The sequence below is a fragment of the Helicobacter pylori genome, from assembly GCF_014498195.1.
GTDB lineage: Bacteria > Campylobacterota > Campylobacteria > Campylobacterales > Helicobacteraceae > Helicobacter > Helicobacter pylori_DO.
The window spans coordinates 57,672-115,342 of the sequence record NZ_JACTGH010000001.1 but is presented as its reverse complement, the minus strand read 5'-3'; the positions used below and the strand labels follow the sequence as shown (position 1 = coordinate 115,342).

Genomic DNA, 57,671 nt, shown 5'->3' with positions numbered 1-57,671 from the left:
TAAAGAAAAGCCAAAAACTAACGCATCTAATGAAGATGAAGACAACTTGAACGCTAGCATGATCGTTACAGACACGAGCACCGGTAAGATTTTAGCTTTAGTGGGGGGGATTGATTATAAAAAAAGCGCTTTCAATCGTGCCACGCAAGCCAAACGGCAATTTGGGAGCGCGATAAAACCCTTTGTGTATCAAATCGCTTTTGATAATGGCTATTCCACCACTTCTAAAATCCCTGATACCGCGCGAAATTTTGAAAATGGCAATTATAGTAAAAACAGCGCACAAAACCACGCATGGCACCCTAGCAATTATTCTCGCAAGTTTTTAGGGCTTGTAACCTTGCAAGAAGCCTTGAGCCATTCGTTAAATCTAGCCACGATCAATTTAAGCGATCAGCTTGGCTTTGAAAAAATTTATCAATCTTTAAGCGATATGGGGTTTAAAAACCTCCCTAAAGATTTATCTATTGTGTTAGGGAGCTTTGCTATCTCACCAATTGATGCGGCTGAAAAGTATTCTCTATTTTCTAATTACGGCACCATGCTCAAACCCATGCTCATTGAAAGCATCACCAACCAACAAAACGAAGTCAAAACTTTCACGCCTATGGAAACCAAAAAGATCACTTCCAAAGAACAAGCCTTTTTAACCCTTTCAGCGCTGATGAATGCGGTAGAAAACGGCACAGGGAGTTTGGCTCGCATTAAAGGTTTAGAAATTGCCGGTAAAACCGGGACTTCTAACAACAATATTGACGCTTGGTTCATTGGCTTTACCCCCACCCTACAAAGCGTGATCTGGTTTGGGAGAGACGATAACACGCCTATTGGCAAAGGAGCGACAGGGGGCGGCGTTGTGAGTGTGCCTGTGTATTCGTATTTCATGCGTAACATTTTAGCGATTGAACCTTCTTTAAAAAGGAAGTTTGATGTCCCCAAAGGCTTGCGTAAAGAAATCGTGGATAAAATCCCCTACTACTCAAGCCCCAATTCCATCACCCCCACCCCCAAAAAAACAGACGATAGCGAAGAACGCTTGTTGTTCTAATCCTACATGGCTATAGGGACTTTAACGTCTCCGTAATTGATAGAATCTTTAAAGATTTCTTCCACTTTAGCCACAAGAATGCTCACCGCTTGATTGTCTAAGCCCATTTTATGCAACCCTTCGCTCAAAGCGTCCTTATCAAAACCACGTGCGCGCACTAACGCAAACACTTCCTCATTGTTAGGATTGATATAAATCCCTAAACGATCCACATTCATCAAGCTGTCATAAATGGGCTGTGTCATTTGGATAAACATTTCATTAGTGATCTTTTGCTTGATGCGATTGGTTTTGGAAAGGTAAGCCTCTTTGAGTTTATGCACAATATTTTGCGCCACTCTTATTGTCGCTCTTTTGGTAGCGATTTTTTCTATTTCTTCAGTTTTCTTACCATCCACAATGTGCGAGCTATCCACCCCTTGCGTGATATACTGGCTGCGATTTTGCAACATCCAATAAGGCACATCTTGTAAAAAAGAATTTCTTTGTGAAGTGTTTGGGCAAGTGCAAGCTTGCAACATCAAAACACCCAATCCGCATAAAAACAATTGCTTGCTTTTTAAAAAAGGTTTTTCTAACACGCTATCCCCTTTGATTTTGATTTTACAGAGTGTAACACAAATCTTTAAGATTTTAAACAATAATTAGGTAAAAAATAAAAAAAAATAAAATGATTAAAACTTTATTTAAAAAATCAACACGCAGTTAAGCATTAGAATAAGCCGGGTTCTGTCAATGGATGGCCATTTATCTGGGAAATATTTTGCAATATTCCTCAAGCGAAGCGTGTATCAATTTAGACTTACCATGCGCTTCTTGCTACAAATTGGGTTTGCCCAAACAAGCTAAATTGCTTTAGCTCTGGTGGGCTCTTACCCCACCCTTTCACCCTTACCTTAAAAAGGCGGTTTGCTTTCTGTGGCACTTTCCCTTAGCTTACGCTAGCCATCCGTTAGATGGAATTTTGTCTAATGTAGCCCGGACTTTCCTCTATTCTAAAATAGCGACCATCTTCTAATGCGTTAATATATTAGAAAAAAGTAGCTTTAAAAGAGTTTAAAAATTAAGGGTATAGAGAATATTTTTATCATTCTCATAGCTCACAAGGATAAGCTCATTATCCCTAAACCCACAAGCGCTGATATTTTTAATCTCTTTTGGCAAGCCATAAACTTCAAGGATCTCTTCTTTTGTAGGGTCTATGACTAAAAGCGTGTTAAATTCCTTACTGAACGCATAAAGTTGATTATCCTTTAAAGCTAACGCGCTAATGACTAACTCGCCCAGTTTCCTTTTTTCTTTAAGTTTGGCATTACCTAGTTCAAGTAAAAACTCCCCATGCACCTGTTTGTCGCTATTACGCATAGAGATAATAATCAAATCCTTATAGCGTTTGTTAGGAGCGGTAATCAAATAAGTGAATTTAACCCCTCTTCTTGCAGTGCTGATATAATAGTTTTTCGCCCTAGAAGTTTTTAAGCGGCTGCGTTCCACTTCATCAAAAGAGTTAGCCCCCTCTAAAAAATAAGGGAAGTTTTTAAGCGCGTTAGCGTTTTTATTAGGAGTGATTTCTACGCTCGTTTTATTATTGCCCATGATCACAATGTTTTCATCTTCGTTAAAATCCGCCCCCACGAACGCCCCCACCGTCGTGCTGTAATAACTATCCAACACCATATGGCTGTGAATGGTTTTCAAATCGTTACTTACAAGATAAAGCCCTTGGTTTTCTGTGGTAAGGATTGCCTTGTCTTCATTGAAATTCAAATCCGTGATCGCTCCATTCAATTTCAAAAAAAGCTCTTCTTTTTTCTCAATCTTTAGAGTTTTTGTAATTTCTAAAGGCGAACGCTCATAATCATTATCTTTAGGCAAAGCGCTCAATTTCAAAGGCTCGCCCACATCCCTCCTGCCTAAAACGCTTCTTGGGAATTTCAAATGATCCCAATTCTCCATAGACCAGACCGATTCTTTCAAATTCCAAGAAAACCTCACCGGATCGCTTTGCCCTATGTAAGGGAAAGGCCCGGTAGAAATAAACGCTTGCACAGCGTTAGAACCCACCACTATAAAGAAAACATAAAAAGCGCTTTTTTGGAGCGCGTTTAATGAATAATCTTTAAAAAGTTGGGTATTAGGGGCAAAAAAGAGCAAAACCGCTAAAAGCACCACCACGCTAAAAAAGACAAAAAGCGCCCAAAACTGCGTGTGCAAGCCCAAAATAGCGAGCGCAAAGCCCTGCCCCACATCTTCTAACGCATGGCTACCGGTATGATAAAAGCTCTCATACAACCCGCTACTAGCCATAAGCAACAGCAAAGCAATGTATTTAGGCTTAAACCCAAAACGCACCACCAAAAGCGCCACCGCCCCTATTAAAATCATGTTGATGCGTTGCACCCAGCAAAAAATACAAGGCGAATCTTTCAAAACATAGCCAAAATAAAAATTCGCCAAACCCACAGGAAAGATCAAAATCCCTAAAATTGCCAAAGAAAAAAGATTATAAAATCGGGTTTCTTTATTCATGCATCCCCCTATAAATTCATATTAGGCAAAACGCTAGAGCTGTGGGCTATAAAAATAATAAGCTCCACCAACCACACCACAATCAAAATCCCAAACGCCCAATTTTCTTTTTCAGGCTTTTTAAACGCTATCAAAATAGCGGCTAGACTCAAAAGCAGTCCTAAAAACTCCATGCCGTTCCTTAAAATTTTCGTAGGATTATACTCAAAAACAAAATAAATAAAAAATGAGAGGCAAGACCACTCAAGCGGTTTTAACCCCTTTTCTTTTCAGCTAATACACCACGCTTAAACGCTCTTTAAAGCTGGCGTTGAGATTGAGAAAAGCTTCTAAATCAATCTCTTCATAGCCGTCTAAAAATATCATTTCGTTTTTACTTTTGGCTAAATATTCTTGCACTTCTTTATCGCACACGATACAAAAGTAAGCGTCTTCGCATTTGTAGAGTTTGTCTTTGATGATAATCTCTAGCACTTGATCGAGCGTTTTGCCGCATTGTAAGGCTAAATTTAGGGCTTTATCAAAGGGCGTTAAATGGGAATGGTTGAAAAGCGTTATTTCTTCTTTGTCGTTTGTAATTTGCGCTTTGTCTTGTAAGGTATAAACTTTAAAGCCCAAATCCAAACCGCCATCTTTTGAAGATTCGATGATTTTTTGAGCGGCTCTTTTAACCCTTTCTATAGTAATATCGCTAATGACAGGCTTTGCGCTTTTTAAAACATTCTTACAAAAATCATAAGCGCTCTTGCTTTTATCTTCTTTTATCTCTTCATCAATTTGAACTAAAATAAATTCCCTATTGCCTTTATCTTCTGCGTTTAATTCCATCACCGCATGCGCCGTTGTCCCGCTCCCGGCGAAAAAGTCTAAGATGAGATCGCCAGGATTGGTGGCATGCTCTATAATCTTAGCCATAAAATCCACGCCCTTTGGATAACTAAAATACTCCGCTAATTCAAGTTTTAGTAACTCTTTAGTCGCCGCTTGGTTCATATAACAATTATCGCTAAATATCAAACTATCAAAAGTTTTTTGCGTGGTTTTTAAATCCTTTAAATAGTGTTTATATATAAAAATGCGCTCGTTTTCTTTATGTTCTTTTTTAAATACTAAACGCCCCTCATTAATAAAATTTTGTATTGTTTTTTCTGTAAAAACCCAAGACCTGCCTTCTGGAGGATATTCAATAGCTTCAGTATATGGATTAGTAAGCGGAAAATTTTGTATTTTAGCATAACCTGGTTTTGTAGGATTACCTGATGTCCATGCTCCATTAGGATCGTTATCGGGGTTTTTGTAATTTTCTAAATTCTTTTCTCCCCCCAAGAGATTGACAAATTCTTTATTTTTCGCATAACAGAGTAAAAATTCATGTTGGTAATTTAATCCGATTTTTGCATCATTTGTTGTGGATTTTGTTTTACGGATAAAGTCTCCAACAAAATTATCCTCCCCAAAAATCTCATCGCACAAGATTTTTAAATTCGCGCATTCGTTATCATCAATGCTAATAAAAATCACGCCATCCTCTTTAAGCAAATCGCGCGCGAGTTTTAGGCGAGGCAGCATGAAAGAGAGCCAACCGCTATGCGTTCCGCTCCCTTGAGTGTTCTTAAAAAATTTCAAGCTCTCGCTTTCTATCTCCTCCCCGTTTTCATCTATTTCCATTAAACCCACTTCCCTTAAAATCTTTTGATAATCTTGCCTGAAATTATCCGGATAAATAAAATTTTCGTTTTGTGTGTTGTAAGGGGGGTCAATGTAAATCATTTTGATTTTTTCGCTGTAAGCGGATTTTAAAAGTTTGAGCGCATCAAGATTGTCGCCTATGATAATAGCGTTGTTGGGGTGTTTGCTTGCTAAATTTTGGGGCGTAAAAATTTCTTGTAATTTGAGTTGTTTTTGGCAAGGTTCAGAATAAAGAGCGTTGGCAAGCCCTTTGCCCGTCCAAGTAAGCTCATAGCCGCTGGTATCGTTCATGCTTTCATTAAAGCCTAAAAGCGTTTTGATAGCGCTTAAGCTTACCTGCCCGTCTTTTATCGTCTGCGGGAAGTTCTTTAAAAGCATGTCAAAAAGGGGGTTATTTTCTTGCTGGCTTTGGATAATGTTGATACCCATTTTTTTGGCTTGGTTTTTATCTGTCATGGCGTTTCCTTTAATGCGCTTTTAAGCGCGCTTAATAAATCTTGTTTGTTAATGCGTGTGGCAAAAACGACTCGTATTTCTTTTTTCGCGTTCTTTAAATTTTGAGATAGCGTTTCAAAAAAGATCTTAGCGTATTCAATTTTACGCTTTTCATCTGGCGGGATATCGCTTTCTTTTTCATAACCTTTGGTTTCGCAAACAAAAAAGATTTTTGCACCCTTTTCATCTTTAATCAAATAAGCAAAATCAGGCTCATAGTTTTTATAAGGCGTTGGGATTTTAAATTCAGGGAGCTTGGCAAAAACTTCTATGCTTTTATTTTCCACTTTTTTCACGATCTCTTTACTCACTTCTTCTTCAATTTTAGAATCATAAATGATCGTCTCATAAAGATAGTTTTGGCTTGGAGTTTGCGCGCTTTTGTATTTGCCTAATTTGTGTTTTTCAATCTCATTTTTGGGCGAGCCATCTTCACAATAAAGCGGATCGATTTTATCAAAAGCCGTATTAGAAAAGGCGTTTTGGCAAAATCCATAACTCACGCAAGAAAGCAAATTTTCATGCAACTTATCTTTAATGATACCTTTAAGCAATTTAAAGGCTTTTTTGGGTGAGTTTGTAAAATGCTCTTTGTTTAAAGCGTTGTAGAGTTCAAGCGTGAATTTTAAGGGTAAGTGCTCATCTTTGGCAAAGTCAAGCAGAAGCGCGTTTATTTCTTTTTGTAAAGCGTTAGCGTAGTTTTTGATTTTTAGGGTGCTTGATTGCTCTGTGATGATCCTGTTGGTTTGTGGGTCATACCTTTTGCTTTCAAAGGTGATTGCCTCACACATCACATGGCTTTCATTAAACGCTTTAGCGATAGATTCTATCAGCTTGGTTTTTTGGATATTTTGATAGCTTAATTGGCTTTGAGCGTTGATGGTTTGCCATAACTCTTTAAATTCTTTAGCTAAATTTTGGCGGATTTTGACTTTTTCTGGAGGCTGATTGGCGTTTATAATTTGATCGCGCTTGTTGGTTGGATTTTCAGCCATTTTAAAGGCGCTTAAAACGGCATGATATTCTTCATCGCTTAAAAAGCTTTTTATCCTTTCTTCGTTGTTTTGCATTATCTCGCAAATAGGGGCAATGATTTTGTAAGCGTTGTTTGTTTCGTCAAATTCTACGGCGTTTAATATTTCTAATGCATCGCAAAATTGATTGATCTTTCTTTCATTAAGCCCTAACCTGGCTAAAATCTCTCTGTCTAGCGCGCTGCCACCACCAATAAAGCTGCTCGCTTCAATCTCTTTTTGCAAACCCTCTATAAAGCCCACTTCTTCGCCACTCACCAACATATCAAGGTAGTTTATTTCATAAAAAGCGTTATCATTGCCTTTTAAAAATCCATGCGTAACGCGCTTGCCCTCTTGATTGATAGCGATTCTTAACCCGCGCCCCACTTGCTGATGGCGGCTTGTTTCGCTGGTGGAATTTGCCAGTTTAATAAGGGTAAAAATGTTTGGATTATCCCAACCCTCTTGCAAAGCCCACACGCTAAAAATGAACCGCAAAGGCGTTTGAAATGAAAGCAACTTTTCTTTTTCGCTTAAAATCATTTTAATGTCGTTGGCTTCAATGTCTTCTTTTTTGCTTTCTTTTTTACCTTTATTGAACGCTACGCTATCGCCGCTAAAATAACCCTGATGGACGCGTAAATTTCCGCTCTCATCAAAATCTCTTTTCAAATATTCTCTATAGCTTGGCGATAAATTTTCCTTTGTTAGAATTGAAGCGCGTTTGAGTTTGTAAAGCCTTTCAAATTCGGTTTTAATAAAGGGCGTGCCTTTGTTATCAATTTGCCTAAAATCCTCAATTTTTGGGATAAAAAACAGGCTTGACGCTTTAATGTTTTGATCAAATAAAAACGCCTCTTTTTCAAAATGCAAGTCAATGGCTTTTTCTAAAAGAGTGCTGATTTCATCTTGCGTGAGTTTATAAGAAGCCTTTTCAAGCGTAGTGCCATTGCTCAAATAAGCCTTATCTTTGGTGGTTTTAACCAAGCTAACGCCGTTAAAAGAAGCGTTAATTTTGCCTAAATCCTCTCCTTTTGAAAGCGTGATTTGTTTAAGAATGCCTGCTTTATAAAAGGCGATTTTCGCGTTTTTTGAATCCGCATTGAGCAAAACCGGGCTTTGTGTATCTTGCTTGACAGAATGGACACGGATTTGTTTGACAAGGTAATTTCTAAACGCGCTGATTGAATCCAAATAAAAGGCTACATTGCTTAAAGCATGCTCTTTTTCTTTGGCAAAAGTCGCCCCAAAGCGAAAATAAAGCGCGCCTATTTTACTAAAATACTTACCAAACGCCTCACCCTTAAGCAAATGCGGCTCGTCTATGATAGAAATAGGCTTTAAATCAGCGATATTTTCAAAAATGCTTTTGGTGTTAAAAAGGTTTTCGCTGTTTTTATTGAGTATGTTTTTTTCGCCCTTGTCAATCGCGCTGTTAGTGAGGAGCAAGACGCTCAGTTCATCTTGGTTTTTAATGTAATGGTTGATAATATTGCTTGGCGATTTAACCCCTTCATAAGTGTAGGTTTTCAGGTGGCGTTTGAATTCTAAATAAAAATAATCTTTCGTAAGGCGGATATTTTGCTTAACCGACTCCAAAATGGCTTTTCGTGGGACAAAGATGATGAATTTATTTTGCTTGTAAGCCTTGTGGAGTGCAAAAATCAAATTCAAGTAAGTGAAAGTCTTGCCCGTGCCTGTTTCCATCAAAACATCAACATTGAGCTTGCCGCTTACATTTTTGACAGGAATTTCGCATGCAGCATGAAATTGATTTAAACAATCTTTTAGATTTAAGGCATCGTGGCACTTAAAATCAAAGCCATCTAAAAGCGTGATAATGTTATTAATACACTCTTGCTGGTAATCTTGCTTTTCAAAAATCATTGGTGTTTTTGCCTTTGGTGTTTGCGAGCGTCTTAATCTAAAATGGGTAAAAAATCAAAGCCCCTTTTTAGAGCTTGAGTTATCTTGAACCCATTACAATCAAGTTCTCAAAAATTTATCAAAAGAAAAAATTTAAAACGAGAATTTAAGGCACTAACCCCTAACTTTCAAAGCTTCTAAAGCATGTTTTTTGCCAATTTCAAAGGCTTTTTTGTTGGTGTCAGCGACTTTTGCAGGGACTTTTTTAAGCATGGTGTCTAGCACGATATTTTCTTCTACGCATTTAGTCAGCTCCACGGTAATGGCTAGCGCTACCACAGATTGCGTGATAATGTTACCCACTTCATCTTTAGCGATGCTGATAATGGGGATTTTATAAATTTGATACTTTTCTTCATCTTCTTTAGTAGGGGTTACTAGATTGGGATCAATGACAACGATACCGCCTTGTTTAATATCGCTTTTAAACTGGTTGTAGCTGATTTGAGCGACTGAAAGCATGAAATCAATCTCGCCCTCTTTAGCATAAGGGAAAATAATTTCATCTTTATCTAGCAAAATATCCACTTTAGTGGGCCCTCCACGCACTTGCGAAGTGTAAGTGGAAGTCTTAGTGCCATAGCCCCCACTCACAATTTTCGCTTCAGCTAAAATCTCTCCCGCTAACAGCACGCCTTGCCCTCCAACGCCCGTAAATCGTAATTGCGCTTCCATTATTGTTTTCCTTGTGCTTTTTCAATGATTTCTTGATACGCTTCACAATATTCTTTCCTGTCCGTGTCATGCTTTAAAACGCCTGTAGGGAATTTATCCACCCTTTCTTCAGGGCTCATGGCTTCAAATTGGCGTTTGCTCACCAATCGGCTTTCCATCCATTTTAGCATTTGAGACGCTTCGCCCATTTTATTCTTACGCCCTAAATTGATATGGCAATTACTATGGACATCAAAAAAGCTAAAGCCCTTATGCGTGAAACCTTCTTTAAGCACTTTTTCCAACTTTTGAGGGTCTAAAACGCTCTCTCTGGCCACAAAGCTCGCCCCTGCAGCGGTGGTTAAAGCGCATGGGTCAAATTGGTTGTCAATATTCCCCCATTGAGCCGTAACCGTCCACATGCCATTAGGCGTGGTGGGCGAAGTTTGGGAGTTGGTCAAACCATAAATGAAATTATTCACTAAAACAAAATTCAAATCAATGTTTCTTCGGCATGCATGCATGGTGTGATTGCCTCCAATCGCAAAGCCATCGCCATCGCCAGAAACCACGATCACATGCTTACTAGGGTTAGCCATTTTAATCCCTGTCGCATACGCTACAGCCCTGCCATGCGTGGTATGAACGGTGTTGCAATTCACATACGAACTCATGCGCCCGCTGCAACCAATCCCGCTCACCAAACACACATCATCCATTTTCCAGCCTAAAGCGTCAATCGTGCGGATAATGGATTTCAAAATCACGCCATCGCCACAGCCCCAGCACCACAAAGTGGGTATTTTATCCACACGCAAATATTCATCATAATTAAACGCCATTTTAAAGCTCCTTCAACTTTGCGATGATTTGTTTAGGCGAAATCGTACGCCCATTGGCCTGCCCAAAGAAATGCACCTTTCTTTGCATAACCCTTTCAATCTCTTCTAAATACTGCCCCTTATTCAATTCAATCACAAGGATTTTTTCGTATTTGTCCCCTATTTCTTTCAGGCGTTTAGCCGGGCTTGGCCATAAGGTCTTGGGCCTGAAAAAGCCGACTTTTTGCTTGCTTTCTTTATTGTGATCTTTCAAAGCCTCTTTAACCGCTAGAGAAACCGAACCATAAGCGATGATAATAATTTCAGCACCCTCTAAATCCATTTCCTCATTTTCATTGATAATGTCTTGCTTGGATTCAATCTTATGGAATAATCTGTCAATCAAATCCCCCCCGATTTTGGCGTCTTCAGTAGGAAAGCCAATAGGCCCATGGTGCAAGCCTGAAACATGGTAGCGATAGCCTTTGAAGAAAGGGTTTAAAACAGCCGGCTCATCTTGCGCGACCCCATAAGGCTTGTAGTCTTTTTTATCGCCCACAAATTCCTTACGATTAATGGTCATCTTTTGCACTTCTTCTAAATCCGGGATTTGCACCTTGCCATACATATGCCCAACGGTTTCATCCATGAGCAAGAATACAGGAGTCATGAGCATTTCAGCCAAATTGAACGCGCGAACGGTTTCGGTGTAAGCCTCTTCCAAACTAGCAGGAGCGAGCGCGACGGCTTTAAAATCCCCATGTATGGGGTGCCTTAAAAAATTCACATCGCCTTGAGCCACACGAGTGGGCATTCCGGTTGATGGGCCTGAACGCATCACGTCAGCGATCACTAAAGGGATTTCTGCCATGAAAGAATAACCGATTTGCTCCACTTTTAATGAAATACCAGGACCAGAACTCGCTGTCATAGACTTCGTCCCGCTCATGCTCGCCCCTAAAGACACGCTAATCCCGCTGATTTCATCTTCCATTTGGATAAAATGGCCGCCGCATTTGGGTAAAGCCACGCTCATCGCATGCATAATATCCGAGCTTGGCGTGATGGGATAGCCCCCAAAAAACCGACACCCCACTTCAATCGCCGCTTTAGCGACTAATTCATTCCCATCAGAAATAATCTCACGCATTATTTGCCTCTCCCTTCTAAAATAGTCTCTTCTAAAAGCATGTAGTGATTGGCCTTAACCTTTTCACTTCTTTCTTGGGCTTCTTTAGAAACTTTAGCGAATTTGAAATCCTTCCTGTCAGCCACGTAAATCGCAAAATCCGGGCAGTGTAATTCGCATTGCACGCAACCAATACAGCTCTCTGGGTAGGCTACTTTGGCCACTTTTCCAAGCACCCTTTCTTTTTCAATCCCCATGCCAAGAACCCCAGCAGGGCATACCGATACGCAAATATCACAACCCTTACACCTGTCTTCATTCACCCAAACGGCAACCCCATCTGGAGCGCTCATTTTAGCCATTCATTCTCCTTTGTGCTAAAAGCTGTTTTAAGCCCTAGCAATCAAAATTTGCCTAAAATTGTAGCAAGCCTTTTTTAATAAAATCTAAAATGCTTTAATAGTAAGAACTTAAAATTGAAATGAGAAAATACTAAACACTTTTTACTCAATTTAAAAGAAAAAACGCCCCATTAACCTTAATCTTAAAAATGATTATTAGAAAGATTAATGTTTTTTAAATGCTCCTTATAAGTTGCGCTGAAAGCATGTTTTTTATCCGGCATTTTCACAAAATACAAGAAATCGGTTTTTTTAGGGAAAACCACGGCTCTAATCGCTTCTAGGCTCACGCTCCCTACAGGATTTTTAGGCAAGCCCTTAAATTTATAGGTATTGTAGGGGGTGTTATCGGTTTTAATGCGCTCTTTGGTTACTTTAGCGTGTGAAAATTCCTGATAATTCAAAGCCCCATCCATTTGTAAAGGCATGCCTTTTTTTAGGCGGTTAAAAATCACGCTCGCAATCAAGGGCATTTCTTCAGTATTAGCGGCTTCTTTTTGCACAATAGAAGCGAGAATGATTTTTTCAAACCACTCTTCTTTATGGTAGTATCCAAGCCATTGTTTGCTTAAAGCTTCGTGTTTTTTGAGAGATTGACCGATCAAAGCTTGCATGATTTTAAAAGCGTCCTCCCCTAAAGGCAAATGATAAGTGTCTGGCCATATCACCCCATCTTCTATTACAGCGCCATTCAATCGTGGAGCGATGCTTTCATAAGCTTCATTGAGATCGCTTGTTTCTAGTTGGTAAGTCTCGCTCAAAATTTGCGTGAAAAAATAGCGGGTTTCTCCAGGGATTAAAGTCGCGCTTTTTTGCGCTGCTTTTGCTCTGATCAAACGGACTAAAAAATCCCCTTTTCTTAAAGCTCCATCGCCCATATCAATATAACCTTTTTTAGGCATGCCCATTAAGCGTAAAAAAAGCAAATCTAAAGCGTTCATATCCACGCCTTGCTCTTTTAAAGAAAAAAACACTTTTTTGAGCGAACCTTGCGGGACAACCACCACTTTGTTAGGATAAATTGGTATACTTAAATAAAAAAGAATACTGATGAATAAAAGAAAACATGTATCCAAGAAAGTATTTAATGTCATTATCTTGTTTGTGGCAGTATTCACTCTTTTAGTCGTCATTCACAAAACCCTTTCAAACGGCATTCACATACAAAATTTAAAAATTGGGAAGCTTGGCATTTCTGAATTATACTTAAAACTTAATAACAAGCTTTCTTTAGAAATTGAACGCATTGATCTCTCTTCTTTCTTCCATCAAAAACCCACTAAAAAGCATTTAGAAGTTTCTGATTTGATTAAAAATATCCGTTATGGCATTTGGGCGGTGTCTTATTTTGAAAAACTTAAAGTCAAAGAAATCATTTTAGACGATAAAAATAAAGCCAATATCTTTTTTGATGGGAATAAATACGAGTTAGAATTTCCAGGAGTCAAAGGGGAATTTTCCCTAGAAGACGATAAAAATATCAAGCTTAAAATCATCAATTTGCTTTTTAAAGACATTAAAGTCCAAGTGGATGGCAACGCCCACTATTCACCTAAAGCTAGGAAAATGGCGTTTAATTTAATTGTCAAGCCTTTAATTGAACCCAGCGCTGCAATTTATTTGCAAGGGCTAACCGATTTAAAAACCATAGAATTAAAAATCAACACTTCCCCAATGAAAAGCCTAGCGTTTTTAAAGCCCCTTTTCCAACGCCAATCGCAAAAAAATTTAAAAACATGGATTTTTGACAAGATCCAATTTGCTAGCTTTAAGATTGATAACGCTTTAATCAAGGCTAATTTCACTCCTAGCGAGTTTATCCCATCGCTTTTGGAAAATTCTGTAGTTAAAGCCACTTTGATTAAACCTTCAGTCGTTTTTAATGATGGCTTATCGCCCATTAAAATGGATAAAACCGAATTAGTTTTCAAAAACAAACAGCTCCTCATACAGCCTCAAAAAATCACTTATGAAACCATGGAATTAACCGGCTCTTACGCCACTTTTTCCAATTTGTTAGAAGCCCCTAAATTGGAGATTTTTTTAAAAACGACCCCTAATTATTATGGCGATAGCATTAAGGATTTATTGAGCGCTTATAAAGTCGTTTTACCTTTGGATAAAATCAGCACGCCATCTAGCGCGGATTTGAAACTCACCTTACAATTCTTAAAAAACACCGCCCCCTTATTTAGCGTTCAAGGCAGCGTTAATTTGCAAGAAGGCACCCTCTCGCTCTATAATATCCCCCTTTATACGCAAAACGCTAATATAAGCTTAGATATTACCCAAGAATACCAATACATTTACATAGAAACTACCCACACCCGCTATGAAAACATGCTGGATTTAGACGCTAAAATCGCTTTAGACTTGAATAAAAAAATCCTTTCTTTAGATTCTTTAGTCCATAAAATACGATTCAACACTAACAATAATATCAACATGCGTTCTTATGGCTTGAATAACGACCCAGATAACCCACAGCCTGCTAAATTTTCTTTAGATTTAAAAAGCTTGCATTCTATCATTCAAGAGGGTGAAAACTCAGAGGTGTTTAGAAGAAAAATCATAGACACCATTAAAGCCCAGAGCGAAGATAAATTCACTAAAGATGTTTTCTACGCCACAGGAGACACTCTTAAAAACCTTTCTTTGAATTTTGATTTTTCTAACCCCAACCACATGCAATGGAGCGTGCCACAACTTTTATTAGAGGGCGAATTTAAAGATAACGCCTATGTTTTTAGAATCAAAGATTTGAAAAAAATCAAGCCCTATTCCCCTATTATGAAATATTTCGCCTTAGAAGATGGCTCTTTAGAAGTTTCTACGAGCGATTTTATTAATATTGATTTTTTTGCTAAGGATTTAAAAATCACTTTACCCATCTATCATAGCAACGGCAATCAATTTAATTCTCTCTCTTTATTTGGCTCTATTAATAAAGATGAAATTTCTGTCTATACTCCAAGCAAAAGCATATCTATAAAAGTTAAGGGGGATCAAAAGGATATTACCCTTAATAACATTGATTTGAGTATTGATGATTTTTTAGATAGTAAGATGCCAGCTATTGCAGGATTATTCTCAAAAGAACGAAAAGAAAAGCCTAGCTCTAAAGAAATCCAAGATGAAGATATTTTCATTAGCGCCAAACAACGCTATGAAAAAGCCCACAAAATTATCCCTATCTCTACACGCATCCATGCTAAAGATATCGTGCTGATCTATAAAAAAATGCCTTTTCCTTTAGAAAATCTTGACATTGTCGCTCAAGACGATAGGGTGAAAATTGATGGCAATTATAAAAACGCCATGATCATGGCGGATTTAGTGCATGGGGCTTTGTATCTTAAGGCCCATAATTTTACCGGGGATTATATCAACACTATCCTCCAAAAAGATTTCGTAGAAGGGGGCTTATTCACGCTTATTGGGGCTCTTGAAGATCAGGTTTTCAACGGCGAATTGAAATTCCAAAACACAAGCTTAAAGAATTTCGCTCTCATGCAAAACATGATCAATCTCATCAACACCATTCCCTCTCTCATTGTCTTTAGGAACCCTCATTTAGGGGCTAATGGCTATCAGATCAAAACCGGCTCCGTTGTTTTTGGGATCACTAAAGAATATTTAGGGTTAGAAAAAATTGATCTTATCGGCAAAACGCTTGATATTGCTGGCAATGGGATCATTGAATTAGACAAAAACAAATTGGATTTGAATTTAGAAGTTTCCACTATCAAGGCTTTGAGTAATGTCTTAAATAAAATCCCTATTGTGGGCTATCTTGTTTTAGGAAAAGGAGGTAAAATCACCACTAATGTGAACGTCAAAGGCACGCTGGATAAACCTAAAACCCAAGTAACTTTAGCATCAGATATTATCCAAGCACCTTTTAAAATCTTGCGCCGTATTTTCACACCTATTGACATCATCGTGGATGAAGTCAAAAAAAACATTGAATCAAAAAGGAAATAAAATGACGCTCAATGAAGCCATTAAAGACAAAGTTTATGAAATCGTAGAAATCGCTAACTGCGATGAAGCCCTTAAAAAACGCTTCCTCTCTTTTGGTATCCATGAAGGGGTTCAATGCACTCTTTTGCATTATTCCATGAAAAAAGCCACGCTTTCGGTTAAAATCAACCGCATTCAAGTGGCTTTAAGATCCCATGAAGCGCAATACCTTGTCATCAAAGAAAGCGCGCAAGAATGAGCTTAAAACGCGCTAAAACTTACCAAAAAGCCCAACAAATCAAAGAGCTGCTCTTAAAACATTACCCCAACCAAACCACCGAATTGCGCCATAAAAACCCCTATGAATTATTAGTGGCTACCATTTTAAGCGCTCAATGTACGGACGCTAGAGTGAATCAAATAACGCCCAAGCTATTTGAAAAATACCCGAGCGTGAACGATTTAGCGCTCGCTTCTTTAGAAGAAGTTAAAGAGATCATTAAATCCGTTTCTTATTTTAACAATAAAAGCAAGCATTTAATCAGTATGGCGCAAAAAGTGGTTAGGGATTTTAAGGGCGTTATCCCCTCTACGCAAAAAGAATTGATGAGTCTAGATGGCGTGGGGCAAAAAACCGCTAATGTGGTGCTTTCAGTGTGCTTTGATGCAAATTATATGGCGGTAGATACCCATGTGTTCCGCGCAACACACCGCTTAGGCTTAAGCAACGCTAAAACGCCTATTAAAACCGAAGAAGAACTTAGTGATCTGTTTAAAGACGACCTATCCAAACTCCACCATGCCTTAATCTTGTTTGGCCGCTACACCTGCAAGGCTAAAAACCCCTTATGCGGTGCGTGTTTTTTAAAAGAATTTTGCGTTTCTAAAGCTAGCTTTAAGGCGTAGTGGCTTTATTTGTTATAAAATTTATAGTAAAATTAAGATTTTATAATCAAAGTCAAATCATTCTTGAAAGAGTAGAGTTTTATGCCAGAAACAGAAGCTAATAAGTTAAAAATAGCCGAAAAAGAAAAAGAGAAAGCGAATAAAGAAAGAGAACTAGAGCTTTCCACTTATTTAGAAGAACTCATTTGCGATTATAAAAATCTTTTAGACATGGAGATTGTTTTTAGCGCCGAACTTGGCTCTACGCAAATCCCTTTATTGCAAATTTTGCGTTTTGAAAAAGGCTCTGTGATTGATTTGCAAAAACCCGCCGGAGAAAGCGTGGATACTTTTGTGAACGGGCGGGTTATTGGTAAGGGTGAGGTGATGGTTTTTGAAAGGAATTTAGCCATTCGTTTGAATGAAATCCTAGATTCTAACGCCATTGTGTATTATCTCGCTAAAAATTCATGAAAGCGTTGTTTTTATTGTTGAGTGCTGTTTTAATGTTATTGGCTGAAGAAACCATCTCTTTGAACACTAAAACGCCCACTGATGACGCTCCCATTAAACTAGTGCATTGGCAAAATGCATTAAAAGAAGTCCAACCTGATTCAAACGCTCAAACAACACCACCTATAAAAGCCGTGCAAACCACGCTCACTTTTGAAACGCCTTTTAATAAAACGCCTAAAATCATGGAAGTTGAAGGGCAAAAAGTCATCGTGTTAAAAAACGCTCAATTGGATTCTAAAAAAATGATGGATTTTAAAGAAGCCTCTTTGAATGCATTAGAAATGTTTTCCTACCAAAATGACATCTATCTCTTGTCTAAAAAAGCTAAAATGGAATTAGAAATCCAAGCTTCAAACAGCAAGGATAAAAAACAGCTCCGCTTTCTTTTTTTGCCTAAAGGTTTTCATTTAGCCCCACCGCCTAGCCTGAAAGAAAAATCTCAGCATGCCAATCTCGCAAGCCAAGATGAAAAAGAGCGAGCCAAAAACCCATCAAACGCTCTAGAGTTAAAACCCCCACTGGATTTAAGCCATGCTTACAAGGCGCTAGCGGTTATTGCTACCTTACTCTTAATATTGTATATAATCAAAAAAAAATTGTTCCCACACAAAGGTCTTTTTCTACAAAAGATTTTAAGTTAGAAATTAGTGTTTTGGGTCGTGTTGATGCGAACCATAAAATCATTTCCATAGAAACTAATAAGGAGCGTTACTTGGTCTTACTAAGCGATAAATACGGCCTGCTTTTAGACAAAATAAGCCCAAAAACATCTAAGGAAGAACTGATTAAAGAAGCTGAAAATAATATAAAGAATTCAAAATTAGGAAATTTATATGCCGGAAAATTCTAAACTACAATCTGTTAAGTTAGGGAAAAATTTTGACCCTGTGGATCATTCTAACAGGAATTTTTTCTTTTCTCTCATTCTGTCTGTATTGTTACATTGGTTGATTTATTTTTTATTTGAACACAGAGAAGATTTTTTGCCTTCAAAACCCAAGCTCGTTAAATTAAATCCTGAAAATTTATTGGTTTTAAAAAGAGGCCATTCGCAAGATCCCAATAAAAACAACCCAGGCGCTCCTAAACCCACGCTAGCTGGCCCCCAAAAACCCCCAACTCCCCCCACTCCACCCACACCCCCAACTCCGCCAACCCCGCCAAAACCTATAGAAAAGCCAAAGCCTGAGCCTAAACCAAAGCCCAAACCAGAACCCAAAAAGCCCAACCACAAACATAAGGCTCTTAAAAAAGTAGAAAAAGTGGAAGAGAAAAAAATAGTAGAGGAGAAAAAAGAAGAGAAAAAAATAGTAGAGCAGAAAGTAGAACAAAAAGTAGAGCATAAAAAAGTGGAAGAGAAAAAACCTGTCAAAAAAGAATTTGACCCCAACCAGCTTTCTTTCTTGCCCAAAGAAGTTGCGCCACCCAGACAAGAAAATAATAAAGGCTTGGATAACCAAACCAGAAGGGATATTGATGAATTGTATGGCGAAGAATTTGGGGATTTAGGTACAGCCGAAAAAGATTTCATCAGGAATAATTTAAGGGATATTGGGCGCATCACGCAAAAATATTTAGAATACCCTCAAGTAGCGGCTTATTTAGGGCAGGACGGGACGAATGCGGTAGAGTTTTACTTGCACCCTAACGGCGATATTACCGATCTTAAAATCATCATTGGCTCTGAATATAAAATGCTTGATGACAACACTTTAAAGACCATTCAGATCGCTTATAAGGATTACCCACGCCCCAAAACTAAAACCCTCATTCGCATTAGAGTGCGCTATTACTTAGGAGGCAATTAAAAAATGGAAATCACGCTTTTTGACCCCATAGACGCCCACTTGCATGTGCGAGAAAACGCGCTTTTAAAAGCGGTATTAAGATACTCTAGCGAGCCTTTTATCGCCGCGGTGATCATGCCAAACCTCAGTAAGCCCTTGATTGACACTCCAACCACCCTTGAATATGAAGAAGAAATTTTAAACCATTCTTCAAACTTCAAGCCTTTAATGAGTTTGTATTTCAATGATGGTTTGACTTTAGAAGAATTGCAACGCGCTCAAGAAAAAGGCATCAGGTTTTTAAAGCTCTACCCCAAAGGCATGACCACAAATGCGCAAAACGGCACTTCGGATTTGTTGGGTGAAAAAACTTTAGAAATTTTAGAAAACGCCCAAAAATTAGGCTTTATTTTATGCATCCATGCAGAACAAGCTGGGTTTTGTTTGGATAAAGAATTTTTATGCCATAGCGTTTTAGAAACTTTTGCCCTTTCATTCCCTAAACTCAAAATCATTATAGAGCATTTGAGCGACTGGCGCAGTATCGCTTTAATTGAAAAGCATGACAATCTCTATGCGACTTTAACTTTACACCATATCAGCATGACTTTAGATGATTTATTAGGGGGGAGTTTGAACCCGCATTGTTTTTGCAAACCCTTAATCAAAACCAAAAAAGACCAAGAAAGGCTTTTATCCCTTGCTTTAAAAGCCCACCCTAAAATCTCTTTTGGCTCTGATAGCGCTCCGCATTTTGTCTCTAAAAAGCATAGCGCTAACATCCCGGCGGGCATCTTTTCTGCCCCTATTTTGTTGCCTGCGTTGTGCGAACTTTTTGAAAAACACAACGCTTTAGAAAACTTGCAAGCCTTTATCAGCGATAACGCTAAAAAAATCTACGCACTAGAAAATTTGCCCAGTAAAAAAGCGCGTTTGTCTAAAAAACCCTTTATAGTCCCTACACACACGCTTTGCTTGAATGAAAAAATTGCTATCTTAAGAGGGGGCGAAACGCTATCTTGGAACCTTCAAGAAATCGCCTAAAAAACACCGCCTTTTTCGTGGGGCTTTTTATCGTTTTGTTTTTAATTATAATGAAGCGCCAAACCCCCCCCTATGCTTTCGCGCGCAATCAAACCCTTGTTACTCAAAACCCTCCCTATTTCACGCAACTCACTATCCCTAAACCAAATGACGCTTTAAGCGTGCATGCGAGCTCTTTAATCAGCTTGCCTAACGACAATCTTTTGAGCGCTTATTTCAGCGGCACTAAAGAAGGGGCAAGGGATGTGAAAATCAGTGCGAATCTTTTTGATGGCAAGACTAATCGCTGGAGCGAAGCCTTCATTATTTTAACCAAAGAAGAACTTTCCAAAAACACGCATGAATACATCAAAAAACTGGGTAACCCCTTGCTTTTTTTGCATGACGATAAAATTTTGTTGTTTGTGGTAGGGGTGAGCATGGGCGGGTGGGCCACTTCTAAAATCTATCAATTTGAAAGCGCTTTAGAGCCGATTCATTTTAAGTTGGTGCGAAAACTCTCTTTAAGCCCTTTTTTAAACTTGAGCCATTTAGTAAGGAATAAGCCTTTAAACACCACTGATGGCGGGTTTATGCTACCACTCTATCACGAATTAGCCACCCAATACCCCTTGTTGTTGAAATTTGACCAACAAAATAACCCAAGAGAGCTTTTAAGGCCTAATACCCTAAACCACCAGCTCCAGCCAAGCCTAACCCCCTTTAAAGATTGCGCCATCATGGCGTTTAGAAACCATTCTTTTAAAGATAGCCTCATGCTAGAAACCTGTAAAACCCCTACCGCTTGGCAAAAACCCATGCTCACGAATTTGAAAAACTTGAATGACGCTTTGAATTTGATCAATTTAAACGAAGAATTGTATCTAATCCACAACCCTAGCGATTTATCTTTGCGTCGTAAAGAACTTTGGCTTTCTAAATTAGAAAACTCCAACTCTTTTAAAACCTTAAAAATTTTAGATAAAGCGAATGAAGTGAGTTACCCAAGCTATAGTCTTAATCCGCATTTTATAGATATTGTCTATACTTACAACCGCTCTCACATCAAACACATCCGTTTCAATATGGCTTATTTAAAATCCCTTCTCAAGTGATTAGTCATGTTTATATCTTCTTCTTACACGCTGAGTTTTGTATGGGTTTTTTTAATTTTCTTTTTTTTCAAAAATAAGCCATTTGGTTTGAGATTTTCGCTCTCTTTAATAAGCGTGATTTTAAGCAATATCGCTTTGAAAGACTCTCTATCGCTCAATGAATTTTTAAGCAGTTTTATGGCCCCCTTAAGCCCTTTTAGCTGTCTTTTGATCCTTGCGTATGCAAGCTTTTCTTGCCACATGCTCAAAAAGCCTCCTTTAGAAACCTTGCAATCTTATAGCGTCATGCTGTTTTTCAATCTGTTGCTTTTGACAGATATTTTAGGGTTTTTGCCTTTTTCAATCTACCATCATTTCATGGCTTCTCTGATTTTTAGCGCGCTTTTTTGCGGCAGTTTGTTTTTGAGCAGCCCCTTATTAGGCGTGATCGCTTTAGTGGCGTTATCCAGTTCGCTTTTGATGCGCTCTAATTTTCAAATCCTAGATTCTTTATTGGATTTCCCCTTGCTTCTTTTTGTCTTTTTTAAGACCTTATATCTTGCTAAAAAAAGGTTGTATTAACGCTTATGAAATCCCTATCTCATGCCCTTTTTTCGCTCTTTTTAAAAGGTTTTTATTTCACCTTTTTTATGAGTTTGTTGTTTGTGTTTAATCGTATCGGCTTTATCCTTTATACTGGCTATTATAAGCATGCTTTAAAAAACCCTGTTTTTGATGAAATCATTAAAACCCTATTCAATGGGGCAAGATACGATAATCGTGTGGTCTCAAGCTTAGCGATTCTTTTTATCCTCATTGGGTTATTAGGGTTATTTATCCCTAAACACCAAACCAGAATGCTTAATATTATGGCGTGTTTTTCTATCGCTATTATCCTGTTTTTAAATATTGCGAACATTGTTTATTATGGCATTTATGGGAATGTGTTTGATGAAAATTTATTGGAATTTCTGCATGAAGACACGCTCACGATTTTAAAAATGAGTGGGGAATACCCTATTTTTTCTAGTTTTTCACTCTTTATAATCCTTAGCGTTTTGATTTCTTTTATCTATTTCAAACTCCAAAACGCCCTTTTTAAACCCAAAAATGCTTATCAAGCCGCCCACACCAAACCCCTTAAAACTTTCATTTTATTTGCACTTTTTTCCCTCACGCAAATGTTTTACATTAACGCGCAATTGAGTTTTGTGGGTGCGTCTTTAGATCTCAGCATAGAGCCAGCCAAAGATCCTTTTTTAATGAAAATTACCCCCGGAGCGTTTCGCAACCTTTATCTTTTGGTGCGCAATTACAGACAAAGCCATAACCTTAAATTCAGCGATTTTGCTAAAGAAACGCCTTTAGAAGTAGCGAAAAATTATTTCCATCTTAAAGAAAACCCCCAAAACAACCTCTATGAGTTGCTTTCTCAGACAAGCCATAACAATTCCAATCAAACCATTCAACATGTTTTTTATATCGTTTCAGAGTCCCTAAGCTCATGGCATTTTGATCCAAAATTTGACGCCATAGGGCTAACGAGCGCTTTACAAGATCTGGTTAAAAAAGAGCATGCCCACATGCTTTCTGCTTTTATTGAAAGTGCCCCACGGACCGTTAAAAGCCTGGATGTTCAGATCACAGGCTTACCCTATATCAATGATAATAATTTAGTCAATTCAGGGGTAATCCTCCCTAGCTTTCCTATGGCGATTGGCAATATCACAAAAACTCTGGGTTATAAAAACAACTTTTATTATGGAGGTAGCGGGATTTGGAACAAACTCACTAGTTTCACCAAAAAACAAGGTTTTCACGCCCTTTATTTCAATAACCATCTCTTAGAATTTGCCAAAAACAAGCCCTACCCTAAACCCATAGAGAGCAACTGGGGAGTGCATGATAATATTTTATTTGACTATATTTTAGAAAACACCAACCCCCATGAAAAAACTTTCAGCATGGTCATGACTTTAAGCAACCACGCGATCAAAAACGTGAATCTCAAAGCCTTTGGCGTGCCTTTAGAAAAAATCCAAAAATTTGTGGAAAAAACCCCCAAATCAGAAAATCTACCGGACGCTAATTCTTTAGGGCATGTTTACTGGTATGACAAAGTGGTGGTTGATTTCATCAAAAAAGCCAGCCAAAAATTCCCTAACTCGCTTTTTATCATCACAGGGGATCATTTTGACAGGAGCTATGAATACGCTAAAAACGATTTATATACCATTAAATCCGTGCCGCTTATTTTATATGCCCCTACTTTAAAGCCTAAAAAGATCAGTCAAGTCGGATCGCATTTAGACATCGCTCCTACGATTATTGAATTAGTCGCTCCTGAAGGTTTTCAATTTGTGAGTTTTGGGAAGCCTTTATTTTCTAACAATACAACAAATCCCCCAAGCCACCCCAATTACGCGCTAGGTTATGAAGCGATCGTTACCAAAGATTATTTTTATAACCCAAGTTTGGGGTTAAGGTATTTGAACGAAAGCCCTAAAGAGCCAAAGGATAAACAAAACGACAAAATAGAAGCTTCTAAGTTTTATCAGCAATTAGAATCTTTGAAAGCCCTTAGTTATTATTTGCTCTATCATGGGGCTAATCTTAAAGATTGACAAACTGAGTTTTTAATTCCCTTAAACGCATGATTTTTGCTACAATAATAGGATTTTAATTATATAAAGGACAAATGGGCATGCCAAATAGGGGCGTTGTTTTATTAGACGGGCAAGCGCTAGCTTATAATATAGAAAAAGATTTGAAAAATAAAATCCAAATAATAACCGCACAAACGCATAAACGCCCCAAACTAGCCGTGATTTTAGTGGGGAAAGACCCTGCGAGTATCACTTATGTCAATATGAAGATCAAAGCATGCCAAAGGGTGGGCATGGATTTTGATTTAAAAACCCTCCAAGAGGATATTACTGAAGCCGAATTGCTATCCTTGATTAAAGATTACAATACTGATCAAAACATTTCAGGCGTTTTAGTCCAGCTCCCCCTACCCAGACACATTGATACTAAAATGGTTTTAGAAGTCATTGACCCCAGTAAAGATGTGGATGGTTTCCATCCCCTTAATATCGGCAAGCTCTGCACTCAAAAAGAATCGTTTCTGCCAGCCACCCCTATGGGCGTGATGCGTCTTTTAAAGCATTATCATATTGAAATCAAGGGCAAGGATGTGGCGATTATCGGGGCGAGCAATATCATTGGAAAGCCTTTGAGTATGCTCATGTTAAACGCTGGGGCTAGCGTGAGCGTGTGCCATATTTTGACTAAAGACATTAGTTTTTACACCCAAAACGCTGATATTGTCTGCGTGGGCGTGGGTAAGCCTGATTTGATTAAAGCGAGCATGTTAAAAAAAGGGGCTGTAGTGGTGGATATTGGGATCAATCATTTGAACGATGGGCGTATCGTGGGCGATGTGGATTTCACCAACGTGCAAAAAGTCGCCGGTTTTATCACCCCTGTGCCTAAAGGCGTGGGGCCTATGACGATCGTCTCGCTTTTAGAAAACACTTTAATCGCTTTTGAAAAACAACAAAGGAAGGGATTTTAATGAAATTTTTACGCTCTGTTTATGCATTTTGCTCCAGTTGGGTGGGGACGATTATTATCGTGCTGTTGGTTATCTTTTTTATCGCGCAAGCTTTCATCATTCCCTCTCGCTCTATGGTTGGCACGCTCTATGAGGGCGATATGCTCTTTGTCAAAAAATTTTCTTACGGCATACCCATTCCTAAAATCCCATGGATTGAGCTTCCTGTTATGCCTGATTTTAAAAATAACGGGCATTTGATAGAGGGGGATCGCCCTAAACGCGGCGAAGTGGTGGTGTTTATCCCTCCCCATGAAAAAAAATCTTACTATGTCAAAAGGAATTTTGCCATTGGGGGCGATGAGGTGTTATTCACTAATGAGGGGTTTTATTTGCACCCTTTTGAGAGCGACAACAACAAAGATTACATTGCTAAACATTACCCTAACGCCATGACTAAAGAATTTATGGGTAAAATTTTTGTTTTAAACCCTTATAAAAGTAAGCATCCGGGTATCCATTACCAAAAAGGCAATGAAACCTTCCATTTAATGGAGCAGTTAGCCACTCAAGACGCAGAAGCTAATATCAGCATGCAACTCATTCAAATGGAGGGCGAAAAGGTGTTTTACAAGAAAATCAATACCGATGAATTTTTCATGATCGGCGATAACAGAGACAATTCTAGCGACTCGCGCTTTTGGGGGAGTGTGGCTTATAAAAACATCGTGGGTTCGCCATGGTTTGTTTATTTCAGTTTGAGTTTAAAAAATAGCCTGGAAATGGATGCAGAAAACAACCCCAAAAAACGCTATTTGGTGCGTTGGGAACGCATGTTTAAAAGCGTTGGAGGCTTAGAAAAAATCATTAAAAAAGAAAAAGCGACGCATTAAGGTTTTTTGTGCAATTTTTTGATTTCTCTTTAGAAAGTTTTATTACCACCTTAATGAAAATCCTAGCCCTTCTAATCGCTATATAGGGCATGAAATCATGCATGGCTTGAGCGCGTTTTTATTTGGGGATAGGAGTGCTAAAGACGCTAATCGTTTGAGTTTAAACCCTATTAGGCATTTAGACATGATGGGTTCGGTGCTTTTACCGGCTCTGTTACTCATTTTTCAAGCCCCCTTTTTGTTTGGGTGGGCCAAACCCGTGCCGGTGGATATGCGCTACATTGTCTCTCAAAAAGGCTCTCTAGCATGCGTAGTGGTGAGTTTAGCCGGGGTGGCTTATAATTTCACCCTAGCCGTTCTGCTCGCTTTCATCACGCATTGGAGCTTCCAAAAACTAGGGATCAACGCTTTAAGCGTTGATGAATTGAATCTTTATCAGCTCGCATTAGTAACCTTTCTCATTCAAGGCATTCTCTATAATCTTGTCTTGGGCGTTTTTAATAGCCTCCCTATCCCGCCCTTAGACGGCTCCAAAGCGTTAGGCTTTTTAGCGTTGCATTTTAAAAGCGCGTTTTTATTGGAATGGTTTTCTAAAATGGAACGCTACGGCTTGTTGATTGTGTTAATATTCTTATTTATCCCCCCTTTATCGGAGTTTTTTATCCATGCGCCCACAAGATTTTTATTTTCCTTACTCCTTTCTTAATCTTTTATCAAGGAGAGCTGATGAATAAGCCCTTAAATACCGCTCAAGTTTTTATAGGAAGCGATCATGCAGGGTTGCATCTTGCAGAATTTGTTCAACATTTTTTAGAAGACAAGCGTTTTAAGATCCAAGCTTTTTTACCCACTACAAGAGTGGATTACCCTGATTACGCCAAATTAGTGTGCCAAAAAGTCTTAGAAAACGCGCAAAGCTATGGCATTTTAGTGTGCGCTACAGGGATAGGCATGAGCATGGGCGCTAATCGCTTTAAAGGTATTAGAGCCGCTTTGTGCCTTGATGCTTACATGGCTAAAATGACTCGCTTGCACAATAACGCTAATGTCTTGTGCTTGGGTGAAAAGATTAGCGGTATTGGCGTAACAGAAAGCATTTTAGAAGCGTTTTTCTCTACAGAATTTGAACAAGGCCGTCATGTGTTGCGCATCCAAAAACTAGATGAATCGCTGAAATCATCAACCTAATGTAGTATAATTACATCGTTTCGCTAAAAGGATATTTTAATAGAATGTTTACCCAATGGTTTATCATCACTATCGCTATTGTTTTTATCCTTTATATGGGTGTGCGCACTTTCTTTTTTAAAACCGTGGCTAAACGGCAAGAACGCACCAACGCATCCATGAAACTGACCTTACAAGAAGCTGAAATTTTGATCCAAAAACACCAGTTGCAACTCCAAAGGGCTTTAGGTAATATTGATATTCTTACCCAAGAAATGAGCTCATTAAAAACAGAACTAAAAGCCCTTAAACAGCGCAACTCTGAATACAAAGGCGAATCGGATAAATATAAAAATCGTATTAAAGAATTGGAGCAAAAAATAGAAGCTCTCCTTTAAAAACGCTATAATAAATCAAAATTCTACAACCAATCAGTTATATTAAAGGATATCAAAATGAATGAAACGCTCAAAGAAGAACTTTTACAAAGCATCAGAGAAGTGAAAGACTACCCTAAAAAAGGGATTTTATTCAAAGACATTACCACGCTACTCAACTACCCTAAACTCTTTAACAAACTCATTGACGCGCTCAAAAAACGCTATCTCGCTCTCAATATAGACTTTATCGTGGGCATTGAAGCGAGGGGGTTTATTTTAGGCTCTGCTCTCGCTTATGCGCTTGGGGTGGGGTTTGTGCCTGTGAGGAAAAAGGGCAAACTCCCCGCACACACCCTATCTCAAAGCTACAGCCTAGAATACGGGAGCGATAGCATAGAAATCCACTCCGACGCTTTTAGGGGAATTAAGGGGGTAAGAGTGGTGTTGATTGATGATTTATTAGCCACTGGAGGCACAGCTTTAGCGAGCCTTGAGCTTATCAAAGCCCTACAAGCTGAATGCATAGAAACATGCTTTTTGATAGGGTTAAAAGAATTACCGGGTATCCAACTTTTAGAAGAACGCGTGAAAACCTTTTGTTTGTTAGAGTGCTAGAATAAGGGTGAATTTTGGAAGAATACATCATTGATTTATGGAATCAGCATGCAGCGACTTGGGGGTATCTCATTTTATTTGGGTGGAGTATTTTAGAAGGCGAAATCGGGCTGATTTTAGCAGGGATTGCCAGCTATACCGGTCATATGCATTTAGGGTTAGCCATTTTAGTCGCAGGGATTGGGGGTTTTGTGGGGGATCAGATCTATTTTTACATCGGCCGCACCAATAAAGCTTACATCCAAAAAAAGCTAGAAAAACAACGCCGAAAACTAGCCCTAGCCCATTTATTGTTGCAAAAACACGGCTGGTTTATCATTTTTATCCAACGCTACATGTATGGCATGCGCACCATCATTCCCATTAGCATAGGCCTCACGCGCTATAGCGCTTTAAAATTCGCTATCATCAACCTCATTAGCGCGATGGTGTGGGCGAGCATCACCATTATTCTAGCGTGGTGTTTGGGAGAAGAGTTATTGCATGCGTTAGAGTGGCTTAAAAAACACCCTTATGCGCTAATATTACTATTAGTATCTTTCTTGGCGTTAGTGCTATGGTATTTCCAATACTATAGTAAGAAAAACCGCTAGAGTGCAATACAATTCTTGAAAGATATGAAATTAAAAAAGGAGACTTTATGTTAAAAATCAAATTAGAAAAAACCACTTTTGAAAACGCAAAAGCTGAATGCGGTTTAGTTTTTATTGTCAATAAGGATTTTAGCCACGCTTGGGTCAAAAATAAAGAGTTGCTAGAAACCTTTAAATACGAAGGCGAAGGCGTATTTTTAGACCAAGAAAATAAAATCCTGTATGCGGGCGTTAAAGAAGACGATGTGCATTTATTGAGAGAGAGCGCATGTTTAGCCGTTCGCACCCTTAAAAAACTCGCTTTTAAAAGCGTTAAAGTGGGCGTTTATACTTGTGGTGCGCATGCTAAAGACAACGTGCTTTTAGAAAACTTGAAAGCGTTGTTTTTGGGCTTGAAATTAGGTTTGTATGAATACGACACTTTTAAATCCAACAAAAAAGAAAGCGTTTTAAAAGAAGCCATTGTCGCTTTAGAATTGCACAAACCTTGCGAAAAAACTTGCGCGAATTCTTTAGAAAAGAGCGCTAAAGAAGCGTTAAAATACGCTGAAATCATGACAGAAAGCTTGAATATCGTTAAAGATCTAGTCAATACCCCCCCTATGATTGGCACTCCGGTTTATATGGCTGAAGTGGCGCAAAAAGTGGCTAAAGAAAACCATTTAGAAATCCATGTTCATGATGAAAAATTTTTAGAAGAAAAGAAAATGAACGCCTTTTTAGCGGTCAATAAAGCCTCTCTTGGCGTTAATCCTCCTCGCTTGATCCATTTAGTCTATAAACCCAAAAAAGCGAAGAAAAAAATCGCTTTAGTGGGCAAGGGCTTGACTTATGATTGCGGAGGGTTGAGCTTGAAACCGGCCGATTACATGGTTACCATGAAAGCGGATAAAGGTGGTGGCTCTGCGGTGATTGGGCTTTTAAACGCATTAGCCAAACTAGGCGTGGAGGCTGAAGTGCATGGCATTATTGGGGCTACAGAAAACATGATAGGCCCAGCCGCTTATAAACCAGATGATATTTTGATCTCCAAAGAAGGCAAGAGCATAGAAGTTCGTAATACCGACGCTGAAGGGCGTTTGGTTTTAGCGGATTGTTTGAGCTACGCTCAAGATTTAAGCCCTGATGTGATCGTGGATTTTGCGACCCTTACTGGGGCATGCGTTGTAGGCTTAGGCGAATTCACTTCAGCGATCATGGGGCATAATGAAGAGTTAAAAAACCTCTTTGAAACTTCAGGGTTGGAGTCCGGCGAATTGTTAGCCAAACTCCCCTTTAACCGCCATTTGAAGAAATTGATTGAATCTAAAATCGCTGATGTGTGTAATATTTCTTCTTCGCGCTATGGCGGTGCGATCACAGCGGGCTTGTTTTTGAATGAATTTATTAGAGATGAGTTTAAAGATAAGTGGCTACACATTGACATTGCAGGCCCTGCTTATGTGGAAAAAGAATGGGATGTGAATAGCTTTGGAGCGAGTGGGGCTGGCGTGAGAGCTTGCACAGCTTTTGTGGAAGAGCTTTTGAAAAAGGCTTGAAATGGGCTTGTCTGTAGGCATTGTGGGTTTGCCCAATGTGGGCAAATCCAGCACCTTTAACGCGCTCACTAAAACCCAAAACGCAGAGAGCGCGAACTACCCTTTTTGCACCATTGAACCCAATAAAGCCATCGTGAATGTGCCTGATAGGCGGCTTGATGCGTTGGCTCAAATCGTAAAGCCTGAACGCATTTTGCATTCTGTGGTGGAATTTGTGGATATTGCCGGATTGATTAAGGGAGCGAGCAAGGGGGAGGGTTTAGGCAATCAATTTTTAGCCAATATCAAGGAATGCGAAGTGATCTTGCAAGTGGTGCGCTGTTTTGAAGATGACAATATCACGCATGTGAACGATAAAATTGACCCCCTAAACGATATAGAGATCATTGAATTGGAGTTGATTTTAGCGGATATTGCCACTTTAGACAAAAGGATCGAACGCTTGCAAAAAGCCCTAAAAAGCTCAAAAGACGCTAAAAATCTTTTAGAATGCGCTTTGAGTTTAAAAACGCATTTAGAAGAATTAAAGCCAGCAAAAACTTTTCCCTTGAATACAAGCGAGGCTTTTTTAGAATTGGACAAGGAATTGCGTTTTTTATCTCATAAAAAAATGATCTATGTCGCTAATGTGGGCGAAGAAGATTTAAACGCACTCAATGAGCATGCCAAAAAAGTCAAAAACCATGCGAAAGCCCAAAATAGCGAGTTTGTTGCCTTGTGCGCTAAATTGGAAGAAGAAATGGTTTCTATGAGTGGAGATGAAGTCAAAGAATTTTTGCAAAGTTTGGGCGTAGAAGAAAGCGGGCTAGAAAAAACCATTCGTTTGAGTTTTAAGGAATTAGGCTTGATCAATTATTTTACCGCTGGAGTCAAGGAAGTGCGATCATGGACGATTAAAAAAGGCTCTAGCGCGCCTGTGGCTGCTGGGGTGATCCATAAGGATTTTGAAAAAGGCTTCATTAGAGCTGAAACCATCAGTTATGATGACTTTATCGCTTATAAGGGCGAAGCCGGAGCGAAAGAAAAGGGAGCGTTACGCATTGAAGGTAAGGATTATATCGTTCAAGATGGCGATGTGTTGCATTTTCGCTTCAATGTTTAGTCTGTCTTATTGCTAGTTTCTCATAAAAATTGACACCCAACAAGAAACTTTTTAAAAAAATCTATATAGAGTTAAGCGATATTTGCGGGTTGCAATGCAGTTTTTGCTCTAACCCTAAAAATATCAGAGGCGTGATGCCTTTAGAATTATTTGAAAAAGTTTGTAAAGAAGTGGCCCCCTTAACCCCAATCATCACCTTTCATGTTTTAGGCGATCCTTGCAAGCTCAAAAATTTAAACCACTATCTCAACGCCGCCAAACGCTTTTCTTTAAAAGTAGATCTGGTTACTAGCGGGGTGTATTTGCACGATTTTGAGACGCTATTACAAGATGCAATCTATCAAATTTCTATTTCTTTAGACGCAGGGTTAGACCATCACAACAAACTCAACCAGCACCGCTATATCCAAAAAATTTTAGAATTTTGCCGCTATAAATTTGAAAAAAATAGCGAAGTGTTTTTGAATTTACGCATTCAAGATGGAACCCTTGACAAACACCAGAATTTGATCAAGCCTTTTTTAGAAAGCTTTGAATGCGTTTCTTTAGAGGGTTTAAAATCGCAAGGCCGCGTTCGTTTGTTTAAAAAAAGTTTTTTGAATATCCAAAAGACCTTTAAATGGCCGAATTTGAACGATCAAAATCCTTTAAACCAAGAATCAAAAATCCCCTATTGTTACGGCTTGATCAAGCAAATCACTATTTTATCTAATGGCGTTGTCGTGCCGTGCTGCATGGACACGCAAGCTAATATCAGCCTTGGCGATTTAAACCATACGCCCCTAAAAGATATTTTAAACAGCCAAAAAGCTATAGCTATCAAAACCCATTTTTTAAAGGGCGAAGCGTTAGAACTTTTATGCAAAAACTGCTCCTACCCTTTGATCCGCTACAAAAAATAAAATTTATATCTATTAAGATATGGGTTTAAATTTGCGTTCGCATTGAATGAGGTGTTTGAAAATTCTTCATAAGAATGGTTATTTCTCACTCTTATATATCATTTTTAAAAATTTCGTTGTGAGCCATAGGGCTTATATCATTCGCATGCTTTTTGATCGTTTTGGATAAAGTAATTTTCATACAATCGCAGTAACGCAATAAAAAACGCCGTGATAGTAGGCCCCACAATAATCCCCCAAAAACCAAATTGTGAAATCCCAGCAATCATGGAAAAGAAAATCAGCATTTCATTGATTTTAAGGGTGGTTTTAAAGATTCTTTTTTTAATAAAGACAATTAAAAACGGCTTGATCACGCTATCAATCAGCACGCTAATCAATAAAATGGAATACAAAGCGATAAATATCGCCTCATTCACATTCCCATGATAAAGCTCATAAATCGCTATAGGGATCCAAATCAAAGCCCCCCCAACAGCCGGCACCAAAGACGCTAGGCCGTATAAAATCCCCAAAGACCAACCGTCATGCCCAAACCATACGATCATCACCCCAAACGCCACGCCCTCTAAAATAACCGTGATGAGAGAAGTTAAAAGCACGATGCGTAAAATCCCAGCCACTTCTTCAAAAATCTTTTTGCTTTGATTCATTCCAAGAGGCAAGACCCCCAAAAAATAACGATAAAATCTCTCCCCATAATAAAAAAAGAAAAACAACAGCCCCAAGATAAACAAAGCGTCTGTAATGAGTTTCAAGCTGTATCTTCCCACATAGCTGCTTATTTTCAACAAATAACCCGTGATTGAAGTGGCACTAAAATTTTCTAAAAACTTGCTCACTCCATCATGAATGGCAGGAAAATGCGACAAATTTTCGGTGATTGTCCCCTTAAGCCATTTGATTAGGGCTGAAAATTTTTCAAAATTGATTTCAAAAATGATATTAGAACTTTTATAAACAATAAAATATAACGGCACGATCAAAACGCTCGCTAAAATTAAAACGCATAAAAACGAACTGACAACATTGAAAAAACGCTTATCTAAAAAAACTTTCACTTGAAAAAACCCCACGCACAAAAGCCCAGCGATCAGCGCATCCATTAAAAAATCTTGATACAGATAGATCATCCAATAAAAACCAATCAAAAAAAGAATCCAAAAGAAATACTGAGCTTTCATGAAATTATCCCCATTAAACTTGAACCAAAAATTATCAAATGTTAGCTAAAAAACGCTCTTTTAAGGATAAAAAATTTCTTTTGACTTATAATTAAAAGCAAAAAGGCTTGCAATCAATGGTGTTTTACAAATATTCAGGGAGCGGGAATGATTTTTTAATCGCTCAAAGCTTCAAAAAAAAAGATTTTTCCAATTTAGCCAAACAGGTGTGCCATAGGCATGAGGGTTTTGGGGCTGATGGGCTTGTGGTCGTCTTACCAAGCAAGGATTATGACTACGAATGGGATTTTTACAATTCAGACGGCTCTAAAGCTGGCATGTGCGGGAATGCGAGCCGTTGCGTGGGGTTATTTGCCTACCAACATGCTATAGCCCCTAAAGAGCATGTTTTTTTAGCCGGGAAAAGAGAGATTTCTATTTGCATAGAAGAACCCAATATCATAGAGAGCAATCTCGGTAATTACAAAATCCTAGACACCATACCCGCCTTAAGATGCAAAAATTTTTTTTCAAGCGACAGCGTTTTAGAACATATCCCTACTTTCTACCTCATAGATACAGGAGTGCCGCATTTAGTGGGATTTGTCAAAAATAAAGAGTGGTTAAATTCCCTTAACACGCTGGAATTAAGGGCTTTAAGGCATGAATTTAACGCTAATATTAACATCGCTTTTATAGAAAATAAAGAGACGATTTTTTTACAAACTTATGAAAGAGGGGTTGAAGATTTCACGCTAGCTTGCGGGACAGGCATGGCGGCGGTTTTTATCGCCGCGCGCATTTTTTATAACACGCCTAAAAAAGCCACTCTCATCCCTAAAAGCAACGAATCTTTAGAGCTTTCTTTAAAAAATGATGGGATTTTTTATAAAGGAATCGTGCGTTATATTGGCATGAGTGTTTTGGGCATGAGGGTTTTTGAAAATGGGTGTTTTTGATCATTATTTCTTGTAATGGTAATGATTTTGTCGTAATTAAACATAATGCGCTATCATTTGCGAGTTGTTTTTAGCAATATAAAAAATATCCTAAAGGAATAAAACCATGCAAGCGTTAAAATCATTGCTTGAAGTGATTACAAAACTCCAGAATCTAGGCGGCTATTTGATGCATATAGCTATTTTCATCATTTTTATTTGGATTGGAGGGCTTAAGTTTGTGCCGTATGAAGCTGAAGGGATCGCCCCTTTTGTGGCCAACTCCCCTTTCTTTTCTTTCATGTATAAATTTGAAAAACCCGCATACAAACAACACAAAATGTCTGAATCCCAATCCATGCAAGAAGAAATGCAAGATGACCCTAAAATCGTTGAAAACAAAGAATGGCATAAAGAAAACCGCACTTATTTAGTGGCTGAAGCTTTAGGGATCACGATTATGATCCTAGGTATTTTGGTGCTTTTAGGGCTTTGGATGCCTTTAATGGGCGTGATTGGGGGCTTGCTTGTCGCTGGAATGACGATCACGACTCTATCTTTTTTATTCACAACGCCAGAAGTGTTTGTCAATCAGCATTTCCCATGGCTTTCTGGGGCTGGAAGGCTAGTGGTTAAAGACTTGGCGTTATTTGCTGGAGGCTTGTTTGTGGCCGGATTTGATGCGAAACGCTATTTGGATGGTAAAGGGTTTTGCTTGATGGATCGCTCATCGGTAGGGATTAAAACTAAATGCTCTAGTGGGTGTTGCTCTTAAAGAGCGAATGCCTTAAAGTAGGCTTAAAGCCTACTAGAAGAATCACAATTGATAGAAGAATCTTGGTTAGCGCCTTTTTTATAAATGATTGTTTTTAAAATGTGGCGTTTGACAAAGGAATTGACGCTTTCTACTTCTTCATCAGCTAATCGTCTTAAAACATCATGCTCGTCTTTAGAGAGATAAAAAGTAACTGAAAAATTGCGTTTCAACTCATCTACAGCGACACGCTTACGACCGGGTTTTATATTTTTATTTCCTAATTCCATTAAAATTTCCTTTTTTAGTTAGTATGTTGTAACATCATAACGGCTATTCTAACATGAAATAAGCACTATTTTAATATTAAATCTAAAGAAAAATATTTTTAGATGTGCTAGAATACCCATTTGTTACAAGATAAGCTTTTTTATCAAAAAAATGATGACATAGGGGTAACAAGTGGCAATAAACACCTTTTTAAAACATTCTTTTTTAGTCTGTTTGTTAGCGGTTAATTCTTACGCTTTTGATTGGAATATTTTTAAATACAATCTGGGTTTCAATATGTTCATCATGGACCATGAAGGCTCAACGCCTTATTGGGTCAATACTAACACCAATCTTAAAACCCGTTTGACTCCAAATTTTGGGATCCAATTTTATACAAGAGGTGTGGAGCAAAGCTTGACTGTAGGGGCGTATTTTTTTCAAAACTTCCATAATTACAGCACTAATTTTCCCTATCGTTGGGGGCCTACGATGTATTATAAGGCTAGGGGAAAGCGTTTTACTTTTTATGGAGGGATCTTTCCTAGAAAAAACCTCTTAGGGAGGTATGGTTTGAATATTTTTGCCCCCTATTATTGGTTTATAGACCCCAACGCTAGAGGGTTTTTATTGCAGTTTCAAAACCATTATTCGCCTTCAAAACCCTATTATGGGCATGCGGAATTCATGCTAGATTGGTTTGGAGGCAATTGTTACAACACTTGTAAATTCGGGAGAAACCCTTATGGGAATGCGATGGATAGGTTTCAAATGAACGGCTCTGTCGCTTATAATTTCTTTAAGGATTTATTGGGTATTGGAGGGTATTTTGTCTTATTCCATAACGAAGACAAATACCTTTTGAATGGGGCTGATGGCATGCAATTTAATGAAAAAAAGGCGATTGATAGCAATAATATTTATCTTATGGATCGCCTTTATTTTAACGCTTACATAGGGACAAGCCTCTTAGACATCGCCCCCTTTATGGAAAAACTCAATGCCAGTTTTGGCATGGTTTCTGAATCAAGCCGATTAAGGCAAATCCACAAAAATGTGCCTTTTATGAACAGCGTGGGCGGGCAATTGGATGTGGAGATCCAATACAAAGGCTTTGGCATCCACAATTTATTTTTCTTCGCCAAGACCCCAGAGATGCCTTTTTATAACCAATACCAGTATGTTGAAATGTATTGCACGCCTTCTTACTGCCCCACGCCTATTTATCGTGGCGTGCCATTCTTTCAAGCTAATTTATACAATCGTTTTGATTTTTATTATAATTGGAAAAACGACTTCGCGTCCGTTCGAATCAACTTCGTGCTTAATGCGATGCGTGGGGGCTTTGATAGGAGCTTACCTTGGTCAGAATCTTACCAAGTGTATATGACGGTTGCCTTTGATCCTTATAACCTTATTAACAAAATTGCTAGAAAAAAGTGAAAATTCTTGACAACCAGTTAATTCGTCTTATATAATGCTGTTTCATTTGTAGCCATTGTTAAGCAATGATTTTAAGCTATGGAAAAGAGGTGATAGCAGTATGCCAGGGATTAAGGTTAGAGAAGGCGATGCGTTTGATGAAGCTTACAGGAGATTCAAAAAGCAAACCGATCGCAATTTGGTGGTAACAGAATGCCGCGCTAGAAGGTTCTTTGAGTCTAAGACTGAAAAACGCAAAAAACAAAAAATCAGCGCTAAAAAGAAAGTCTTAAAGCGTCTTTATATGTTAAGGCGTTATGAATCAAGACTATAAGAACTTGAACGAATTTAAAATTTAAGGATTATTGAATGATGCAATTCACAGGGAAAAATGTTCTCATTACTGGAGCTTCTAAAGGCATTGGGGCCGAAATCGCCAAAACTCTCGCTTCTATGGGGCTGAAAGTTTGGATCAATTACCGCAGTAATGCTGAAGTGGCTGACGCTTTGAAAAATGAGCTTGAAGAAAAAGGCTATAAAGCGGCTGTCATTAAATTTGATGCGACTTCTGAAAGCGGTTTTATTGAAGCGATACAAACCATTGTCCAAAGCGATGGGGGTTTGTCTTACTTGGTGAATAATGCCGGTGTGGTGCGCGATAAATTAGCGATCAAAATGAAAACAGAAGACTTTCACCATGTCATTGAAAATAATCTCACTTCAGCCTTTATAGGTTGCCGAGAGGCTTTAAAGGTGATGAGTAAGAGTCGTTTTGGGAGCGTGGTTAATGTCGCTTCTATCATTGGTGAAAGAGGCAATATGGGGCAGACAAACTACTCAGCGAGTAAGGGGGGGATGATTGCTATGAGCAAGTCCTTTGCTTATGAGGGAGCTTTAAGGAATATTCGTTTCAACTCTGTAACGCCCGGTTTTATAGAAACCGACATGAACGCCACTTTAAAAGACGAACTCAAAGCGGATTATGTTAAAAACATTCCCTTAAACAGGCTAGGGTCTGCTAAGGAAGTGGCAGAAGCGGTAGCGTTTCTTTTGAGCGATCACTCTAGTTACATCACTGGAGAGACTCTCAAAGTCAATGGCGGGCTTTATATGTAGTCCTAAACAAAGGATTCTTTTAGCGATAAAAGTTTGTAAGTAGCAAAAATCATGCTAACATTATGAGGTTATTCTAAAACAAAGAGGTTATTATCAAATGGGGATTATTTACTTAATATTGTTTCTCATTGTAATTTATTTGTTGTATAGGATTTTAGATGTTTTGGAGCAAAAATAAACGCTCCAATGAATGGTTGATTTAATTTTTACAAGACAAGGGAGTTTTAATCATGGCTTTATTTGAAGATATTCAGGCAGTTATTGCTGAGCAGTTGAATGTGGATGCGGCGCAAGTTACGCCAGAAGCGGAATTTGTGAAGGATTTGGGTGCGGACTCTTTAGATGTCGTGGAATTAATCATGGCGTTAGAAGAAAAGTTTGGCATTGAGATTCCTGATGAGCAAGCGGAAAAAATCGTCAATGTGGGCGATGTGGTGAAGTATATTGAGGACAATAAACTAGCTTAATCTTTTTAACTTGGAGCGTTTGTCTCCAGGTTTTAGTCAAAAATTTAGCTTTAGCTAAAATCTAGTTTTATTGAATGAAAGTTTTTGAAATGAGGAGCTATTGGTGCGTCGGATTGTAGTAACTGGAATGGGAATGATCAATTCGCTAGGTTTAAATAAAGAAGATTCTTTTTTAGCGATCGCTAAAGGGGAATGCGGTATCAAAAACATAGAAAGTTTTGATGCGAGCGCGTTTCCTGTGCGTATTGCTGGAGAAATCACTGACTTTGACCCTACAGAGGTGATGAATCCCAAAGATGTTAAAAAGGCGGGTCGTTTCATTCAATTAGCCTTGAAAGCCACGAAAGAGGCGATGAAAGATAGTGGGATTTTAGACGCTCACAATAGATGCCCTGAAGAATTGGCAAATCGCATGGGCGTAAGCTCTGGATCTGGGATTGGAGGGTTAGGCAATATTGAAGCGAATTCCATTTTTTGTTTTGAAAAAGGCCCTAGAAAAGTCAATCCCTTTTTCATCACTTCTGCGTTAGTGAACATGATTGGAGGTTTCACTTCCATTGAGTTTGGCATTAAAGGGCCTAATCTCTCTAGCGTAACGGCTTGTGCAGCAGGCACTCATGCGATTATTGAAGCGGTTAAAACCATTTTGCTCAATGGGGCTGATAAAATGTTAGTCGTGGGAGCGGAATCCACCATTTGTCCTGTAGGGATTGGAGGGTTTGCGAGCATTAAAGCCCTTTCTACAAGGAATGATGAGCCTAAAAAAGCTTCAAGACCTTTTGATAAGGATCGCAATGGTTTTGTGATGGGAGAAGGCGCCGGGGCTTTGGTGCTTGAAGAATACGAGAGCGCGAAAAAAAGAGGGGCAAAAATTTATGCAGAATTTGCCGGATATGGCGAGAGCGGCGATGCTAACCACATCACAGCCCCGGCCCCTGAGGGTGAAGGGGCTTTTAGAGCCATGAAAATGGCTTTAGAAATGGCGAAAGTGGAAGTAGGCTATGTGAACGCTCACGGGACTAGCACGCATTATAACGATTGGTATGAAAGCATCGCTCTAAAAAATGTGTTTGGCTCTAAAGAAAAAGTCCCTCCCGTCAGCTCCACTAAAGGGCAGATTGGGCATTGCTTGGGCGCTGCGGGTGCGTTAGAAGCCGTTATTTCTATCATGGCCATGAATCAAGGGATCTTACCTCCTACTATCAATCAAGAAACGCCTGACCCAGAATGCGATTTGGATTATATCCCTAATGTGGCTAGAGAAAAGCAAGTAAATGCGGTGATGAGTAACTCATTTGGTTTTGGTGGCACTAATGGTGTTGTGATTTTCAAAAAAGCCTAGTTTTAATTTAGGATTTTGTGAATGGCGATCTATTTAGATTTTGAAAATCATATTAAAGAGATTCAAAATGAAATTGAATTAGCTCTCATTAGAGGCGATGAGGACGCTAAAGAAATCTTAGAAAAAAGATTGGATAAAGAAGTTAAAACCATTTACTCCAATCTCACAGACTTTCAAAAACTCCAATTAGCAAGACACCCTGACAGACCCTACGCTATGGATTACATTGATCTCATCTTAAAAGATAAATATGAAGTCTTTGGCGATAGGCACTATAACGATGATAAAGCGATCGTGTGTTTTATAGGCAAAATTGATAATGTTCCGGTTGTGGTGATCGGAGAAGAAAAAGGCAGAGGGACTAAAAACAAGCTCTTAAGAAATTTTGGCATGCCTAACCCTTGTGGCTATCGTAAAGCTTTGAAAATGGCAAAGTTTGCTGAAAAATTTAATTTGCCTATTTTAATGCTTGTGGATACAGCCGGGGCGTATCCGGGGATTGGTGCAGAGGAAAGAGGCCAGAGTGAAGCGATCGCTAAAAATCTTCAAGAGTTCGCTTCCTTAAAAGTCCCTACTATTTCTATCATTATCGGTGAAGGGGGCAGTGGTGGCGCACTAGCGATTGCGGTGGCTGACAAGTTGGCTATGATGGAATATTCCATTTTTAGCGTTATATCCCCAGAAGGTTGTGCAGCGATTCTTTGGGATGACCCTAGCAAGACTGAAGTGGCTATTAAAGCGATGAAAATCACGCCTAGAGACTTAAAGGAGGCGGGGCTTATTGATGATATTATTTTAGAGCCTAGCAAAGGGGCTCATAGAGACAAATTTTCAGCCGCTAACACGATCAAAGAGTATTTTTTAGACGCTCTAAGGACTATCCAACAAGACCCTCATTTCCTTGAAAACCGCTATCAAAAATTGATGTCGCTTGGTTCGTTTGTGGAGGGCATGAATTAGATCTATAAAAAACTTTGCCTTAATGAAAACTTGATAACTGGTTCTTTAACTTTTAAAATTGTGTTTTTAAACTTTATTTTAAACCCATTTTCTTAAAGAAATAAGGGGTGTTTTGAAATAATTCCCCAACTAAAATCCCCCTAAAGACCGCTTTAAAAATACCGCTTGAATAAAATCAAACTCTCTACTATCCAATCTTAAAAAATGCAATATTTTTTTGATAACCAACGCTCAATAAAAACAAAGCCAAATTTTCCACCACTTGCTATCATTTTAGAAAAAAGCGGGTATTTTACATAGTTTGTAAAATAATATAAAAAATATCATTGTGTTACCAATCTGCTATTCTCTCCTTTTGTTTGAGTATAAAAAGACAATCATCATGCTCAGCGTATTGAATGAAAGCATTCTTATTTTACAATACAAAAGCTAGGTCTAATGGTATTTTAAAAAAGAAAGAAATCCCATGGTTATATATGAAAAAATCAAAAGCCGCTTTTCTAGGAATTGGTCTTTAAGGGATAGGGGCAGGCATTTTGCATCTGCAAGCGTGTATTTTTTCTCACTTCTTGTCATTACAGCGGTTAATAGAAGTAGCGCAGTTGCTTGGTTATTGATGCCTGAACATTTGATTGGGTGGTTTTTGATTTCTTTTAGTGGGGAATTTGTAGCAGACATGGCGTTTGGCAAAAAAAGTAAAATCCTTAAAACCCGCTTTGGAATTTCTATTGTGAGCGGCGTTTCACTATTGCTTGGCGCTTTACCAGCGCATTTGTTTTTTGTATGGTTTGGTTTTATTAATTGGTGGGCTGTCTTTTTTATAGAAGCGGGAGCTGATCTATTGGTGGGCTGTGTGATACAAAAGATTTTTTTTGGTAAATATTGGGTGGATCGCTATTATTAAGGCTCTTTTTTTTAAGCCTGAAAGCGGATTTTCTTATATTCCAATCAATTGGATAAGGGTTACCCCTACTTAAGGCATCGCATCAAAAACCACGCTGATCCCATTTTTTAAAATGATAGGATTTTTTGCATCAGTGATATGGATAAAACGCACGCCATCAAGCAAGTTAAGAGCGATTTCTTGTTGTCTGTTTTCTTTAGCAATGATTTGAATGATCTTTAAGTTTTCATCATAAAAAATGATTTTGGGTTGCCACAAAGGGTTATTAGAGCTTATTTTTAAATACGCGTTTTGATTCACGATCAGCCAGTATTTCCCACTCGCTTCCTTAAACTCCACAGGATCGCTGCTCAAAACTAAAGCTCTCGCATTAGGGAGTTTGATTTTTTGTAAGACAAAGTCGTATTCCCACTCTTTTAAAGACACCCGTCTAATATCTGTAAAATCAAAACCATGCCTTTTCATCGTCTCTATCAAAATGTTAGGGTCTAAAACATATTCCGTTTTAAGCTCGTATGAAAAAACATTCTCGCCCAAAGAGCTTTGCATTTTAATAGGCAAAACATACGAATACCCCATCATGTTCAAAGAATTGTTGATGCTTTTGGCAAACGCTAGGGGATTACTTGAAGCCTTGAAAGTGATTTTTAACACGCTTGGTTTGTCAAAATTAAACGATAAAAGCCCATTTTCTTTGAGAGTGTTGAGTAGTTTCAAGGAATCCAAACGACCCATTTCATAGAAATCCTTACGATTTTTAAACAAACGCTCTAAAAAAAGCTTGTTCATGTGGTAGGATCGCTCCCCCATTAAATTCTCAATCTTATCGTTTAAAGCATCAGCGTTTAAAAGCATTCCCCCAACAATAAAAGCTAAAAAAAGCTTGTTCATTGCTGGAGCGCTTTGTATTGGGCCTCATTGATGAGCGTTAAGCCTTTATTTGGCTCGTATAAAAACCGCCTAGTTTTGCTGTCGTTATAATCTTGTTCTTGATGGTTGTTTTTAAGAATAAGATGCCCATGCCCAAAGCGTAACAACAAGCGGTGGTTTTTAGCCTCTAAAGGATAACTTTTTTTAAAAACCTTTTGAAAAGAGTTTTTCTTCTCATCTAAATCAATCACTTCCACCCAAATATCTCGTTTAGGGATAATGTAAATGGTATTAGGATTTTCTTTGATCGCTTCTTTGCCTTGCTTGTCTTGTTCTTTTGGTTTTTCTTCTAATTTAGGCGTTGGCTCTAACTTTTTTTCTTCTGTAGGACTAGCTTCATTGAAAGAACTATTTTTAGTGTCGGGCTTAATAGCGCTTTCTTGCTCTCTCTCTTCTTTTAAAGAAGAGCTGTTTTGAATGATAACGACCACTAAAATAATAACAACCACCCCTAAAACGATAACAAAGGGTTTCCATTTGGAAGACTTTCTGGATAATGAAGTATTGGCTTGATTAATGCTGTAATCCAATTCAACCTTAAGGGGTTTTTTTGCTGTTTCTTCAGGGCTTGTTTCTTGTTTTTGCTCTTCTCCCACGCCCTCTTTAAAAACACACACTTTGTCAAATTCTTTCACCCATGCGCTCAAATCAATTTTATACTCGCGCTCTAAAATCTGTATAAAACCCCTAGCATGCACCCTTGATAAAGACTCATAGCGTTTTTCCAAGATAGAATGGATATTTTTAGAAGCGATTTTAGTCGCCTTGCAAATTTCTGCCACTCCAACTTCTTTTAAAATCTGCAAATTTTTATCTAAATTTTTAAGCGATAATTCTTCTAATGCCGCGCCAGAAATATCTTTAGAAACGTTTTGAACATCAGAAAGATCTAAATTTTCTAAACTTTTTTTATTCTGTTCCATTCAATTGACCACCTAGTTGATTTTATCCATTAAGATCCCTGCTGCCACGCTCACATTGAGCGAATCAAAATCCCTTCGCATCTTCACACTCAATATAGCATCCATTTTAGCAAGGATTTTTTTAGACAACCCCTCATGCTCACTCCCCAAAAAAAGAGCGCATTTTTTTAAGGACAGATTTTCTACTTGGCTAGAGCCTTGCATGCTCGCGCCCAAACATAAAAATCCGCTCGTTTTCAATTCATTGATCAAATCCAGCGTGTTAGGCATAACGCTAAAAGGCAAATCATACATAAGCCCCAAGCTGGATCGCACAATCCCCTCATAAGCCAATTCTTTAGCAAAATCTAAAATAACGCCATCCATTCCTAAGCAATACGCGCTCCTAAAAATACCCCCAATATTCCCCACATCCGTAATGCCACAAAGCACCAAAAGTTTTTGAGCTTTTTTAATTTCTTTTAAAGAAGCCGCTAATGGCAGTTCCACTTTAGCTAAAACCCCTTGATGGTTTCCCCCCTTAGCCAAGCCTTGCGCTTTTTTATTATCTACTTTGATGATATTAGGGCATGCTTTTTTGAGCGCGAAAAAAAACTTTTTGTCTATTTCTTTAGAAAGATAGATTTCTTGCAATTTTTCTTGATGAGAGTTTAGAAGGTGCATAATCACCTGCTTACCATAAACCACTGCTTGCATGCCAAACCCCTTTTATTGATCTTTTTCTTCTAACAAACGCTGGAAATAAAGCTCTTTAGCGTTTTTTTGCGTCATAGCGGCTTCAATTTTAGCCTTAATTTTAGGAGGCAAATCCAACTCCAATAACGCCGATAACCCCATGCAAGGCTCTATTTTTTTCTCATTCAAAAGCACTAAAACCCACTCCCCTTGGATATTGCTTTTTTGCAACCGCTCTATGATTTGAGAAATTTCTCCTAAATAATACTGCTGGTGGAGTTTGGTAAGCTCTTTAGCCACAAACAAATGCATGCCTTGAGCCAAATCGTTTAAATCCTTTAAAGTCTCTAACAATCGGTGCGGGCTTTCATAAAAAACCACCGGGGTTTTTTCTTCTAAATACGCTAAAGCGTTTAAAATTTTAGCGATTTTTAAGCGCCTTTCCTTGCTCTTATGGGGTAAAAAGCCAGCATAAAAAAACCGCCCTTCTAAAAACCCGCTCGCGCAAAACGCCGTAGTGAGCGCGTTAGCCCCGGGCAAAACATCGTATTGAATGTTATGTTTTAAAGCGTAAGCGGCTAAACTCATGCCTGGATCGCTCAAACTTGGCATGCCCGCATCGCTCATCACAGCGATTTCTTTGTCAAAAAAAGAAGGCTCTATTTGGTTTAAAAATTCCTGGTCATTGTGCGAATGGAATGCGATAAACTCCCTTTTTTTAGTAGCGATATTAGGGAAAGAATGGCTGATAATAGGGTTTTGTGCAAGCAAGTGCAACAACCTCTTACTCACCCTTGTATCCTCGCATAAAAAAACCTCGCAACGCTCTAAAACTTCTAAGGCGCGTAGCGTAATATCAGCGAGATTACCTATAGGAGTGGGCAAAAAATACAGCACAAAAAGCCACGCTTTTTAAAAGAGTTACTTCAAGTTGTAGCGTTGCTTGAATTTCTCTACTCTCCCTGCAGTGTCAGCGATTTTATCGCTACCGGTATAGAAAGGGTGGCAAAAGCTAGAAATATCAATACGCATTTCAGGTTTGGTGCTTAAAACTTCAATTTCTTTCCCGCTAGTTACGCAAGTAACTTTGCATGGGATGTATTCGGGGTGAATGCCTTTTTTCATCAAGTATCCTTTATTTTTAAATTTAAACTTAAAATTATAGCATAAGTAACAACAAATTAAAACCACTCTAAAGTTAAAATAAAATTTGACTTTGTTAAAAAAATTATGATAGCATAGCGAAGCATTACGAAATTCAACGCTTGTGGCATGCACCACTTATTAGCATCTTTTGATTACACTAATTCTTTAAGAATGCTTTAGCTTTTTGTATTTTTATCTTAATTGCAACAAACTAGAAATCTCTTTTTGTTAAAAGGAAATTTAATGAACGAAAACGCGCCTACGCACAAAAGTTCGCACAAGGTCAAAACCCACACGCCAGTGAGCGGTTATCACATTGAAGATTTACGCACCTACCCTACTGAAAAGCTTTTAGAAATCGCTAACAAGCTCAAAGTGGAAAACCCCCAAGAATTCAAACGACAAGACTTGATGTTTGAAATTTTAAAAACCCAAGTCACGCAAGGCGGATACATTCTTTTTACCGGGATTTTAGAAATCATGCCTGATGGCTATGGCTTTTTAAGGGGGTTTGACGGGAGTTTTTCAGACGGGCATAACGACACATATGTCAGCCCTTCTCAAATCAGGCGTTTTGCTTTAAGGAATGGCGATATTGTTACCGGTCAAGTGCGATCCCCCAAGGATCAGGAAAAATACTACGCCCTTTTAAAAATAGAAGCCATCAATTATTTGCCTTCAGATGAGATTAAAAACCGCCCTTTGTTTGACAATCTAACCCCCCTATTTCCTGATGAACAAATCAAATTAGAATACGAATCCACTAAAGTTACCGGCAGAATGCTAGATTTATTCAGCCCTGTGGGGAAAGGTCAAAGGGCTTTGATCGTCGCGCCACCAAGGACCGGGAAAACAGAGCTGATGAAAGAACTCGCCCAAGGCATCACCTCTAACCACCCTGAAGTGGAGCTGATTATCCTTTTAGTGGATGAGCGCCCTGAAGAAGTTACGGATATGCAACGAAGCGTTAAAGGTCAAGTTTTTAGTTCCACTTTTGATTTGCCGGCAAACAACCACATAAGAATCGCTGAATTAGTCCTAGAAAGGGCTAAAAGGCGCGTGGAAATGGGTAAAGATGTGGTGGTTTTATTGGATTCTATCACCCGTTTAGCCAGAGCGTATAACGCTGTAACGCCTTTAAGCGGTAAGGTTTTAAGTGGGGGCGTGGATGCGAACGCCTTGCACAGGCCCAAGCGCTTTTTTGGAGCCGCAAGGAATATTGAAGAAGGCGGGAGCTTGACGATTATTGCTACGGCGTTGATTGAAACGGGATCCAGAATGGATGAGGTGATTTTTGAAGAATTTAAAGGCACCGGGAATAGCGAAATCGTTTTAGCGAGAAATATTGCAGACAGGCGCATTTACCCGGCCTTTGATATTTTAAAATCCGGCACACGAAAAGACAATATCTTGCTTGGCAAAGACCGATTGACTAAAGTGTGGGTTTTAAGGAATGTGATGCAACAAATGGATGACATAGAAGCCTTAAGCTTTGTGTATTCTAAAATGCAACAAACTAAGGACAATGAAGAATTTTTAAATTTAATGAATGAAAAATAAAATCCCTAATTAATCCCATTAAATTAAAAGTAATGGCATGAAAATAGGCGTTTTTGATAGCGGTGTGGGAGGGTTTAGCGTTTTAAAAAGCCTTTTAAAAGCGCAATTATTTGATGAAATCATCTATTATGGCGATAGCGCTAGAGTGCCTTATGGCACTAAAGACCCCACCACGATCAAGCAATTTGGCTTAGAGGCTTTGGATTTTTTCAAACCGCACAAGATTGAATTATTGATTGTGGCATGCAACACGGCGAGCGCTCTGGCTTTAGAAGAGATGCAAAAGCATTCCAAAATCCCTATTGTGGGCGTGATTGAGCCAAGCATTTTAGCGATCAAACGGCAAGTGGAAGATAAAAACGCCCCTATTTTGGTGCTAGGGACAAAAGCGACGATTCAATCCAACGCTTATGATAACGCCCTGAAACAACAAGGCTATTTGAATGTTTCGCATTTAGCCACTTCCCTTTTTGTGCCTTTGATTGAAGAAAGTATTTTAGAGGGCGAATTGTTAGAAACTTGCATGCGTTATTATTTCACTCCCTTAAAGATTTTACCTGAAGTGATTATTTTAGGTTGCACGCATTTTCCCTTAATCGCTCGCCAAATTGAGGGCTATTTTATGGGGCATTTTGCCCTTTCAACGCCCCCCCTACTCATCCATTCGGGCGATGCTATTGTTGAATATTTGCAGCAAAAATACACCCTTAAAAACAATACGTGTGCATTCCCTAAAGTGGAATTTCATGCGAGCGGCGATGCGATCTGGCTAGAAAAACAAGCTAAAGAATGGCTCAAATTGTAAAACGCTAAATGCTTTCCATCCACAAATCCCCGCTTTACTAAAAAATCTAGGTGTTTTTGAATAATCATGCGATCAATGGCTGTAACTTGCGATAAATCACTAAGATTTAGTCCATCCCCAAAAGCATGCAAGCAAAACAGAGTGAATTCCCCTATATCTTCAATTCTTGCTAGATGAAGGCTTAACTTATACCCCTGATAAGGAATACTCACATCTATAAAACTAATGCCATATTCCACTCTCATAGCTCCTAAAATCATCTCTTTATAACCCTTAATTAATTCTGCACTATAAAGCACGAACGCACAATCAAATTTAATTTTAAGCAAAGGGTTAAGTCTTTTTGGGGTAGGAAATATCCATGCAGACTTTAAAGAACAAAACCTTTCGTTAGTGTCTGTTGGGATATTTTAAGTTAAAAAACCCCTCGCTTTTAGCAAGGGGTGGTTTTTGCGTTTTTGGTATTCCTTAATCCTTTAAGATTTTTGGAAACCACCTTTTGTATTAACGTTCTTGATTCCATGCTCTGCATTTTCCCTCGCCAAGCAGTAATATCCTGTAGAAAATGCATTGGCTAAAAATTGCGTAAAGCCAGACTTAGCATCTTTTACAGCATTGTTCAACTTGGTGGAAAACTTGAACGAATCAGAATAATCTTTCATATTCTTCTGGTTGAAGCCAATTTTATCATACTCTGACAAAGGAACGCTTCCTACATTATGTGCAACTATCTTATCATTCACAAGCTTGAGCCACTCAGGGTTTTTTTGCGTTAGCATACCGGTTGCTTTTTCATTGATTGCTCCACTTTGGACATTGCTATTAATGCGTGTGTGGCTGTTAGTAGCGTAATTGTCTAGTTTCGCCGACAAACTAGCAGGCACTTTTTTTGCACTTTCAACCCATAGATTCACAGAATTGTTTTTTGTAGAATCTTTGAGCTTGTCTATCGTTTGCTCTAGATTGCCAAAATAACCTGCTTTAGCTTCTGATACCGCCTGATTGAGATTGTCAATTTTCTGAGCCAATTTTTGATTCCTTGAAAGCCCTACCTTACTGAGATCATCAACTTTATCATGCCTTTTCAAAGGGAAAGGTCCGCCGAGATCATCAATCGTAGCATAAATGGGTTCAGGGCTAACTGATCGCCCTACCTTACTGAGATCATCAACTTTATCATGCCTTTTCAAAGGGAAAGGTCCGCCGAGATCATCAATCGTAGCATAAATGGGTTCAGGGCTAACTGATCGCCCTACCTTACTGAGATCATCAACTTTATCATGCCTTTTCAAAGGGAAAGGTCCGCCGAGATCATCAATCGTAGCATAAATGGGTTCAGGGCTAACTGATCGCCCTACCTTACTGAGATCATCAACTTTATCATGCCTTTTCAAAGGGAAGCCCGCTACTTGCCCTACACCACCCAAACCACTTGCTATTTGATTGAGTCGGTCAATTTTTGCATTTACCTTTTTAGCAACTTGAGCATAAATGGGTTCTTCAGGGCTAGCTACTTGTCCTGTTTTCTTTTTATTAACTTTAGCATAAATGGGTTCTGTGCTGTTTTTGAGTCCATTATTGTTATTGTTATTGAAATTTCCAAGTTTTGCATTCAACTCTTTCTTGATGTCCGAAAAGTTTTTAGAAAGAGTTGTGGCTTCTGCTTGAGATAACCCATTACCGACTAGGGTTCCGTTTACACCATTCTTAACGGATTGATATATTTCAGATTTTTTTCCAGTATTGAAACTTTCATTTTTTTGAGCTTGTTGAGCCAATTGCTCCTTTGAGAAATTTTTGAGATCGGCTAACGCTTGCTCTACCCTACTGAAATCACCCGTTGCTTTAGCCACTGATACCGCTTGATTGAGATTATCAACTTTATCCGTTACCTTTTGATTGATGATCACATCTTTAACGGAATTTTCAAGGTCGCTTTTTGCTTGCGTTACCTTGCTGAAATCCTTATTTTTGCCATTTTTGAAGTCATTCAAAGCTGCATTAAGGTTTTCAACTTTTGAAATCCATTCTGGATTGATACCTAAATCTTTCACCGAGCCTTTAAGGGCTTTTAGCGTTTCTTCTGCCTTGCTGAAATCCTTATTTTTGCCATTTTTGAATTCATCAAAAGATTTACTAAAGTCTTTCAAATTCTTGTTGACATTTTCAAGTTTATCAGACAATTCCCTTTTGATGCCTTTAAGATTTTGAGCGTAAGCGATTGCTCTTGCATCCCTATTAGCCTCTTTATTGATCAACGAAAAAATCTCATCTTTTTGGCTGTTAGCTTGAGCTTTTGCTTCCATTTTATTTTTGTTGCCGCTTTTGCTCTCCAATTTTTTCTCTACTTCTTTCTCTAAATGCTCTCGTTTCCTTAGAGATTTTTCAAGATCTTTCTGAGCTTTTTTCACCTCGTCATAGTTGCCTGTGTTTTTAGCGTCAGCTACAGCTTTATTGAAGTTTAAAGCTTTTCCAACCAATTCTTTGTTGCTGCTCAAAAAATCTTTGATAAGCTTATTAGCTTCTTGTAGGGACAATCCTTTAGCGGCTAGTTTATCCTCTAAATTCCGCCTTACGAAACTAGTGATAGCGAGATTATTTAAATCAGGCAAATTAAAGACAGCTACCTTGTTAAAGCCTGCTTCTAAATGGGAAACGCCATTCGTAGCGCCTACACCCTTATTGGGATTCTTGGAGGCGTTGGTGTATTTGAAATTAGAATAATCAACAAACATCACGCCATCATGTTTTAGGTTACCTTGAAGAGTGACATTTTTCTCCCTATCTAAAGCTTTATCTGCTTTTTTCCCATAATCTTTGAGAGTGTAGCTCAAACCCCCCTTATTAAACTCAGTAATTAAAGCTGAATGTTTTGGGTCTTTTTTAGAAACAAAAGCAATACGATCATTCCCTAGGGCGTCTAAATAAGGCTTAGAGTCTTTTTGGAAATCCTTAATCTCAGTTCGGAATTTTTCCTTCTCTTTCTCGCTCAAGTTGTCTAATTTAGCATTGTTTTGTGCAAGAAATTCCATGAAATCTATTTTGTTTTGGATCTCTTCTTGACTCAATGCTCGTTGTGAGCCTGTGAGTTGGTCTTCTTTGTAGAGATAAAAACTAGGGTTGTTAATCCCTTTCTCACCACCTGCTATGACTAAGCCACTGCCGTTTTTCATATGCACATTAATTATTGTAGCCACATTGTTACCTTGTTGGTCTTTATAACCAACGGTGGCGTTCCAATCGTGCTTGGCTCCAAAACCACCATTGCCCGCATACAATAATGAAACTTTTTCAGGTTCTATGCCATTATGACTCCCCATTAACACAGAAGACAGAGTGTTATTGTGAATCAATAATTGATTGAACTTGTAATTGGGATCAATGTCGGCGACACCCTCAACATCTAACATTTCCATATCGCCAAGAGTGAATTTAGAAAAATTACCCCTTTCATCAAGCAAATCCCTAGATTCAGGCGGTAAGCCTTGTATGTGAGTGGTGCTAGTGGCTATATCTGGTTGGACATGGGGAACTGGTTCTTGATTGATTGCTTCTTTGACATCAGAAGATTGTTTTTTGTCAAATATAAATGATAAAAAAATATCCAACCAATCCCCACTAGTAGGCTCTCCATTTTTTTCTGCTTCTTGCCTTTCTTTCAAGGATTCATCAAACACGCCCATGAACTTTTGATCCGTTCGGATTTGATTCCCTATGATAATTCCTGCAAAAGATTGTTTGGCAGATTTCAAAAACTCTGCTTTTTCTTTGTCATCAGAGATAGGGGGTTGTATGATATTTTCCATAAAATTTCGGATCGATCGGGTGTTGATTTTAGACGGATCGTTTTGATGGGACACCCAACTTGTGAAAATTCGGTAACGCTGATCCCCAAATTTCTGAAAGCTCTTTGTGGAAGATTCTACATCAATGAGATTGTCTTTGTTGATTAAATCATTGCTCTTATTGATAAAGTCTGAAAAATACTGATTCTTTTTGGTAGGATTTTTGATCGCTTTATTGGAGTATTCTTCCCTTAATTGCGAGATTCCATCAAAAGCTTGCCTGTTATCCCTATCATTCTTATCAACGATTGGTTTTTGATCAGGATCAAATGAAGCGACAGCGTTATCAAGCTTAAGAAAAGCTACCTGAAGATTATTGATAAATTGCTGCGGGTTAAAAGCCGCTTCGGTTTGTGGTTGTTGGTCAATAGTTTCGTTAGTCATTGTTTCTCCTTACTATACCTAGTTTCATACCTATCGGTATGGTATCAAAGACTGCTAAAAAGCGCTACACACTTTGAGTAATCAATATCATGTCTTTGAACATTATCATTATACCTAAAATATTTAGAATATTTGGCATTTTTTCATTAATATTGAAAAAGTCCGATCGTTGCAAGCGTCTAAAGGCTAGGAACGATTCACATTTTTACCCACAATTAACAAAAATTTGCTAGAATGGGAGAATTTTAAGAAGAAAAGAAACTAAGAAATGAGCCTTTTTGAAGAAATCAAATGCAACGCTAAAGATGGTTGGAGAAATGGTTAGACGAGGTGAGTGCATGAAGCGTTCTAAAAATAGTTTGGTTTGTGTGTGCCATACTTATTATAGTATGTATTTGTAATTAAGCGTTTGTGATCCACATTGGGAAATAAAATGGAAAACAAATCAATAGGACAGATTTTCAAAGAGAGTCTCAAAAAAAGTTTCTTTAGTGGTCTATGGAGTTGCTTAAAATGGAGCTTTATCCTCACTCTGATCAGCTTGGGTTTGTTTTTGCTTGTTTTTAGGTTTCAACCTGAGACGATTAAAAAATACATCAAAGATCCTAAAGATCTACAATTCTACAATGACTTGAGAAAGAAAAATGGTTGGGACAAGTAGGTTTATTGTTCCTAAATTATGTCAGTTGCCAAACAAAAGCGTCGGTTTTGATTTAAATTATAAAGTAGCGCTTGTATGAATAGTATAAAAATACTTTTTTTGGTATACTCAAACGATTGATTTCAATTTGAAAGGAAACGCATGAAATTTTTTACAAGAATCACTGACAGCTACAAGAAAGTTGTAGTAACTTTAGGGCTAATGATAACGACCAATCCTTTAATGGCGGTCACCAGTCCTGCATCAGGCATTACTGAGACTAAAGCTTTGGTTGTTCAGATCATTTCTGTTCTAGCGATCGTAGGGGGGTGCGCTTTAGGGGTCAAAGGCATAGCGGATATTTGGAAAATCTCTGATGACATCAAAAGAGGTCAGGCGACTGTTTTTGCTTACGCGCAACCCATAGCTATGTTAGCGGTGGCAGGCGGTATTATCTATTTGAGCACTAAGTTTGGCTTCAATATTGGCGGGAGTGGAGGAGCTAGCTAAATTGATCAACAATAATAATAGTAATAAAAAGCTAAGAGGCTTTTTTTTGAAAGTTCTCTTAAGTCTCGTTGTTTTCAGTTTGTATGGGTTAGCAAATGATGATAATCAAGCCAAAAAAGAAGCGCTAGAAAAAGAAAAAAACACTCCCAGTGGGCTTGTTTATACGAATTTAGATTTTGATAGTTTTAAAGCGACTATCAAAAATTTGAAAGACAAGAAAGTAACTTTCAAAGAAGTCAATCCCGATATTATCAAAGATGAAGTTTTTGACTTCGTGATTGTCAATAGAGTCCTTAAAAAAATAAAGGATTTGAAGCATTACGATCCAGTTATTGAAAAAATCTTTGATGAAAAGGGTAAAGAAATGGGATTGAATGTGGAATTACAGATCAATCCTGAAGTGAAAGACTTTTTTACTTTCAAAAGCATCAGCACGACCAACAAACAACGCTGCTTTCTGTCATTGCGCGGAGAAACAAGAGAAATTCTATGCGATGATAAGCTATACAATGTTTTATTGGCCGTATTCAATTCTTATGACCCTAATGATCTTTTGAAACATATTAGCACCGTAGAGTCTCTCAAAAAAATCTTTTATACGATTACATGTGAAGCGGTATATCTATAAAGAGAGGGGTGTTTGTGGCAAGCAAGCAGGCTGATGAACAAAAAAAGCTAGTTATAGAGCAAGAGGTTCAAAAGCGGCAGTTTCAAAAAATAGAAGAGCTTAAAGCAGACATGCAAAAGGGTGTCAATCCCTTTTTTAAAGTCTTGTTTGATGGGGGGAATAGGTTGTTTGGTTTCCCTGAAACTTTTATTTATTCCTCCATATTTATATTATTTGTAACAGTTGTATTATCTGTTATTCTTTTTCAAGCCTATGAACCTGTTTTGATTGTAGCGATTGTTATTGTGCTTGTAGCTCTTGGATTCAAGAAAGATTATAGGCTTTATCAAAGAATGGAGCGAGCGATGAAATTTAAAAAACCTTTTTTGTTTAAGGGCGTGAAAAACAAAGCATTCATGAGCATTTTTTCCATGAAGCCTAGTAAAGAAATGGCTAATGACATCCACTTAAATCCAAACAGAGAAGACAGACTTGTGAGCGCTGCAAACTCCTATCTAGCGAATAACTATGAATGTTTTTTAGATGATGGGGTGATCCTTACTAACAACTATTCTCTTTTAGGCACAATCAAATTGGGGGGCATTGATTTTTTAACCACTTCCAAAAAAGATCTCATAGAGTTACACGCTTCTATTTATAGCGTTTTTAGGAATTTTGTTACCCCTGAATTCAAATTTTATTTTCACACGATTAAAAAGAAAATCGTTATTGATGAAACCAATAGGGATTATGGTCTTATTTTTTCTAATGATTTCATGCGAGCCTATAATGAGAAGCAAAAGAGAGAAAGTTTTTATGATATTAGTTTTTATCTCACCATAGAGCAAGATTTATTAGACACTCTCAATGAACCCGTTATGAATAAAAAGCATTTTGCAGACAATAATTTTGAAGAGTTTCAAAGGATTATTAGAGCCAAGCTTGAAAACTTCAAGGATAGGATAGAGCTTATAGAAGAGCTATTGAGTAAATACCACCCCACTAGATTGAAAGAATACACCAAAGATGGCATTATTTATTCCAAACAATGCGAGTTTTATAATTTTTTGGTGGGAATGAATGAAGCCCCTTTTATTTGCAACCGAAAAGACTTGTATCTCAAAGAAAAAATGCATGGTGGGGTGAAAGAAGTTTATTTTGCTAATAAGCATGGAAAAATCTTGAATGATGATTTGAGTGAAAAATATTTTAGCGCTATTGAGATCAGTGAATACGCCCCTAAATCACAGAGCGATTTGTTTGATAAAATCAACGCTCTAGACAGCGAATTTATTTTCATGCATGCTTATTCGCCTAAAAACTCACAAGTTTTAAAGGACAAACTAGCTTTCACCTCTAGAAGGATTATTATTAGTGGAGGCTCTAAAGAGCAGGGCATGACTTTAGGTTGCTTGAGCGAATTAGTGGGTAATGGTGATATTACGCTAGGCAGTTATGGTAATTCTTTAGTGCTGTTTGCTGATAGCTTTGAAAAAATGAAACAAAGCGTTAAGGAATGCGTCTCTAGTCTTAACGCTAAAGGTTTTTTAGCCAACGCAGCGACTTTCTCTATGGAAAATTACTTTTTTGCCAAACATTGCTCTTTTATCACGCTTCCTTTTATTTTTGATGTAACTTCTAATAATTTTGCTGATTTCATAGCGATGAGAGCGATGAGTTTTGATGGCAATCAAGAGAATAACGCTTGGGGCAATAGCGTGATGACGCTAAAAAGCGAGATCAATTCGCCTTTTTATTTGAACTTCCACATGCCTACTGATTTTGGTTCAGCTTCAGCAGGACACACTTTGATACTCGGCTCAACCGGTTCAGGTAAGACAGTGTTTATGTCAATGACCTTGAACGCTATGGGACAATTTGTTCACAATTTTCCTGCTAATGTCAGCAAAGACAAGCAAAAGCTCACTATGGTCTATATGGATAAAGATTATGGCGCTTATGGGAATATTGTCGCAATGGGTGGGGAGTATGTTAAGATTGAGCTAGGGACAGATACAGGATTAAATCCTTTTGCTTGGGCGGCTTGTGTGCAAAAAACAAATGCAACAATGGAGCAAAAACAAACGGCTATTTCTGTTGTCAAAGAGCTTGTGAAAAACTTAGCGACCAAAAGCGATGAAAAAGATGAAAATGGCAACAGCATCTCTTTTAGCCTAGCAGATTCTAACACGCTTGCAGCGGCAGTAACCAACCTTATCACAGGAGATATGAATCTAGATTATCCTATCACTCAACTTATTAATGCTTTCGGGAAAGACCACAATGATCCTAATGGGCTTGTCGCGCGATTAGCGCCTTTTTGCAAATCAACCAATGGTGAATTTCAATGGCTTTTTGATAATAAAGCAACAGATCGCTTAGATTTTTCAAAAACGATTATTGGCGTTGATGGGTCAAGTTTCTTAGACAATAATGATGTTTCGCCCTTTATTTGTTTTTACCTTTTCGCTCGTATCCAAGAGGCAATGGATGGGCGTAGATTTGTCTTAGATATTGATGAAGCTTGGAAATATTTAGGCGATCCAAAGGTCGCTTATTTTGTAAGAGACATGTTAAAAACTGCAAGGAAAAGAAACGCTATTGTTAGACTTGCGACTCAAAGCATCACTGATCTTTTGGCTTGCCCTATTGCTGATACGATTAGAGAACAATGCCCTACAAAGATTTTTTTGAGAAACGATGGGGGCAATCTTTCTGATTACCAAAGATTAGCTAATGTTACAGAAAAAGAATTTGAAATCATCACTAAGGGACTAGATAGGAAAATTCTCTACAAACAAGATGGAAGCCCTAGCGTTATCGCTAGTTTTAATTTGAGAGGCATTCCTAAAGAATATTTGAAAATTTTATCCACAGATACTGTATTTGTCAAAGAAATTGACAAGATTATCCAAAACCATAGTATCATAGATAAATATCAGGCCTTGAGGCAAATGTATCAACAAATAAAGGAGTATTAAAATGAAACAAAGTTTGCGCGAACAAAAATTATTGAAAATTTTGGAAAATGATGTCTTGACGATTTTGGATAGTTTTTCTAATTACCTTTTTGAACTGAGAGAAGAATTGGACTTCATAGAAGAAGAAATGGAAGGTGAAATCACTGAACAAAACCTTACCGCTCTTTATGATTTTTCTAATTTCTTAGAAGACCATGTCAATGTATTTTATGAGAATGTTTTGAATATAGATGATGTCAAAACAGAACACCTTTATTCAGGTCTCATAGATAGTCTTAACGCTAATCTTCACTTTGTCAAGTCATTTCTCAGTAATCAGGATTTAGATTTCCGCTTTTTTAAAGAAATAAACGAAGGGCAAGATCCCCAAAAAACATTATCAAGATTAATTCCTCTTCAAAGTGGGAAGAATGATGCAAGCTCGTTTAAAGCCAATAATTCTTTTGTTTCATTAGTTTATGTTTATGCTTACTTCATGCTAGAAACTATCAGGCAGTCGTATAGGATTCTCAGATTACTAGAAAAACCTATCAATAACAACATAAGCGAGGACATGCAGAGCGATATAGAGAATTTTTTTGTTCAAGCGAATTTTTTAGAATACTATGTTCAGAACAAAATATACCCAACCAATCATGCCTATGACTTCACGCATTTGATCATGGACTCCATTATTCCTAATTGGATTCAAACTGATATGAGCGTTGAAGCTAAAAAGAAAGAGCTTTTTGAAAAATATTTTCAAAACATTGATGAAGTAACAAACAAAATGATCGATCAAGAAAATCAAAACAAAAACAGCGATTGAGTGGTGTTAATGCGCTAGAATAATGCTAAAAATAAGAATAAAGGAGTCAAAAGTATGAAAACGAACTTTTATAAAATTAAATTACTATTTGCTTGGTGTCTTATCATTGGCATGTTTAACGCTCCGCTTAACGCTGACCAAAACACGGATATAAAAGATATTAGTCCTGAAGATATGGCGCTAAATAGCGTAGGGCTTGTTTCTAGAGATCAGCTAAAAATAGAGATCCCTAAAGAAACCCTAGAGCAAAAAGTGGCCATACTCAATGACTATAATGATAAGAATGTTAATATCAAGTTTGACAACATAAGTTTAGGGAGTTTTCAACCTAATGATAATCTAGGTATCAATGCGATGTGGGGTATTCAAAATCTTCTCATGAGCCAAATGATGAGCGATTACGGTCCAAACAATCCTTTCATGTATGGCTATGCGCCAACATACTCAGATTCATCGTTTTTACCACCGATATTAGGGTATTAACTAGGGGGTGTTAACATGGCAGGTACACAAGCTATATATGAATCATCTTCTGCAGGCTTCTTATCGGAAGTTTCCTCAATCATCTCAAGCACAAGTGGTGTCGCAGGACCATTTGCAGGAATAGTAGCGGGTGCTATGACAGCAGCGATTATTCCTATTATTGTGGGGTTTACTAATCCGCAAATGACCGCTATTATGACCCAATACAATCAAAGCATCGCTGAAGCCGTAAGCATGCCTATGAAAGCCGCTAACCAACAATACAACCAATTGTATCAGGGTTTTAACGATCAAAGCATGGCTGTGGGGAACAATA

Annotated in this window: 57 protein-coding genes, 1 other RNA gene and 3 pseudogenes (2 of these 61 cut by a window edge); 40 read left to right on the top strand and 21 right to left on the bottom strand. The window is 38.3% G+C overall.

Annotation, left to right across the window (positions count from 1 at the left end; all coding sequences use genetic code 11):
* On the top strand, positions 1–1,048 hold the 3' portion of the coding sequence (pbp1a, locus tag H7N67_RS00560) for a penicillin-binding protein 1A (protein ID WP_187938700.1). 935 nt of this gene lie to the left of the window's left edge; 1,048 of the gene's 1,983 nt are visible here — the last part of the coding sequence; the start codon falls outside the window, past its left edge; its stop codon occupies positions 1,046–1,048.
* A gap of 2 nt (positions 1,049–1,050) precedes the next feature.
* Here pbp1a and H7N67_RS00555 read toward each other — a convergent pair whose 3' ends face one another.
* From H7N67_RS00555 to mltG, 11 genes are all read right to left on the bottom strand, one after another.
* A complete protein-coding gene (locus tag H7N67_RS00555; RefSeq protein WP_187938699.1) occupies positions 1,051–1,629 on the bottom strand; it encodes a tumor necrosis factor alpha-inducing protein in 579 nt (192 codons plus the stop codon).
* Positions 1,630–1,753: 124 nt separating this feature from the next.
* Positions 1,754–2,069, bottom strand: an RNA gene (gene rnpB / locus H7N67_RS00550) — RNase P RNA component class A.
* Positions 2,070–2,104: 35 nt separating this feature from the next.
* Positions 2,105–3,577, bottom strand: coding sequence for a disulfide bond formation protein B (locus tag H7N67_RS00545; protein WP_187938698.1), 1,473 nt, complete (start codon positions 3,575–3,577; stop codon positions 2,105–2,107).
* Between the two features lie 8 nt (positions 3,578–3,585).
* Positions 3,586–3,750 (bottom strand): hypothetical protein, encoded by a 165-nt coding sequence (locus H7N67_RS00540; RefSeq protein ID WP_000394819.1) that lies wholly within the window; start codon positions 3,748–3,750, stop codon positions 3,586–3,588.
* Between the two features lie 100 nt (positions 3,751–3,850).
* On the bottom strand, positions 3,851–5,722 hold the full coding sequence (locus tag H7N67_RS00535) for a site-specific DNA-methyltransferase (RefSeq protein ID WP_187938697.1): 1,872 nt from the start codon (positions 5,720–5,722) through the stop codon (positions 3,851–3,853).
* A complete protein-coding gene (locus H7N67_RS00530) occupies positions 5,719–8,664 on the bottom strand; it encodes a restriction endonuclease (protein WP_187938696.1) in 2,946 nt (981 codons plus the stop codon). Before H7N67_RS00530 ends, H7N67_RS00535 begins: the two co-directional genes overlap by 4 nt.
* Positions 8,665–8,817: 153 nt before the next feature.
* Complete coding sequence (locus tag H7N67_RS00525; protein ID WP_108348418.1) at positions 8,818–9,378, bottom strand: 2-oxoacid:acceptor oxidoreductase family protein; 561 nt, start codon at positions 9,376–9,378, stop codon at positions 8,818–8,820.
* Complete coding sequence (locus tag H7N67_RS00520; protein WP_097689045.1) at positions 9,378–10,199, bottom strand: 2-oxoglutarate ferredoxin oxidoreductase subunit beta; 822 nt, start codon at positions 10,197–10,199, stop codon at positions 9,378–9,380. Before H7N67_RS00520 ends, H7N67_RS00525 begins: the two co-directional genes overlap by 1 nt.
* A 1-nt stretch (position 10,200) precedes the next feature.
* On the bottom strand, positions 10,201–11,328 hold the full coding sequence (locus H7N67_RS00515) for a 2-oxoglutarate synthase subunit alpha (protein ID WP_187938695.1): 1,128 nt from the start codon (positions 11,326–11,328) through the stop codon (positions 10,201–10,203).
* Positions 11,328–11,669: a 4Fe-4S dicluster domain-containing protein gene (locus H7N67_RS00510; RefSeq protein WP_001096893.1), complete on the bottom strand. Its 342-nt coding sequence runs from the start codon at positions 11,667–11,669 to the stop codon at positions 11,328–11,330. The genes H7N67_RS00515 and H7N67_RS00510 overlap by 1 nt, the downstream gene beginning before the upstream one ends.
* A gap of 182 nt (positions 11,670–11,851) precedes the next feature.
* Positions 11,852–12,841: an endolytic transglycosylase MltG gene (mltG, locus tag H7N67_RS00505; protein ID WP_187938694.1), complete on the bottom strand. Its 990-nt coding sequence runs from the start codon at positions 12,839–12,841 to the stop codon at positions 11,852–11,854.
* On the opposite strand from mltG, the gene H7N67_RS00500 reads away from it, so the two are divergent.
* The 20 genes and pseudogenes from H7N67_RS00500 (at position 12,759) to H7N67_RS00405 (ending at position 31,722) form a co-directional block, all read left to right on the top strand.
* Positions 12,759–15,692, top strand: coding sequence for a DUF3971 domain-containing protein (locus tag H7N67_RS00500; RefSeq protein ID WP_187938693.1), 2,934 nt, complete (start codon positions 12,759–12,761; stop codon positions 15,690–15,692). The genes mltG and H7N67_RS00500 overlap by 83 nt on opposite strands.
* A gap of 1 nt (position 15,693) precedes the next feature.
* Complete coding sequence (locus tag H7N67_RS00495; RefSeq protein ID WP_040156451.1) at positions 15,694–15,930, top strand: FeoA family protein; 237 nt, start codon at positions 15,694–15,696, stop codon at positions 15,928–15,930.
* Positions 15,927–16,577, top strand: a complete 651-nt coding sequence (nth, locus tag H7N67_RS00490; RefSeq protein ID WP_187938692.1) for an endonuclease III — start codon at positions 15,927–15,929, stop codon at positions 16,575–16,577. Before H7N67_RS00495 ends, nth begins: the two co-directional genes overlap by 4 nt.
* An 81-nt stretch (positions 16,578–16,658) precedes the next feature.
* Entirely contained in the window at positions 16,659–17,030 is a 372-nt protein-coding gene (fliN, locus tag H7N67_RS00485) for a flagellar motor switch protein FliN (protein WP_001115284.1), read from the top strand.
* A pseudogene (locus H7N67_RS00480) lies at positions 17,027–17,922 on the top strand (hypothetical protein). The gene fliN and the pseudogene H7N67_RS00480 overlap by 4 nt, the downstream one beginning before the upstream one ends.
* Entirely contained in the window at positions 17,906–18,880 is a 975-nt protein-coding gene (locus H7N67_RS00475; RefSeq protein WP_187938691.1) for an energy transducer TonB, read from the top strand. Before H7N67_RS00480 ends, H7N67_RS00475 begins: the two are co-directional and overlap by 17 nt.
* 3 nt (positions 18,881–18,883) lie before the next feature.
* Positions 18,884–19,903, top strand: coding sequence for a dihydroorotase (gene pyrC, locus H7N67_RS00470; RefSeq protein WP_187938690.1), 1,020 nt, complete (start codon positions 18,884–18,886; stop codon positions 19,901–19,903).
* Positions 19,879–20,997 carry a 3-deoxy-d-manno-octulosonic acid hydrolase subunit 2 gene (locus H7N67_RS00465; protein WP_187938689.1) on the top strand — a complete coding sequence of 373 codons (1,119 nt, stop codon included), beginning with the start codon at positions 19,879–19,881 and terminating at the stop codon, positions 20,995–20,997. Before pyrC ends, H7N67_RS00465 begins: the two co-directional genes overlap by 25 nt.
* A 6-nt stretch (positions 20,998–21,003) precedes the next feature.
* Positions 21,004–21,558 carry a 3-deoxy-d-manno-octulosonic acid hydrolase subunit 1 gene (locus H7N67_RS00460; RefSeq protein ID WP_187938688.1) on the top strand — a complete coding sequence of 185 codons (555 nt, stop codon included), beginning with the start codon at positions 21,004–21,006 and terminating at the stop codon, positions 21,556–21,558.
* A gap of 5 nt (positions 21,559–21,563) precedes the next feature.
* The gene (locus H7N67_RS00455) at positions 21,564–23,600 is read left to right on the top strand and encodes an LTA synthase family protein (RefSeq protein WP_187938687.1); all 2,037 of its coding nucleotides are present in this window, start codon (positions 21,564–21,566) and stop codon (positions 23,598–23,600) included.
* Between the two features lie 80 nt (positions 23,601–23,680).
* A complete protein-coding gene (gene folD, locus H7N67_RS00450; protein WP_187938686.1) occupies positions 23,681–24,553 on the top strand; it encodes a bifunctional methylenetetrahydrofolate dehydrogenase/methenyltetrahydrofolate cyclohydrolase FolD in 873 nt (290 codons plus the stop codon).
* Complete coding sequence (gene lepB / locus H7N67_RS00445) at positions 24,553–25,425, top strand: signal peptidase I (RefSeq protein ID WP_187938685.1); 873 nt, start codon at positions 24,553–24,555, stop codon at positions 25,423–25,425. Before folD ends, lepB begins: the two co-directional genes overlap by 1 nt.
* An 8-nt stretch (positions 25,426–25,433) precedes the next feature.
* Positions 25,434–26,131 (top strand): annotated as a pseudogene (locus H7N67_RS00440) (site-2 protease family protein).
* A 20-nt stretch (positions 26,132–26,151) separates the two neighbouring features.
* On the top strand, positions 26,152–26,613 hold the full coding sequence (gene rpiB / locus H7N67_RS00435; protein WP_097708028.1) for a ribose 5-phosphate isomerase B: 462 nt from the start codon (positions 26,152–26,154) through the stop codon (positions 26,611–26,613).
* 44 nt (positions 26,614–26,657) lie between these two features.
* A complete protein-coding gene (locus H7N67_RS00430; protein ID WP_000495089.1) occupies positions 26,658–26,990 on the top strand; it encodes a hypothetical protein in 333 nt (110 codons plus the stop codon).
* 57 nt (positions 26,991–27,047) lie between these two features.
* Entirely contained in the window at positions 27,048–27,587 is a 540-nt protein-coding gene (gene apt, locus H7N67_RS00425) for an adenine phosphoribosyltransferase (RefSeq protein ID WP_001938017.1), read from the top strand.
* Positions 27,588–27,601: 14 nt separating this feature from the next.
* Positions 27,602–28,180 (top strand): DedA family protein, encoded by a 579-nt coding sequence (locus H7N67_RS00420; RefSeq protein WP_000393397.1) that lies wholly within the window; start codon positions 27,602–27,604, stop codon positions 28,178–28,180.
* Positions 28,181–28,227: 47 nt separating this feature from the next.
* Entirely contained in the window at positions 28,228–29,718 is a 1,491-nt protein-coding gene (locus H7N67_RS00415; protein ID WP_187938684.1) for a leucyl aminopeptidase, read from the top strand.
* Between the two features lies 1 nt (position 29,719).
* Positions 29,720–30,820 carry a redox-regulated ATPase YchF gene (ychF, locus tag H7N67_RS00410; RefSeq protein ID WP_187938683.1) on the top strand — a complete coding sequence of 367 codons (1,101 nt, stop codon included), beginning with the start codon at positions 29,720–29,722 and terminating at the stop codon, positions 30,818–30,820.
* Positions 30,821–30,849: 29 nt separating this feature from the next.
* Positions 30,850–31,722 (top strand): radical SAM/SPASM domain-containing protein, encoded by an 873-nt coding sequence (locus H7N67_RS00405; protein ID WP_187938682.1) that lies wholly within the window; start codon positions 30,850–30,852, stop codon positions 31,720–31,722.
* A gap of 137 nt (positions 31,723–31,859) precedes the next feature.
* On the opposite strand, the gene H7N67_RS00400 is transcribed toward H7N67_RS00405, so the two are convergent.
* Positions 31,860–32,906, bottom strand: a complete 1,047-nt coding sequence (locus tag H7N67_RS00400) for an AI-2E family transporter (RefSeq protein WP_147775678.1) — start codon at positions 32,904–32,906, stop codon at positions 31,860–31,862.
* Positions 32,907–33,022: 116 nt separating this feature from the next.
* On the opposite strand from H7N67_RS00400, the gene dapF reads away from it, so the two are divergent.
* Together dapF and H7N67_RS00390 are read left to right on the top strand one after the other, a co-directional pair.
* The gene (gene dapF, locus H7N67_RS00395) at positions 33,023–33,844 is read left to right on the top strand and encodes a diaminopimelate epimerase (RefSeq protein ID WP_187938681.1); all 822 of its coding nucleotides are present in this window, start codon (positions 33,023–33,025) and stop codon (positions 33,842–33,844) included.
* 106 nt (positions 33,845–33,950) lie between these two features.
* On the top strand, positions 33,951–34,598 hold the full coding sequence (locus H7N67_RS00390) for a YkgB family protein (protein WP_187938680.1): 648 nt from the start codon (positions 33,951–33,953) through the stop codon (positions 34,596–34,598).
* A 23-nt stretch (positions 34,599–34,621) separates the two neighbouring features.
* On the opposite strand, the gene H7N67_RS00385 is transcribed toward H7N67_RS00390, so the two are convergent.
* The gene (locus H7N67_RS00385; RefSeq protein WP_000418859.1) at positions 34,622–34,867 is read right to left on the bottom strand and encodes a ribbon-helix-helix domain-containing protein; all 246 of its coding nucleotides are present in this window, start codon (positions 34,865–34,867) and stop codon (positions 34,622–34,624) included.
* 172 nt (positions 34,868–35,039) lie between these two features.
* Between H7N67_RS00385 and H7N67_RS00380 the strand changes: the two genes are divergently transcribed.
* From H7N67_RS00380 to H7N67_RS00350, 7 genes are all read left to right on the top strand, one after another.
* Complete coding sequence (locus H7N67_RS00380) at positions 35,040–36,290, top strand: hypothetical protein (protein WP_039086252.1); 1,251 nt, start codon at positions 35,040–35,042, stop codon at positions 36,288–36,290.
* Between the two features lie 100 nt (positions 36,291–36,390).
* Positions 36,391–36,603, top strand: a complete 213-nt coding sequence (rpsU, locus tag H7N67_RS00375; RefSeq protein WP_001117778.1) for a 30S ribosomal protein S21 — start codon at positions 36,391–36,393, stop codon at positions 36,601–36,603.
* Between the two features lie 38 nt (positions 36,604–36,641).
* Positions 36,642–37,385 carry a 3-oxoacyl-ACP reductase FabG gene (fabG, locus tag H7N67_RS00370; protein WP_187938778.1) on the top strand — a complete coding sequence of 248 codons (744 nt, stop codon included), beginning with the start codon at positions 36,642–36,644 and terminating at the stop codon, positions 37,383–37,385.
* Positions 37,386–37,615: 230 nt separating this feature from the next.
* Complete coding sequence (gene acpP / locus H7N67_RS00365; RefSeq protein ID WP_001163091.1) at positions 37,616–37,852, top strand: acyl carrier protein; 237 nt, start codon at positions 37,616–37,618, stop codon at positions 37,850–37,852.
* Positions 37,853–37,955: 103 nt separating this feature from the next.
* Positions 37,956–39,194, top strand: a complete 1,239-nt coding sequence (locus H7N67_RS00360) for a beta-ketoacyl-ACP synthase II (protein WP_187938679.1) — start codon at positions 37,956–37,958, stop codon at positions 39,192–39,194.
* 21 nt (positions 39,195–39,215) lie between these two features.
* Positions 39,216–40,154: an acetyl-CoA carboxylase carboxyl transferase subunit alpha gene (gene accA, locus H7N67_RS00355; RefSeq protein ID WP_078303324.1), complete on the top strand. Its 939-nt coding sequence runs from the start codon at positions 39,216–39,218 to the stop codon at positions 40,152–40,154.
* Between the two features lie 466 nt (positions 40,155–40,620).
* Positions 40,621–41,058 carry a hypothetical protein gene (locus tag H7N67_RS00350; protein ID WP_000237452.1) on the top strand — a complete coding sequence of 146 codons (438 nt, stop codon included), beginning with the start codon at positions 40,621–40,623 and terminating at the stop codon, positions 41,056–41,058.
* Between the two features lie 69 nt (positions 41,059–41,127).
* On the opposite strand, the gene H7N67_RS00345 is transcribed toward H7N67_RS00350, so the two are convergent.
* From H7N67_RS00345 to rpmE, 5 genes are read right to left on the bottom strand one after another with little or no spacing between them, the layout of a single operon-like run.
* On the bottom strand, positions 41,128–41,949 hold the full coding sequence (locus H7N67_RS00345; RefSeq protein ID WP_187938678.1) for a hypothetical protein: 822 nt from the start codon (positions 41,947–41,949) through the stop codon (positions 41,128–41,130).
* Entirely contained in the window at positions 41,946–42,911 is a 966-nt protein-coding gene (locus tag H7N67_RS00340; protein ID WP_187938677.1) for a sialidase, read from the bottom strand. The genes H7N67_RS00345 and H7N67_RS00340 overlap by 4 nt, the downstream gene beginning before the upstream one ends.
* 12 nt (positions 42,912–42,923) lie before the next feature.
* Positions 42,924–43,607 (bottom strand): 23S rRNA (guanosine(2251)-2'-O)-methyltransferase RlmB, encoded by a 684-nt coding sequence (gene rlmB / locus H7N67_RS00335; protein WP_187938676.1) that lies wholly within the window; start codon positions 43,605–43,607, stop codon positions 42,924–42,926.
* 12 nt (positions 43,608–43,619) lie between these two features.
* Positions 43,620–44,483: a 16S rRNA (cytidine(1402)-2'-O)-methyltransferase gene (gene rsmI, locus H7N67_RS00330; protein ID WP_187938675.1), complete on the bottom strand. Its 864-nt coding sequence runs from the start codon at positions 44,481–44,483 to the stop codon at positions 43,620–43,622.
* Positions 44,484–44,507: 24 nt separating this feature from the next.
* Positions 44,508–44,711, bottom strand: a complete 204-nt coding sequence (rpmE, locus tag H7N67_RS00325) for a 50S ribosomal protein L31 (protein WP_000715278.1) — start codon at positions 44,709–44,711, stop codon at positions 44,508–44,510.
* A gap of 264 nt (positions 44,712–44,975) precedes the next feature.
* On the opposite strand from rpmE, the gene rho reads away from it, so the two are divergent.
* Both rho and murI read left to right on the top strand, forming a co-directional pair.
* Positions 44,976–46,292: a transcription termination factor Rho gene (rho, locus tag H7N67_RS00320; RefSeq protein WP_187938674.1), complete on the top strand. Its 1,317-nt coding sequence runs from the start codon at positions 44,976–44,978 to the stop codon at positions 46,290–46,292.
* A 37-nt stretch (positions 46,293–46,329) separates the two neighbouring features.
* On the top strand, positions 46,330–47,097 hold the full coding sequence (gene murI / locus H7N67_RS00315; protein WP_187938673.1) for a glutamate racemase: 768 nt from the start codon (positions 46,330–46,332) through the stop codon (positions 47,095–47,097).
* Here murI and H7N67_RS00310 read toward each other — a convergent pair.
* Positions 47,037–47,357 carry a MarR family transcriptional regulator gene (locus H7N67_RS00310; RefSeq protein ID WP_232262977.1) on the bottom strand — a complete coding sequence of 107 codons (321 nt, stop codon included), beginning with the start codon at positions 47,355–47,357 and terminating at the stop codon, positions 47,037–47,039. The two genes, murI and H7N67_RS00310, sit on opposite strands and share 61 nt — an antisense overlap.
* Positions 47,358–47,406: 49 nt before the next feature.
* Here H7N67_RS00310 and H7N67_RS00305 point away from each other — a divergent pair.
* Positions 47,407–47,511: pseudogene (locus H7N67_RS00305) on the top strand (RNA-guided endonuclease InsQ/TnpB family protein); the annotation flags it as partial.
* 62 nt (positions 47,512–47,573) lie between these two features.
* Here the strand turns inward: H7N67_RS00305 and cagA are convergent.
* A complete protein-coding gene (gene cagA / locus H7N67_RS00300) occupies positions 47,574–51,326 on the bottom strand; it encodes a type IV secretion system oncogenic effector CagA (protein WP_187938672.1) in 3,753 nt (1,250 codons plus the stop codon).
* 433 nt (positions 51,327–51,759) lie between these two features.
* Here cagA and cagB point away from each other — a divergent pair, with 433 nt between their 5' ends.
* The 6 genes from cagB (at position 51,760) to cagG (ending at position 57,355) form a co-directional block, all read left to right on the top strand.
* On the top strand, positions 51,760–51,987 hold the full coding sequence (gene cagB / locus H7N67_RS00295) for a cag pathogenicity island protein B (RefSeq protein WP_000428894.1): 228 nt from the start codon (positions 51,760–51,762) through the stop codon (positions 51,985–51,987).
* A 141-nt stretch (positions 51,988–52,128) separates the two neighbouring features.
* On the top strand, positions 52,129–52,476 hold the full coding sequence (locus H7N67_RS00290; protein WP_187938671.1) for a CagC family type IV secretion system protein: 348 nt from the start codon (positions 52,129–52,131) through the stop codon (positions 52,474–52,476).
* Positions 52,477–52,480: 4 nt separating this feature from the next.
* Positions 52,481–53,104 (top strand): cag pathogenicity island type IV secretion system protein CagD, encoded by a 624-nt coding sequence (cagD, locus tag H7N67_RS00285; RefSeq protein WP_187938776.1) that lies wholly within the window; start codon positions 52,481–52,483, stop codon positions 53,102–53,104.
* Positions 53,105–53,112: 8 nt separating this feature from the next.
* Positions 53,113–56,064, top strand: a complete 2,952-nt coding sequence (gene cagE, locus H7N67_RS00280; RefSeq protein ID WP_187938670.1) for a cag pathogenicity island type IV secretion system ATPase CagE — start codon at positions 53,113–53,115, stop codon at positions 56,062–56,064.
* A 1-nt stretch (position 56,065) separates the two neighbouring features.
* The gene (gene cagF / locus H7N67_RS00275) at positions 56,066–56,872 is read left to right on the top strand and encodes a type IV secretion system chaperone CagF (protein ID WP_187938669.1); all 807 of its coding nucleotides are present in this window, start codon (positions 56,066–56,068) and stop codon (positions 56,870–56,872) included.
* A 54-nt stretch (positions 56,873–56,926) separates the two neighbouring features.
* A complete protein-coding gene (gene cagG, locus H7N67_RS00270; RefSeq protein ID WP_079357386.1) occupies positions 56,927–57,355 on the top strand; it encodes a cag pathogenicity island type IV secretion system translocation protein CagG in 429 nt (142 codons plus the stop codon).
* On the opposite strand, the gene H7N67_RS07905 is transcribed toward cagG, so the two are convergent.
* A complete protein-coding gene (locus tag H7N67_RS07905; protein ID WP_000562348.1) occupies positions 57,352–57,552 on the bottom strand; it encodes a hypothetical protein in 201 nt (66 codons plus the stop codon). The genes cagG and H7N67_RS07905 overlap by 4 nt on opposite strands.
* Here H7N67_RS07905 and H7N67_RS00265 point away from each other — a divergent pair.
* Positions 57,539–57,671 carry the beginning of a sodium:calcium antiporter gene (locus H7N67_RS00265; RefSeq protein ID WP_232262974.1) on the top strand. Its footprint extends 812 nt past the window's final position, so only the first 133 of its 945 coding nucleotides appear in the window; it begins with the start codon at positions 57,539–57,541; its stop codon lies off the right edge, out of view. The genes H7N67_RS07905 and H7N67_RS00265 overlap by 14 nt on opposite strands.

Excerpts from the sequence above, each read along its gene's own strand:
- H7N67_RS00545 (WP_187938698.1), bottom strand. The coding sequence starts at position 3,577 with ATGAATAAAGAAACCCGATTTTATAATCTTTTTTCTTTGGCAATTTTA.
- H7N67_RS00540 (WP_000394819.1), bottom strand. The coding sequence starts at position 3,750 with ATGGAGTTTTTAGGACTGCTTTTGAGTCTAGCCGCTATTTTGATAGCG.
- H7N67_RS00535 (WP_187938697.1), bottom strand. The coding sequence starts at position 5,722 with ATGACAGATAAAAACCAAGCCAAAAAAATGGGTATCAACATTATCCAA.
- H7N67_RS00530 (WP_187938696.1), bottom strand. The coding sequence starts at position 8,664 with ATGATTTTTGAAAAGCAAGATTACCAGCAAGAGTGTATTAATAACATT.
- H7N67_RS00525 (WP_108348418.1), bottom strand. The coding sequence starts at position 9,378 with ATGGAAGCGCAATTACGATTTACGGGCGTTGGAGGGCAAGGCGTGCTG.
- H7N67_RS00520 (WP_097689045.1), bottom strand. The coding sequence starts at position 10,199 with ATGGCGTTTAATTATGATGAATATTTGCGTGTGGATAAAATACCCACT.
- H7N67_RS00515 (WP_187938695.1), bottom strand. The coding sequence starts at position 11,328 with ATGCGTGAGATTATTTCTGATGGGAATGAATTAGTCGCTAAAGCGGCG.
- H7N67_RS00510 (WP_001096893.1), bottom strand. The coding sequence starts at position 11,669 with ATGGCTAAAATGAGCGCTCCAGATGGGGTTGCCGTTTGGGTGAATGAA.
- H7N67_RS00500 (WP_187938693.1), top strand. The coding sequence starts at position 12,759 with ATGAATAAAAGAAAACATGTATCCAAGAAAGTATTTAATGTCATTATC.
- mltG (WP_187938694.1), bottom strand. The coding sequence starts at position 12,841 with ATGACGACTAAAAGAGTGAATACTGCCACAAACAAGATAATGACATTA.
- H7N67_RS00495 (WP_040156451.1), top strand. The coding sequence starts at position 15,694 with ATGACGCTCAATGAAGCCATTAAAGACAAAGTTTATGAAATCGTAGAA.
- nth (WP_187938692.1), top strand. The coding sequence starts at position 15,927 with ATGAGCTTAAAACGCGCTAAAACTTACCAAAAAGCCCAACAAATCAAA.
- fliN (WP_001115284.1), top strand. The coding sequence starts at position 16,659 with ATGCCAGAAACAGAAGCTAATAAGTTAAAAATAGCCGAAAAAGAAAAA.
- H7N67_RS00475 (WP_187938691.1), top strand. The coding sequence starts at position 17,906 with ATGCCGGAAAATTCTAAACTACAATCTGTTAAGTTAGGGAAAAATTTT.
- pyrC (WP_187938690.1), top strand. The coding sequence starts at position 18,884 with ATGGAAATCACGCTTTTTGACCCCATAGACGCCCACTTGCATGTGCGA.
- H7N67_RS00460 (WP_187938688.1), top strand. The coding sequence starts at position 21,004 with ATGTTTATATCTTCTTCTTACACGCTGAGTTTTGTATGGGTTTTTTTA.
- H7N67_RS00455 (WP_187938687.1), top strand. The coding sequence starts at position 21,564 with ATGAAATCCCTATCTCATGCCCTTTTTTCGCTCTTTTTAAAAGGTTTT.
- folD (WP_187938686.1), top strand. The coding sequence starts at position 23,681 with ATGCCAAATAGGGGCGTTGTTTTATTAGACGGGCAAGCGCTAGCTTAT.
- lepB (WP_187938685.1), top strand. The coding sequence starts at position 24,553 with ATGAAATTTTTACGCTCTGTTTATGCATTTTGCTCCAGTTGGGTGGGG.
- rpiB (WP_097708028.1), top strand. The coding sequence starts at position 26,152 with ATGAATAAGCCCTTAAATACCGCTCAAGTTTTTATAGGAAGCGATCAT.
- H7N67_RS00430 (WP_000495089.1), top strand. The coding sequence starts at position 26,658 with ATGTTTACCCAATGGTTTATCATCACTATCGCTATTGTTTTTATCCTT.
- apt (WP_001938017.1), top strand. The coding sequence starts at position 27,048 with ATGAATGAAACGCTCAAAGAAGAACTTTTACAAAGCATCAGAGAAGTG.
- H7N67_RS00415 (WP_187938684.1), top strand. The coding sequence starts at position 28,228 with ATGTTAAAAATCAAATTAGAAAAAACCACTTTTGAAAACGCAAAAGCT.
- ychF (WP_187938683.1), top strand. The coding sequence starts at position 29,720 with ATGGGCTTGTCTGTAGGCATTGTGGGTTTGCCCAATGTGGGCAAATCC.
- H7N67_RS00400 (WP_147775678.1), bottom strand. The coding sequence starts at position 32,906 with ATGAAAGCTCAGTATTTCTTTTGGATTCTTTTTTTGATTGGTTTTTAT.
- dapF (WP_187938681.1), top strand. The coding sequence starts at position 33,023 with ATGGTGTTTTACAAATATTCAGGGAGCGGGAATGATTTTTTAATCGCT.
- H7N67_RS00390 (WP_187938680.1), top strand. The coding sequence starts at position 33,951 with ATGCAAGCGTTAAAATCATTGCTTGAAGTGATTACAAAACTCCAGAAT.
- H7N67_RS00385 (WP_000418859.1), bottom strand. The coding sequence starts at position 34,867 with ATGGAATTAGGAAATAAAAATATAAAACCCGGTCGTAAGCGTGTCGCT.
- rpsU (WP_001117778.1), top strand. The coding sequence starts at position 36,391 with ATGCCAGGGATTAAGGTTAGAGAAGGCGATGCGTTTGATGAAGCTTAC.
- fabG (WP_187938778.1), top strand. The coding sequence starts at position 36,642 with ATGCAATTCACAGGGAAAAATGTTCTCATTACTGGAGCTTCTAAAGGC.
- acpP (WP_001163091.1), top strand. The coding sequence starts at position 37,616 with ATGGCTTTATTTGAAGATATTCAGGCAGTTATTGCTGAGCAGTTGAAT.
- accA (WP_078303324.1), top strand. The coding sequence starts at position 39,216 with ATGGCGATCTATTTAGATTTTGAAAATCATATTAAAGAGATTCAAAAT.
- H7N67_RS00350 (WP_000237452.1), top strand. The coding sequence starts at position 40,621 with ATGGTTATATATGAAAAAATCAAAAGCCGCTTTTCTAGGAATTGGTCT.
- H7N67_RS00345 (WP_187938678.1), bottom strand. The coding sequence starts at position 41,949 with ATGAACAAGCTTTTTTTAGCTTTTATTGTTGGGGGAATGCTTTTAAAC.
- H7N67_RS00340 (WP_187938677.1), bottom strand. The coding sequence starts at position 42,911 with ATGGAACAGAATAAAAAAAGTTTAGAAAATTTAGATCTTTCTGATGTT.
- rlmB (WP_187938676.1), bottom strand. The coding sequence starts at position 43,607 with ATGCAAGCAGTGGTTTATGGTAAGCAGGTGATTATGCACCTTCTAAAC.
- rpmE (WP_000715278.1), bottom strand. The coding sequence starts at position 44,711 with ATGAAAAAAGGCATTCACCCCGAATACATCCCATGCAAAGTTACTTGC.
- rho (WP_187938674.1), top strand. The coding sequence starts at position 44,976 with ATGAACGAAAACGCGCCTACGCACAAAAGTTCGCACAAGGTCAAAACC.
- murI (WP_187938673.1), top strand. The coding sequence starts at position 46,330 with ATGAAAATAGGCGTTTTTGATAGCGGTGTGGGAGGGTTTAGCGTTTTA.
- H7N67_RS00310 (WP_232262977.1), bottom strand. The coding sequence starts at position 47,357 with ATGATTTTAGGAGCTATGAGAGTGGAATATGGCATTAGTTTTATAGAT.
- cagA (WP_187938672.1), bottom strand. The coding sequence starts at position 51,326 with ATGACTAACGAAACTATTGACCAACAACCACAAACCGAAGCGGCTTTT.
- cagB (WP_000428894.1), top strand. The coding sequence starts at position 51,760 with ATGGAAAACAAATCAATAGGACAGATTTTCAAAGAGAGTCTCAAAAAA.
- H7N67_RS00290 (WP_187938671.1), top strand. The coding sequence starts at position 52,129 with ATGAAATTTTTTACAAGAATCACTGACAGCTACAAGAAAGTTGTAGTA.
- cagF (WP_187938669.1), top strand. The coding sequence starts at position 56,066 with ATGAAACAAAGTTTGCGCGAACAAAAATTATTGAAAATTTTGGAAAAT.
- cagG (WP_079357386.1), top strand. The coding sequence starts at position 56,927 with ATGAAAACGAACTTTTATAAAATTAAATTACTATTTGCTTGGTGTCTT.